The 57,671-nt window shown below is 39.2% G+C and carries 54 protein-coding genes (1 of these 54 running past the window's edge); 48 read left to right on the plus strand and 6 right to left on the minus strand.

Features of this window, described 5'->3' with window-relative positions; translation table 11 throughout:
• Nucleotides 1–1,299 (plus strand): InlB B-repeat-containing protein (locus BUB93_RS05860; protein WP_143159069.1); only part of this gene is annotated, 1,299 nt, incomplete at its 5' end.
• 73 nt (nt 1,300–1,372) lie between these two features.
• On the opposite strand, the gene BUB93_RS05865 is transcribed toward BUB93_RS05860, so the two are convergent.
• From BUB93_RS05865 to BUB93_RS05875, 3 genes are read right to left on the minus strand one after another with little or no spacing between them, the layout of a single operon-like run.
• The gene (locus tag BUB93_RS05865) at nt 1,373–1,609 is read right to left on the minus strand and encodes a hypothetical protein (RefSeq protein ID WP_073270161.1); all 237 of its coding nucleotides are present in this window, start codon (nt 1,607–1,609) and stop codon (nt 1,373–1,375) included.
• Between the two features lie 10 nt (nt 1,610–1,619).
• A complete protein-coding gene (locus BUB93_RS05870; RefSeq protein ID WP_073270162.1) occupies nt 1,620–3,359 on the minus strand; it encodes an aldehyde ferredoxin oxidoreductase N-terminal domain-containing protein in 1,740 nt (579 codons plus the stop codon).
• Complete coding sequence (locus BUB93_RS05875) at nt 3,349–3,768, minus strand: 4Fe-4S binding protein (RefSeq protein ID WP_073270163.1); 420 nt, start codon at nt 3,766–3,768, stop codon at nt 3,349–3,351. Before BUB93_RS05875 ends, BUB93_RS05870 begins: the two co-directional genes overlap by 11 nt.
• Before the next feature lie 524 nt (nt 3,769–4,292).
• Between BUB93_RS05875 and rlmD the strand changes: the two genes are divergently transcribed.
• From rlmD to BUB93_RS11560, 19 genes are all read left to right on the plus strand, one after another.
• Nucleotides 4,293–5,654 (plus strand): 23S rRNA (uracil(1939)-C(5))-methyltransferase RlmD, encoded by a 1,362-nt coding sequence (gene rlmD, locus BUB93_RS05880; RefSeq protein WP_073270164.1) that lies wholly within the window; start codon nt 4,293–4,295, stop codon nt 5,652–5,654.
• A gap of 351 nt (nt 5,655–6,005) precedes the next feature.
• Nucleotides 6,006–6,494 (plus strand): DUF7000 family protein, encoded by a 489-nt coding sequence (locus BUB93_RS05885; protein WP_073270165.1) that lies wholly within the window; start codon nt 6,006–6,008, stop codon nt 6,492–6,494.
• Nucleotides 6,495–6,524: 30 nt separating this feature from the next.
• On the plus strand, nt 6,525–6,842 hold the full coding sequence (locus BUB93_RS05890; RefSeq protein WP_073270166.1) for a DUF3784 domain-containing protein: 318 nt from the start codon (nt 6,525–6,527) through the stop codon (nt 6,840–6,842).
• 54 nt (nt 6,843–6,896) lie between these two features.
• The gene (locus tag BUB93_RS05895; protein WP_073270167.1) at nt 6,897–7,745 is read left to right on the plus strand and encodes a recombinase family protein; all 849 of its coding nucleotides are present in this window, start codon (nt 6,897–6,899) and stop codon (nt 7,743–7,745) included.
• Between the two features lie 954 nt (nt 7,746–8,699).
• Entirely contained in the window at nt 8,700–9,527 is an 828-nt protein-coding gene (locus tag BUB93_RS05900) for an EFR1 family ferrodoxin (protein ID WP_073270168.1), read from the plus strand.
• An 813-nt stretch (nt 9,528–10,340) separates the two neighbouring features.
• Nucleotides 10,341–10,850 carry a MarR family winged helix-turn-helix transcriptional regulator gene (locus tag BUB93_RS05905; protein WP_073270169.1) on the plus strand — a complete coding sequence of 170 codons (510 nt, stop codon included), beginning with the start codon at nt 10,341–10,343 and terminating at the stop codon, nt 10,848–10,850.
• 79 nt (nt 10,851–10,929) lie between these two features.
• The gene (locus BUB93_RS05910) at nt 10,930–11,382 is read left to right on the plus strand and encodes a hypothetical protein (RefSeq protein ID WP_073270170.1); all 453 of its coding nucleotides are present in this window, start codon (nt 10,930–10,932) and stop codon (nt 11,380–11,382) included.
• A gap of 11 nt (nt 11,383–11,393) precedes the next feature.
• Nucleotides 11,394–12,113, plus strand: a complete 720-nt coding sequence (locus tag BUB93_RS05915; RefSeq protein ID WP_073270171.1) for a DUF5131 family protein — start codon at nt 11,394–11,396, stop codon at nt 12,111–12,113.
• A gap of 32 nt (nt 12,114–12,145) precedes the next feature.
• A complete protein-coding gene (locus BUB93_RS05920) occupies nt 12,146–13,102 on the plus strand; it encodes an alpha/beta fold hydrolase (protein WP_084117026.1) in 957 nt (318 codons plus the stop codon).
• 66 nt (nt 13,103–13,168) lie between these two features.
• Nucleotides 13,169–13,306 (plus strand): hypothetical protein, encoded by a 138-nt coding sequence (locus BUB93_RS11375; protein WP_159432068.1) that lies wholly within the window; start codon nt 13,169–13,171, stop codon nt 13,304–13,306.
• Nucleotides 13,307–13,726: 420 nt separating this feature from the next.
• A complete protein-coding gene (locus BUB93_RS05925; RefSeq protein WP_073270172.1) occupies nt 13,727–14,746 on the plus strand; it encodes a transglutaminase-like domain-containing protein in 1,020 nt (339 codons plus the stop codon).
• 779 nt (nt 14,747–15,525) lie between these two features.
• Nucleotides 15,526–16,251 carry a CPBP family intramembrane glutamic endopeptidase gene (locus BUB93_RS05930; RefSeq protein WP_073270173.1) on the plus strand — a complete coding sequence of 242 codons (726 nt, stop codon included), beginning with the start codon at nt 15,526–15,528 and terminating at the stop codon, nt 16,249–16,251.
• A 182-nt stretch (nt 16,252–16,433) separates the two neighbouring features.
• On the plus strand, nt 16,434–17,522 hold the full coding sequence (locus tag BUB93_RS05935; RefSeq protein WP_084117028.1) for a hypothetical protein: 1,089 nt from the start codon (nt 16,434–16,436) through the stop codon (nt 17,520–17,522).
• Nucleotides 17,523–18,866: 1,344 nt separating this feature from the next.
• A complete protein-coding gene (locus BUB93_RS05950) occupies nt 18,867–19,658 on the plus strand; it encodes an alpha/beta fold hydrolase (protein WP_073270177.1) in 792 nt (263 codons plus the stop codon).
• A 632-nt stretch (nt 19,659–20,290) separates the two neighbouring features.
• The gene (locus BUB93_RS05955; RefSeq protein WP_073270178.1) at nt 20,291–21,088 is read left to right on the plus strand and encodes an MBL fold metallo-hydrolase; all 798 of its coding nucleotides are present in this window, start codon (nt 20,291–20,293) and stop codon (nt 21,086–21,088) included.
• A gap of 410 nt (nt 21,089–21,498) precedes the next feature.
• Nucleotides 21,499–21,807 carry an HD-GYP domain-containing protein gene (locus BUB93_RS05960; RefSeq protein ID WP_200789438.1) on the plus strand — a complete coding sequence of 103 codons (309 nt, stop codon included), beginning with the start codon at nt 21,499–21,501 and terminating at the stop codon, nt 21,805–21,807.
• Between the two features lie 243 nt (nt 21,808–22,050).
• Nucleotides 22,051–22,902, plus strand: coding sequence for a sensor domain-containing diguanylate cyclase (locus tag BUB93_RS11425; RefSeq protein ID WP_073270179.1), 852 nt, complete (start codon nt 22,051–22,053; stop codon nt 22,900–22,902).
• 212 nt (nt 22,903–23,114) lie between these two features.
• Nucleotides 23,115–23,366 (plus strand): hypothetical protein, encoded by a 252-nt coding sequence (locus tag BUB93_RS05970; RefSeq protein ID WP_073270180.1) that lies wholly within the window; start codon nt 23,115–23,117, stop codon nt 23,364–23,366.
• Between the two features lie 79 nt (nt 23,367–23,445).
• Nucleotides 23,446–23,637, plus strand: coding sequence for a class I SAM-dependent methyltransferase (locus BUB93_RS11560; RefSeq protein ID WP_143159071.1), 192 nt, complete (start codon nt 23,446–23,448; stop codon nt 23,635–23,637).
• Between the two features lie 381 nt (nt 23,638–24,018).
• Here the strand turns inward: BUB93_RS11560 and BUB93_RS05975 are convergent, their stop codons facing one another.
• Nucleotides 24,019–24,921: a DMT family transporter gene (locus BUB93_RS05975; RefSeq protein WP_073270181.1), complete on the minus strand. Its 903-nt coding sequence runs from the start codon at nt 24,919–24,921 to the stop codon at nt 24,019–24,021.
• Between the two features lie 116 nt (nt 24,922–25,037).
• Here BUB93_RS05975 and BUB93_RS05980 point away from each other — a divergent pair, with 116 nt between their 5' ends.
• Nucleotides 25,038–25,904, plus strand: coding sequence for a LysR family transcriptional regulator (locus BUB93_RS05980; protein WP_073270182.1), 867 nt, complete (start codon nt 25,038–25,040; stop codon nt 25,902–25,904).
• Nucleotides 25,905–26,096: 192 nt separating this feature from the next.
• On the opposite strand, the gene BUB93_RS05985 is transcribed toward BUB93_RS05980, so the two are convergent.
• Complete coding sequence (locus BUB93_RS05985) at nt 26,097–26,912, minus strand: Cof-type HAD-IIB family hydrolase (protein ID WP_073270183.1); 816 nt, start codon at nt 26,910–26,912, stop codon at nt 26,097–26,099.
• Between the two features lie 739 nt (nt 26,913–27,651).
• Between BUB93_RS05985 and BUB93_RS05990 the strand changes: the two genes are divergently transcribed.
• From BUB93_RS05990 to BUB93_RS06075, 18 genes are all read left to right on the plus strand, one after another.
• Nucleotides 27,652–29,550: a serine hydrolase domain-containing protein gene (locus BUB93_RS05990; RefSeq protein WP_073270184.1), complete on the plus strand. Its 1,899-nt coding sequence runs from the start codon at nt 27,652–27,654 to the stop codon at nt 29,548–29,550.
• 562 nt (nt 29,551–30,112) lie between these two features.
• Nucleotides 30,113–30,967 (plus strand): metallophosphoesterase, encoded by an 855-nt coding sequence (locus BUB93_RS05995; RefSeq protein WP_242945393.1) that lies wholly within the window; start codon nt 30,113–30,115, stop codon nt 30,965–30,967.
• A 76-nt stretch (nt 30,968–31,043) separates the two neighbouring features.
• On the plus strand, nt 31,044–31,445 hold the full coding sequence (locus BUB93_RS06000; RefSeq protein ID WP_073270185.1) for a GNAT family N-acetyltransferase: 402 nt from the start codon (nt 31,044–31,046) through the stop codon (nt 31,443–31,445).
• 23 nt (nt 31,446–31,468) lie between these two features.
• Nucleotides 31,469–32,299 (plus strand): prenyltransferase, encoded by an 831-nt coding sequence (locus tag BUB93_RS06005; protein WP_073270186.1) that lies wholly within the window; start codon nt 31,469–31,471, stop codon nt 32,297–32,299.
• Between the two features lie 44 nt (nt 32,300–32,343).
• Nucleotides 32,344–32,799, plus strand: coding sequence for a DUF3795 domain-containing protein (locus tag BUB93_RS06010; protein WP_073270187.1), 456 nt, complete (start codon nt 32,344–32,346; stop codon nt 32,797–32,799).
• A gap of 27 nt (nt 32,800–32,826) precedes the next feature.
• Entirely contained in the window at nt 32,827–35,064 is a 2,238-nt protein-coding gene (locus BUB93_RS06015; protein ID WP_073270188.1) for a DMSO/selenate family reductase complex A subunit, read from the plus strand.
• Between the two features lie 28 nt (nt 35,065–35,092).
• The gene (locus BUB93_RS06020) at nt 35,093–35,557 is read left to right on the plus strand and encodes a pyridoxamine 5'-phosphate oxidase family protein (RefSeq protein WP_073270189.1); all 465 of its coding nucleotides are present in this window, start codon (nt 35,093–35,095) and stop codon (nt 35,555–35,557) included.
• Between the two features lie 269 nt (nt 35,558–35,826).
• Nucleotides 35,827–36,612, plus strand: a complete 786-nt coding sequence (locus BUB93_RS06025) for a class I SAM-dependent methyltransferase (protein ID WP_073270190.1) — start codon at nt 35,827–35,829, stop codon at nt 36,610–36,612.
• A 243-nt stretch (nt 36,613–36,855) separates the two neighbouring features.
• Entirely contained in the window at nt 36,856–38,943 is a 2,088-nt protein-coding gene (locus tag BUB93_RS06030) for a glutamine synthetase III family protein (RefSeq protein WP_073270191.1), read from the plus strand.
• 104 nt (nt 38,944–39,047) lie between these two features.
• Entirely contained in the window at nt 39,048–39,368 is a 321-nt protein-coding gene (locus tag BUB93_RS06035) for a DsrE family protein (RefSeq protein ID WP_073270192.1), read from the plus strand.
• Nucleotides 39,369–39,601: 233 nt separating this feature from the next.
• Nucleotides 39,602–40,303 (plus strand): ABC transporter ATP-binding protein, encoded by a 702-nt coding sequence (locus BUB93_RS06040; RefSeq protein WP_073270193.1) that lies wholly within the window; start codon nt 39,602–39,604, stop codon nt 40,301–40,303.
• Complete coding sequence (locus BUB93_RS06045; protein ID WP_073270194.1) at nt 40,297–43,755, plus strand: ABC transporter permease; 3,459 nt, start codon at nt 40,297–40,299, stop codon at nt 43,753–43,755. Before BUB93_RS06040 ends, BUB93_RS06045 begins: the two co-directional genes overlap by 7 nt.
• Nucleotides 43,756–43,764: 9 nt before the next feature.
• Entirely contained in the window at nt 43,765–44,340 is a 576-nt protein-coding gene (locus BUB93_RS06050; RefSeq protein ID WP_073270195.1) for a TetR/AcrR family transcriptional regulator, read from the plus strand.
• 18 nt (nt 44,341–44,358) lie between these two features.
• Entirely contained in the window at nt 44,359–44,697 is a 339-nt protein-coding gene (locus BUB93_RS06055; protein ID WP_073270196.1) for a glutaredoxin domain-containing protein, read from the plus strand.
• A 91-nt stretch (nt 44,698–44,788) separates the two neighbouring features.
• The gene (locus BUB93_RS06060; RefSeq protein ID WP_423230800.1) at nt 44,789–45,829 is read left to right on the plus strand and encodes an agmatine deiminase family protein; all 1,041 of its coding nucleotides are present in this window, start codon (nt 44,789–44,791) and stop codon (nt 45,827–45,829) included.
• Nucleotides 45,826–46,698: an N-carbamoylputrescine amidase gene (gene aguB / locus BUB93_RS06065; protein ID WP_073270197.1), complete on the plus strand. Its 873-nt coding sequence runs from the start codon at nt 45,826–45,828 to the stop codon at nt 46,696–46,698. Before BUB93_RS06060 ends, aguB begins: the two co-directional genes overlap by 4 nt.
• A 196-nt stretch (nt 46,699–46,894) precedes the next feature.
• Nucleotides 46,895–47,182, plus strand: a complete 288-nt coding sequence (locus tag BUB93_RS06070; RefSeq protein ID WP_073270198.1) for a DUF503 domain-containing protein — start codon at nt 46,895–46,897, stop codon at nt 47,180–47,182.
• A gap of 18 nt (nt 47,183–47,200) precedes the next feature.
• Entirely contained in the window at nt 47,201–48,208 is a 1,008-nt protein-coding gene (locus tag BUB93_RS06075; protein ID WP_073270199.1) for an aldo/keto reductase, read from the plus strand.
• Between the two features lie 5 nt (nt 48,209–48,213).
• Here the strand turns inward: BUB93_RS06075 and BUB93_RS06080 are convergent, their stop codons facing one another.
• Nucleotides 48,214–49,155, minus strand: a complete 942-nt coding sequence (locus tag BUB93_RS06080) for a hypothetical protein (RefSeq protein ID WP_073270200.1) — start codon at nt 49,153–49,155, stop codon at nt 48,214–48,216.
• A 221-nt stretch (nt 49,156–49,376) separates the two neighbouring features.
• Here BUB93_RS06080 and BUB93_RS06085 point away from each other — a divergent pair, with 221 nt between their 5' ends.
• The 9 genes from BUB93_RS06085 to dapA form a co-directional block, all read left to right on the plus strand.
• On the plus strand, nt 49,377–50,174 hold the full coding sequence (locus BUB93_RS06085; protein ID WP_073270201.1) for a mechanosensitive ion channel family protein: 798 nt from the start codon (nt 49,377–49,379) through the stop codon (nt 50,172–50,174).
• A 163-nt stretch (nt 50,175–50,337) separates the two neighbouring features.
• Complete coding sequence (locus BUB93_RS06090) at nt 50,338–51,285, plus strand: AEC family transporter (RefSeq protein WP_073270202.1); 948 nt, start codon at nt 50,338–50,340, stop codon at nt 51,283–51,285.
• Between the two features lie 94 nt (nt 51,286–51,379).
• The gene (locus tag BUB93_RS06095) at nt 51,380–52,519 is read left to right on the plus strand and encodes a CdaR family transcriptional regulator (protein WP_073270203.1); all 1,140 of its coding nucleotides are present in this window, start codon (nt 51,380–51,382) and stop codon (nt 52,517–52,519) included.
• Nucleotides 52,520–52,872: 353 nt separating this feature from the next.
• On the plus strand, nt 52,873–53,871 hold the full coding sequence (locus tag BUB93_RS06100) for a tripartite tricarboxylate transporter substrate-binding protein (RefSeq protein WP_073270204.1): 999 nt from the start codon (nt 52,873–52,875) through the stop codon (nt 53,869–53,871).
• 87 nt (nt 53,872–53,958) lie between these two features.
• Nucleotides 53,959–54,390, plus strand: a complete 432-nt coding sequence (locus tag BUB93_RS06105) for a tripartite tricarboxylate transporter TctB family protein (RefSeq protein ID WP_073270205.1) — start codon at nt 53,959–53,961, stop codon at nt 54,388–54,390.
• Nucleotides 54,391–54,428: 38 nt separating this feature from the next.
• The gene (locus BUB93_RS06110; RefSeq protein WP_073270206.1) at nt 54,429–55,916 is read left to right on the plus strand and encodes a tripartite tricarboxylate transporter permease; all 1,488 of its coding nucleotides are present in this window, start codon (nt 54,429–54,431) and stop codon (nt 55,914–55,916) included.
• Nucleotides 55,917–55,941: 25 nt separating this feature from the next.
• Nucleotides 55,942–56,937 carry a 2-hydroxyacid dehydrogenase gene (locus BUB93_RS06115; protein ID WP_073270207.1) on the plus strand — a complete coding sequence of 332 codons (996 nt, stop codon included), beginning with the start codon at nt 55,942–55,944 and terminating at the stop codon, nt 56,935–56,937.
• Between the two features lie 272 nt (nt 56,938–57,209).
• The gene (locus tag BUB93_RS06120; protein WP_242945396.1) at nt 57,210–57,329 is read left to right on the plus strand and encodes a hypothetical protein; all 120 of its coding nucleotides are present in this window, start codon (nt 57,210–57,212) and stop codon (nt 57,327–57,329) included.
• Nucleotides 57,330–57,370: 41 nt separating this feature from the next.
• Nucleotides 57,371–57,671 carry the start of a 4-hydroxy-tetrahydrodipicolinate synthase gene (gene dapA / locus BUB93_RS06125; protein WP_200789441.1) on the plus strand. Its footprint extends 593 nt past the window's final position, so the window shows 301 of its 894 coding nt (coding positions 1–301); it begins with the start codon at nt 57,371–57,373; its stop codon lies beyond the right edge, outside the window.

Consider the following 57,671-nt stretch of genomic DNA (forward strand, 5'->3'; position numbering starts at 1 on the left):
ACATTTGACAAGGATATAGAAGGCACGGTTCAAAGCGGCAATGTAGAAGGGGACGGAAGCCTGTTTCTCAAGCTTTATTACGACAGAAATGAATATCAAATAAGCTTTGAAACAGGATCAGGAAGTTTAGTGGAAACTGTTAGTGGGGTATTTGGAGGATTATTGCTCAAACCAGATGATCCAACTAATGAAGGTCATGTATTTGAGGGTTGGTACAAAGATGAGCTGCTTGAAAACAAGTGGGATTTTAATATGGATACAATTCCTGCATCAGACATTATTCTTTATGCAAATTGGATAAAACCCAGTCCTAATGGAGTTTTGTTAGATGCAGCTGCAGGCAGTGATTTTATAGGCGTGTTATTTTTAAAATCAGATGGAAATGTTTATTATAGCAAGTCGGATAAAAATAGTAGCTGGCAACAAGAGGTTGCAATAGGATCAGGAACGGAAGGATCCGTAGAAGTAGATGCGTCTGACAATGTCCATGTAGCGTATGTGACTGATGGCAAAATTGCCTATACCAAGTTTGATGGAAACAGCTGGTCTGAAAAAACATACATAGAATCTTTGAATATAGGCGGAGCCGGCGTATGCTCAAAAGTAGATTTAGCCGTTGATGGCGATTTAAGTCCACATATTACATACACAGATAGCAGAGGAACAAGTGATGATTATCCACATCCTGACATAATGTATGCCAAGTTATCAGAGGGTACATTTAGTAGAACTATGATATTTAGAGGTTATAGAGATTACTCAAGTTCAGGATCCTGGGGAGCTGATTACTTTAGCGGAGGTTCTTCCATTGCTGTTAATGAAAACGGAGACTATTTTATAATTGCCCACAGGCAAAATATATGGAGATGGTTTGCTGGCACAGACAATACTTATTATATTATGATCCATTCTAATTTAGGAACCGGCAGCATAAGCAACTACGGTACTAATATCTATGCAACATACGATTTAGCCTATTCAAATGGGAAGCTTGTTGCATTGTACAAAGATAGTACATTTAAGACATCAGAGGTAGCAGTAAGTGGAGGTACGGCTGGTTTTATAAATACAACAGGGATAGGCGGATCTAGTGTGACTAGCGTTTCTAACAACGGAGTAAGCACCGTCGTAGGAGGAAAGTCTTCTGCGGGAACGCTTCTTACACACTTGGATGGATTATCTCAAGATCATATGACAAATGTAAAAGACAACAAAGTATCAGTAGTATATTTAGACGGAGAGTATTATGGAGTATACAGAGATAACGAAAGCAGTGAATTGAAAGTTAAAAAATTATAGCAGTATCTCCGTGTAAAAAATAAAGTTTCACAAATAAAAAGGTTCTGCACTAAAAACTGTGCAGAACCTTTTTTTAGCCACCAAGTATCGTAGGGTAAGCAACTATGTAGATATTCTCTGATATGAGATGATTCGGACTCAACCTGTTTTCTCCAGCTTTCATAATTCCGATTTCTTCCGTCGGTATGCCGGCTTTAATAAAAACCTTGTCTACCGTTTCTGGAAACAGCAGTTCAATAATCACCGGATTTTCCTCTGGAGAGTATCTTTTTAACCAGCCGACCAGCTCGATTTTAACTTCTATTGGCATTTATTTTACCTCAAATCAAAGACTTGGTTTTTTCTACGTACATATCGATAAGCTCGTAAGCGATGTCCTCGTCTAGCTCGCCATATAGACTTGGCGTTTCGAATAATCGCTTCGGCAGTTTAACAGCAGATTGGTCGAAGCCGAGCATTTTCTTAATTCTAAGCTTGGTAGCATAAATTTTTTCGCCTAGCTCGGTTAATTCTTCATTTGTAATTTCACGGCCTATTGAATTCAATGCAGCTAATATCGTTTCCCTATCGTAGACCTTTCTGGCAAACAGGCAAATGACCAAAGAGTTTAACATGCAACGCTCTTTTTCTTCGGCAAAAATGTCTTCAACCAGCTTTTCCTTGTCGAATTCCTTCATGGATTGATCAAGTGAGTACCCGCCGTTGCAAAGGTGTGAGTGTCTTGCGCCCACAACTGAACCTAGTATTATTCCATAACCTGTATGGTAACCGGACATTTCGTTCTTTGCAAATGTCATTGCAAAATCCTTGCCCCCGTATATATCAGAGGCCTTGTCTGCGCCCTGTCCCAGCAAGATGTAGAATTCATTTTTTCTCCAAGCAATGTTTTTGATTGCGTCCATGTAGCCTTGAGCATTGCCAAAAGCCAATGGAACCAGTGTTTCTTCAAGGGATACCAACCCCTTTTCCAAAGCTTCGGTTGCCCATCCAAGAATTACGCCCACCGACATAGCATCAAGACCGTACTGTTCCACTACATCGATTATTTCCAGTATTTCGTCTGATGTCTTAATTCCGAGGAAAGTGCCTAGTGAGAATATGAGCTCGTAGTCATAGCCCACGCTTACGGCTTCGTACTCGTGGCCTTTGTCAAACTCTCTTCTGAACTGGCCTATGTGGATGCATCCTACGGGGCATCCGGTGCATGCCATCTTTCTTACGAGATTGTTTTTAGCAAAAGCCTCTCCTGATATATCTGATGCATGTTCAAAAGAGTTTTGCTTTAAGTTTAGAGTAGGAAGTCCACCTGCAGCATTAAGTGGCTCAACATTTATAGGTGTACCCGCATCATGGTATTTTGCCATGATTTCCGTTGCTGTGACTTTCTTATATATATCTTGGTATACTTTAAAGTATTCTTTGAAATTTTCAACAGGCATGTCTCTATCGCCTATTACTGAAATTGCTTTGAGATACTTGCTTCCCATAACGGCTCCGAGTCCCAGACGGCCAAAATGTCTGTAAGTATCTACACATACACTTGCATAGCTGACAAGATTCTCGCCTGCTTGACCGATTCTGATGATGCTTCTTTTTCCGCTGCCGCCTTCTCTTTCTCTTATGAGTCCGCCGACTTCATCAGAATTGATTCCCCAAAAAGCACGAGCATCCTTGATTTCGATGTTGTTTCTGCTGATAGAAAGATAAGAAGGACGTTTTGATTTTCCTGTAATTACGACAGCATCGTAACCCGCCATCATTAGTGTCAAGGCGAGTCTGCCTCCTGCGTAACTTTCTCCCAGCTCACCGGTTAATGGAGAGATGAACATTGCGACAGTTTTTGTAATTACGGGGAAAACGCTGGTAGCTCCTCCGATGGCAAATACGATAGGCTGAGCAGGATCAAGTGGATCTAAATCCGGCTTGATATTTTCTTCAAGAAGCTTTGACGCAACGCCAACTCCGCCAAGGTACTCGTATAGATCGTGTCTGTGGGCTATTTCGATTTTTTCGTTGTTTAAGTCTACATATAAGACTTTAATATATTTTTCATAAAACATTTTCTTTTTCCTCCATTCTCAAACAGTCGTGAGGACAGAATCTTGTACATACTCCGCAATGCTTGCAAATAATAGGCAGTTTTTTGTCCTCGTCAAAATTGACGGCGCCTACAATGCAACTGGTAACACATTTCTTACATCCGATACATTTGTCTTTTTTTAGAAGCACGCCTCCGCCTTTGCGCTTTTCCAAAGCGCCCGTGGGACATGCCTGATAACATGCAGGGTCGCCGTCACATGCAAGACACACTATAGCTTTGAACTTGCTTTGAAGACCTCCTTTGGTTTTGACCTTGATCGCGCTCTTTGCTATTGAATGATTTTGATGGTTTACACCGGCGCAGGCCAACATACAGGTAAAACATCCGATACATTTGTTCATGCCATCTGCTTTTAATACCTTGGGCATTTGATCACCTCGTTAAATTATTATCTAAAATTTTATGTTTGTGGTTATTATATATAAGGATAATAAAAATGTAAAGAAGCAATAAAAAAACATAATATACATATATGTATAAATAAATATAAAAATAAAATATAAATACATAAAAAAAATAATTAAACATAAAAAATATAATATATAATAAGATACAATTAAAAACAGTAATAATATTCTATATATAGAAATAAATAAAATTAGAAACGGTTTCATTTAACATATAATGACATATACTAAATACAAAATGCAGGATATTGAATATACTGAGCAATACAAGAGAAAAAATAATCTCAAAACAGCTTGAGACTCAAAATAAAAAAAATAAATTTATTTTGAGCATTTATTTTTGAAGTGTTGTGAAATTGATAACGAACTCATCTGTGCTTAATGTTCTAGATAAAAAATGTAATTTTCAAAGGTTGGTGAAAAAGGAGCACCTATCATATATAATTATTAATAGATGAAAAGAATATATGAAAGTTGGAATTTAGATGAATAAAGGGAGCTACAAGAAAAACCAGATAGTAAATTTAAATATCGAAGACTTGACTTCAACAGGTGAAGGAATAGGGAAAATTGACGGTTATGCTGTATTTGTTGATGGGTGTCTCCCGGGAGATTATATAAAAGCGAGACTTAAAACAATAAAGAAGACTTACGCAATCGGAGAGTTGGAAATGTTTCATAAATCAAGCAAAGAGCGAGTAGAACCGCCTTGCTTGTACTTTGATGAATGCGGAGGATGCCAGATTCAAAACTTAAATTATACAAAACAATTAGAGCTGAAGAAAAAAATCGTATTAGATGCAATGACTAGGATAGGAGGATTCGATGAGAGTGATATTAGGATTTTTGAAACCATCGGCATGGAAGAGCCTTACGGTTATAGGAACAAGGCGCAATATAAAGTATCTGTCTCGAAAAAAATAGGGTTTTACAAAAAAAGATCACATCACATTATTCCGCTGGAAAAATGTCTGATACAGAAGGACGACGGAGCAGAGACACTAAAAGTTTTAAACGCAGTTATTACTAAATTTGGCTTATCTGTTTATGATGAAAATACCGGTAAAGGAGTATTAAAAGGAATAGTTGAAAGGATTTCGGGTTTGAACGGCGAAATCATGATAATTCTCGTCATTAACGCCGACAATCTGGAGAATGACAAGAAAATTGCAGAATTTATTATGCAAAATATTCCCGACGTAAAAAGCATCTATATAAACATAAACAAGGGTCGAAGCAACCGGGTGATGGGATACGAAAATAAATTAGTTTATGGAAAAGAAAAATTAACTGATGCAATAGGAAATGTAGCGTTTGAGATATCCCCGCTTTCTTTTTTTCAGATAAACTCTGAAATGACCAAGGTGATATATGACAAGGTGGCTGAATATTCTGCATTAAAAGGAACTGAAACTGTATTTGACCTCTATTGCGGCATGGGCACGATAGGTCTTTTTCTGGCAAAGGCCGCCAAGGAAGTCTATGGAATAGAAATTATCAGGGATGCAATTGAGGATGCCCAAATAAATTCCAAACTAAACAAAGTTGATAATGCCCTGTTCATTCAAGGAAAAGCAGAAGAAAAAATATATGAGCTTTTGGATGAGGGAAAAAGAGCAGAAGTATACGTTTTGGATCCACCACGAAAAGGTTGTGACGAAAAGCTTCTAGAGGTGATAAAAAAGACCCTGCCGGCTAAAATAGTGTATGTCTCATGCAATCCATCCACATTGGCTAGGGACCTTAAGATCCTTTCTGGTGAATACAAGATTGAAAAGGTGCAGCCCATAGATAATTTTCCCCACAGTATGCATGTTGAAACAGTCACACTGCTTGTACGGAAGTGAAACGACGTAGAAGCACATGTGCTGTTCATGCACAGTCTGCCCGAGAAAACAAGCGCAGCGAAGTTTGATTGGGTGCAGACCACTGCGGAGACGGTCTGTCTGCTTACAAGAAAATAAATGTATAAGCCCTTGCGAGTGGTAGATTTAGATGTTTTTTGATTTTGCGGGGGTTGTATTGTCAGATTGGATGTTATTGATTCTTTTAGGTTAAGTTTATTAAATGGTTATGTAATAGGCTAACCAACAAGACTGGAATATGTTTATATGTTTATTAGCCCATAATGGTGAATAAACTATGTTAATAGAGAGATTTAACAGTTCGTCAAATTGAATTTACCGAGGAGGATATGTATGAAAACTCTGAATCAGCTTATAAGCGATTACACTTGTAATTTACAGCAGGGAGAAATGCAGGTTGCATATAAGGGAATACTTGAGTTCATTGGTAAATTGCGAGCTGATTTTATTAAGAAATATCCGCATTACGAAACAAGTAGCATATACCAGGGCTATATGGACATGTCGTATTTTTCATTAAGCACAAAACCATTAAAGGATAAGGGGCTTAAGATCGCCATAGTCTACCTGCACGAAAAAGGATGCTTTGAGGTATGGCTTTCCGCTCGAAACAGAGAAATATCCAAGCGATACGATTCTGTATTTTGCGGTAAAACCTTTGATGAAATTACAGTATTTCATGACGAGAATAATCGGGATGCCATTATAGAAAGTACTTTGATTTCTGTGCCGGATTTTGAGGATCAGAAAGTTTTGAAAGACATTATCGGGCAAGGTGTCGAAAAGTTCATAACGGCTGTAAACATTTTTATTACAAGCTAAATTTGAATTTGACGGAGGTGTGATATTTAAATGAAAGAAACGGTAATTCTTTTTATAGTATCAATGGTAGCATTTGTTTTAAGTTTTTTCTCTTTTAAAGAAAAAGGATTTTTGTTTAATAATGCCTATATTTATGCATCAAAAAAAGAACGAAACAGTATGGATAAAAAGCCACATTATCGACAATCGGCAATAGTATTTTTCTTGATTAGTATCATTTTTTTATTAAGTGCGATTGAAGTGCTTTTGGATAGCGGATGGATTTATTACATAGTGTCAGCAGTAATAGCTGTGACGATAATTTATGCCATTGTATCCAGTATATTAATCGAGACTAAAAAGAAATAGAGTTACGCTGCAATTCCAATTTTTCAATGAACCTGTAATCATGGAGGTATTGTTATGGCTGATAATAAAACAATTCATTTCATACCACCATTGCCTAAAAAGCGTGAAAAGCGAGTAGGAATTTACTGCCGCGTTAGTACAAACAGTGCTGACCAACTAAAAAGCCTTACCGCTCAAGTCTCGGCGTTAACGAGATTAACAGCAGCTAATCCTAAATGGTTATTAGTAGATCTGTATATTGATATTGCTTCAAGCAAGACGGGTTCCTCTCGTAAAGAGTTTTCGCGCATGTTGCAGGATTGTAAGTCACGTGATATAGAAATTATCCTAACCAAAAGCATCAGCAGATTTGGGCGAGACACGGTGGAAATTCTTGAAGCACTGAACCAGCTAAGGATTCTCGGCGTTCGTGTTATATTTGAACAGGAAGTACTTGATACAGCTGATACAGATAACGACCTTATGATTTCAATAATTGAGTCAATAGCTCAGGCAGAGAATGAATCACGCAGTGATAATATTAAGTTTGGTATCAAACAGCGTGCCGCACAAGGCACTTCAAAGCTATATAACAGAAAATGTTACGGATATTACAATGATGAAAATGGTAATCTGGCTATTGATGAGAAAGAGGCGAAAAATGTCCACATGATATTTAACCTCTATCTTCAGGGTAAGAGTGTTTTAGGTGTTGTGAAAGAACTGGAACGCCTGGGGATCAAGTCCCCTACTGGAAAGGCTACATGGCCTAAGAGAACAATTGACGTAATTCTCAGTAATGAAAAATATATGGGCAATGTACGGTTGTTGGATAACGGCAAGCATAGCGCATGCTATTTGGCTGAAGTCAACAATCCGGCGATAATCTCTAAGGACACGTTTCAAGCGGTGCAGATTGAATAACAGCACCGAAGTAATGTTACAAAAGGCGAAGAAGGAAATCAGCGAAAAAACAAAAAATACAGTTCAACGAAGTGAAAATATAAAATAGCCTAATTGAAAATAATATTGTGAGAGAACAGGATAGACGCCAAACCACCATAAACACAGCTTTTTTAATGAATTTTCGGAGAAGTGTAAAATAGCCTAAGAATTTCATGTGGAGTGTGCTGTCTTGATGCCAAGAAAGAAGTAATAGATAGGCAGAAAGTGATTGAAAATAAAGGATTTCCGGAAATTGAACCAATCCGCGGCTGTATCGTCGGAGGGTCCAATGTCCGGAGACTTCGTTTTTGGGTGGCATTATAATGGCCTTGATGCGAGAGGGTTGAGTAGACAGTTTAGATAACTGTGGGGTTGAGTAGACAGAATAGATGTGAATATTTGATCTGAGAAAAAGAGCGGAATTAGTGTTTTGAAAGTGACATATAGATTTACAAGGGTGCGGAGCAACAGGGAATTACCTAGAAGAATCTGCAGCAAGCGAAATAAGTTAAAGCAAGAGGCGATTTGACTCTAGTTAGGTATTTACGGAAAGAATCACATAGCTTTCTCAGCTTATCGCTTCCTTCATCAGCACCAATGACCTTAGAAAAGTTGTCCAATTAAGTGTAGCCTATCCATCTGAGACAAAAATGTAATTAGCTGGAAAATGTATGAGCTCCTTTCGCCTATGTCTTCAATTGGAAACGCTTTAGATTAGCTTGATAAAACTATTATACGAGGCGGGTAGGAATGAAAGAATTGGCTATATGACATAAGATGAGTAATGTAGCAACTCATTTTTAAGTTTTCATACTCACGCAATTAGCTCCTTAGCGCTTGAAGTTGCTAAAAGAAACATTTTCTTATTGTTGCTAGATTATGTATAATATTGATACAAGCAACTGTTCTACCAGAAATGAAAATTAGGAGGAGATGATTCTACTGAAAAAGATTGTAATCTTTTACTTCTCGGGAACCGGCAATACCTGGTGGGCAACAGGCAGGTTGACAGAGTACCTGAAGGGTATGGGTGCTGATGTCACTTTTTTTTCTATTGAGCAGGTGGATACAGAGCTTTCGGATAGGTTGATAGCAGGATGTGGCACGGTAGGTTTTGGGTACCCCATATACGGCTCTGATGTACCGGAAATCATGAAAGACTTCATGAAGGACCTTGCTCCTAGTGGAAAAGATGCTTTTGTCTATTGCACTCAGTGGCTGTGGTCAGGTGACGGGGCGCGGGTGAGTGCAGAATTTCTCTCAAATAAATTTAGAATAAAATGGGCAGAACACTTTGCAATGCCTAACAATGTTTCTGTTTCGGCAATCAGACTACCATACACTAATGATAAAAGGCGTATTAATAAGATTCTGAAAAGAGCAGATCGGAGAATTAAAAGGCTTGTGCTAAAGATAGTGAGTGAAAAGCCTTTTCTGAGAGGTTTTAGTGCTGTTTCGGCATGCTCCGGGTATATACAGCGAGGGCCTTTCCGTTATTTTTTCGGGCGATTAAGAAATGATATCAATGTGGAAATAAAAAAGTGTAATTTTTGTGGATACTGTGTGAAGCTTTGCCCAGTGAGCAACCTAATCCTTGATGGCAACACAGTTTCTACACTTGGCAGTTGCATCATGTGTCTGCGCTGTTACAGTTTTTGTCCGAGAATGGCAGTTACATACATGAAAAAACTGCATAATCCAGAGCGGGGGGACCCTTACCGGGGACCGGTGGACGGTTTTGACCCGGAATTAATGCAGTGACCGTGCACTATTGGTATGTATGAGATATTTATGCTTTGGGATTCCATTGAGGCTGTCAAGTTAAATGAAAGGTACTATATGCCAAGTGAAATCAATTGGTTACAGCTTGATTATCAGGTTTCAAAAAAATCGATTCTCTGAGCATAGATGGTGCTTATCCGAGGGAGGATAAGCTTGCAACAGAGGATTATGAAATGCTTGTAATAGCTGAAAAGTAGCAGAAGACAGCTTTCTATTTTGAAAGGGGTAAGACTATGTCAAGGGAAAGCACAGGGGACGGTTCCTGACGCTTTGTACTATATAATATGGTAACAGCTTGTGGAACTAACTTTTCTGGCTAATCTTGGCATCTTATTCACCTGAAGTTTAAATCAACATATTGAAATTTAGAAAGCACTAGGAACCGTCCCTAGTGCTTTTAAGTTTTTTTAGGAGTACATGTTTCCATAAGTTCAGCTATTTCAGTGTTGAGGTAGATGCTGGAATCTTGAAATACACCCAAAATGTAAGTTGGGCAATAGGAACATCAAGTATGATCGAGATGCCATATAGCATTTCTAAGTTCTCTTTACTAACACCGCGCTCTATCCTACTAATATAAATATTAAAAACTCAGAAAGTCTATTTTGAGTAATATTTCTTTCTAGAATGTTTTGTTTTTGATGAATTATTTATAATCTAATTTCATAAAAACCTTTTGAGTACAACATTGCCAAATTCGAATATAATTGACAAAGAAAATGTTTCCGTTTATAATACTTATAAAATATAATAAATATATTTTATAAGCGTAAACTTAGGGGGTTTTTCTGAATGAATATAAATCCAACAAATAAAGAAGATTTCAGACTGGAAGCAGAAAGACTTAATACTATGACAGATGCATTAACAATTTTCTCAAGGAGAACTACTTTGAAATGGTTACCAGAGATTTTAACAAAAACCGGAATAGAAAGGGAAGAAATCACTGCAATGTTTGAGTTAAACATCGAACCTAATCAAAGCCTAAAGCAGCTGTCCTATAAGATGATGGCTTCATCTTCCAATGTATCTGTTCTGATACAGTCTATGGTTGAAGATGGAGTGGTATGTAGAGTTTCAGACCCAAAAGATAGGCGACGAATTCTTTTGAGCCTTAGCGAAAAAGGTCAAAAGCTTTTTAACAATGCACAAGAACATCTTTTAGAGAAATATGTAGAATATCTTAGAGACTTACAGGATTCTGACCGAGAAGCTTTGAACGAGGCAACACTATCCATGATTATGGTGATGGAAAGTATTCTAAATCTTAACTTGGTCAATAAAGAGGAAGAGAATTTATAGTAAGTGTCATTCGAGCAAAAAAGGGATTCAGACGTGAAGGTGCTTTTCTGATTCGTAAAACCGATAAGGAGGGTTAGATATGATACATTTAGTTTATTGTGATGATAAAGAAAAGGTGTTAGAAAAAATACTAGACGGCTCTAAAACAATGGTTATTAGGGCAGCAGCGGCTAGAAAGATCCCTCATAGTAGAGTTCATGAGGGGGAGAGACTTTACTTTATGAAAAAAGGCACAGCAAAAATTTCAGCAACTGCAACAGTGAAATCAGTTCAGAATTACACTAAATTATCAGAAGAGGAAAGACAAAGGATTTTATCTGATAATCAAGGTAAATTAAACTTATCTAAAAGTCAGCAGGAACGTTGGAATAAAAAATGCACGTGTTTGGTCGAGTTTGAGAATATGAGTCAAATAAATTCTCTTGATTTTGAGCATCAACGCAATATGGATGATTGGCTTATTCTAGAAAAAATTGAAGATGTAGTTGTAGGAAGTAGTAAACCCTATGATTATGATAAATCGAGATTTTAGGTGATGCTATTGTGGCAATGTGGAGTCCCTGGCGTGGCTGTCATAAATATAGCGAAGGATGTAAATACTGCTATATTCATAAAGGTGATGCTAAAAGAGGAGTAGATACAAATGTTATTGTAAAAACCGTTGATTTTAACACACCTATTGCAAAGAATAAAAAAGGTGAATATAAGATAAAATCAGGTCAAACAGTCTACTTATGCTTTTCTACTGATTTTCTTATTGAAGAAGCTGATGGATGGAGAGAAGAATGTTGGAAAATGATAAAAAAACGCTCTGATTTGAATTTTATTTTTCTAACGAAGAGAATCGAAAGGTTCTTACAGTGTATTCCAAAGGACTGGAATGATGGATACGAAAATGTAACTGTTGGCTGCACTGTGGAGAATCAACATAGGGTAGATTACAGACTGGGAGTATTTGTTAATCTACCAATAAAACATAGAAATGTTATTTGTCAGCCTCTTATTGAAGAAATAAATATAGAAAAATATTTGGATAATGTTGAGTTGGTAGTAGTTGGTGGAGAATCAGATAGAAATGCAAGACCACTTAACTATAATTGGGTTTTGTCTATTAGGGAACAGTGTATAAATAGAGGGGTAAGTTTCCAATTTAGACAATGTGGCAGTCGCTTTATTAAAGATGGTAAGGAATATACACTTAATGTAAGAGACCTATGTAGCCAAGGGAGAAAGGCAAATATCGATTATTATCCACCTGATTAAGCAGAAGATGGAGTTGTGAGGAGGAAAATTAAGTGTTTACAACAATAGGAGTTATATTCATTATAATATTCGTGGCAGCTGTCGTTTGTGTTTTCGCACTTATGATTAATCACAATAATCGATTGAAAAAAGAAGCTAAGGATTACCCACCACCAGGAAATATTGTTGAAGTAAACAACAAAAAGATGCATGTATACGCTGAAGGTGAAGGGGAGATCACACTTATCTTTATGGCTGGGCACGGTACCAGTAATCCAACTATAGATTTTAAACCTATTTGGATGAGGATGAAAGATGAATACAGAATCGCTGTAGTAGAGAAATCTGGTTATGGATGGAGTGATGCCTCAAATAGTTCAAGGGACATAGATACTATACTTGAGGAAACACGGAAAGCACTCGAATTTTCTAGAGAGAAAGCTCCTTTTGTACTTTTTCCTCATTCTATGTCTGGGCTGGAGGCGATATACTGGGCACAAAAATACCCGGATGAAGTAAAAGCCATCATAGGATTAGATCCATGTACTCCTGAAGCGATTGATATTCTGCCTATGGCGCAGAAAACACAGTTATACTCCATGTATTTTATATCAAGAATAGGTTTATCCAGGTTTATGACGGAATCTGATGTAGAAGAAAAATTTCCGCTTATGAAATCAAGTGATTTAACGGAAGAAGACAAGTTGCAGTATATGGCAGTATTTTTAAAAAGTTCCGTTACAAAGGATATGTTAAGAGAAATAAAATTCTTAAAAGAAAATGCACAAACAGTAAAAGACAAAGAAACTCCTTTGGATATACCCATGTACTTTTTCATATCCGGTGATCAAGAGTCTGTAGCACCAGGATGGGGTGAAGCTTTAACAGGATATTTATCACATATCAGCACTGGAAAGTATCAGAAGCTTGAAGCTAGCCATTATGTTCATTATGAAAATGCAGATTTAATTGTTCTTGAATCCAAAAAATTCTTAGAACTAATAAAATAGATCTTCTTTTAATAGTATATATATTTAAAAAGAAGTAACAAAAATTATGGAAGGAGGAACGACATAATGCAATATGTAGGATTGTTGGCGCCAATTGCTTTTGTTTTTGCACTATCAGCTCTTGCTCAGGTAGGTTCATTAAAAAAAGAGATAGATGAACTAAAAAAAGAAGTGAAGGCATTAAAAGAAGAGTCGAAAAAATAGTGTTTTGTATATTATCGATAAAGGAAAGCAATGAGTGTTGAAGCAAAAGTATTATAGTCATAAGAAGATGGATTATGAGAAATAATACGGGAGGAATTGGTATGAAATGGTTATTTATAGCTTGTTATTTGGATTCTTAGTCAGCTATTTTCTCTTTTAGTGATTAAGGCCAATACAGTTCAAAAACAGACTTGAATCAATGATTGTAGTTTAGGTTGATTGGCAAGAAACATGAGGGATTTAGTCAAAACTGGACTATTATCGCCGCTATTTGGTTATTAACTGCGGTATTATTGCAGTGTCACTTGATAACAAGGTGATTTAAGAATAAGAAGGAAAGGTTTCCTTTATCAATCGAAATGGGGGAAAGGTTCTCTAGCGTAAAGCAAATTCTTATCTTTTGTGAGGTGATCAGACTCGATGAAGAAAATGATTGAAAAGCTTGAGAGACACCCGGCAGTTCGGTTTGGACTTCCGGTGGTAGCAGTTGTGGGATGTACTCTGCTCTTTCTGTTCGGGATCAGCTATTTCGGAAGTATTAACATCTACATCGCGATAGGTGTTCTCCTGCTGTTGGCGGGATATTTCTGTGGCTGGAGAGTGTTGGGAGGCGTCGTGACGCTGTCATTGGTTCTCATCTTGACCGTCGGTCCCTACTTAGTTGTCCCACGTGTTCAGTGGGTAGCATCGGCCGGGGAGCCGAGTCCGTTTCTGTATCATAGCCCGGAAGATCCGGGTCCCGCTCAGTTACGGGCCGAGTATGGCATAGATGATGTGACCGGAGGCATCGAGGATGAGTTTGACCGGGTTGTGGTTCTGGCGGGGTGGGTCAATAGTAGGTGGAGCCACTCGGGCTCCAACATCCCTTCGTCGACAAACCCGTTGAAGATTCTCAGTGAGGCCGCCGACGGGGCCAAATTTCGGTGTGTGGAGTACAGCGTGGTCATGGTAGGTGCGGCACAGGCCATGGGTATGCCGGCACGGGTAGTGGCTCTTAAGACTAGGTGGGCAGACACAGCCCGTTCGTCTGCAGGTCACGTGGTAGCCGAGGTCTGGCTTGAAGGACTCGAGAAATGGGTGGTGACTGACCCTCAACTTGGTTACGTATTCAGCGCCGATGGTGTTCCCCTCAGTGCGATTGAGCTCAGAGAGGCTTTGGCCCAAGAGCCGAGATCCGTTGAGGTCCTGTCTGCTGATGGGCCGATCGGCTGGCTTAGTAAGACTCGATATCTGCTGTTTGTGGGTACGTATCTCTTCCATTTCGACTCGCTGTACGACCAGAGAGTATTCCTTCCCGAGCATGAACGGACAAGCGGCGGGATGATGCTGCTTCCGGACGGAGCACCCAATCTCAAGGTGTTCCAGAGGCGGCATTACCTAAACTTTGATTACACGTCGTCAGTTGATGACTTCTACGTAAATCCTGAGACCGCACCGTGACCGACCAGATGAGGAGTCATTGCTTGGCTCGTATGGGGTAATACTTCGCATGTGGCAAAGTGATCAGCACCAGCTCTAGCACGAAAACCGGGCCTGCAACAGCCTGTAATTGCATTATATCTATAAATACCATGAAGTATAATCGGTGGGAACAGTAATATATATATTATTATGAAGTTGTGAATTAAAAGCACAGGGGACGGTTCCTGACGCTTTGTACTATATAATATGGCAACAGCTTGTGAACTAACTTTTATGGCTGATCTTGGCATCTTATTCACCTGAAGTTGAAATCAACATATTGAAATTAAGAAAGCAATAGGAACCGTCCCTAATGCTTTTAAGGAGATAACTATCACTAATTCTTTCAATAAGAAAAGCTGATGGCCTACTAATGAGGCAAAATAAGGCGATCTTAGAGAATGGCAAAATCGATTTGTGGAGCTCATAAGGGGAAATAGGTGGCAAGTATTACTTGAACTCTTCTTTCAGCACAAGACAAAGAGTTTGTGAAAAAAGCACGGATTGAATATATTTAATCTGCAACAAAGGAGGTCAGTGAAAAAATGGAATATGCGAGTGCGATTGCAGGGGGTTTTTTGGCATTGTTTTTATACTTCAGATGGAAGAAAAATAGAGAGAAGTAGTGTTGGTTAGATATAAAAAATGAAGTCTTTTAATATCGATATGTTAAGCTGACCAATATCGCAGTCATTAGCAACTAATGCCTTTAAATGATTTAACGTCCAAATGATAAAAGTGGACTGGAGGAACATGTGATGAACAAAGTATTAAAAAGTATTTTATGGGTTTTATTTCTAAGCTTGATTCTTTTAGGCGTTCCTAGGTTATCTGGCATGATTGCAAACTTGTTTGATTATCAAGCAACTGATCCGGACGGCGCATATGCCTGGATATCAGTAAGACATATGTTTCAAGCCCTGATTTTTGTCATTTTTATTGTAGTTTTAAATATTTTTAAGCCGCTTGAATATGGTTTTGGCTGGGGCAACAAAGAAGTCGGCAAGAAATATGTTTTATCCTTTACAGTTATTTTCTGCGCAGGCTCATTTGTGTCACATTTATTGACGATTCTTACCAGCTCATTTCAACAATTCCCCTATCCCTTAACGGCGAGCAATATCATAGGGCAACTAAGTTTTCAGCTTTTATTATCAGGCCCGTCAGAGGAACTTATCTTTAGAGCGTTTGCGATTACAATGCTGGGAATTGTCATAAAGAATCGAGGGTTTAATGGAAAAGCCAGTGCAGCCAATATCATTGCTGCAGTTATTTTTGGATTGGCACACATGAGCTTTTCTTTTGCACCCTTCGCAGTTGTTTATAATCCGTTCCAAGTAGTCATGGCAACCGTACTGGGACTCTTTTATGGCGATTGTTATGAAAAATCTAAGAGTATGTATTATCCGATGATGATGCACAGTATTAGTAACATTGTGATGGTGGGTCTTACTATTATTGCTACATTTATTCTGTCCCGCTAAAGGACACCTGTTGAAAATGGTCAGAAAATCTTACCTCATGCTATGAATTATGGTTCGAGCATATTGATAGAACGATATAATTTATCCGAGTGTGACAATATGCTAAAAACAACACTTTAGCCAATAAACTACATCAAATTATGGCACAATAGAACTAAAAATCTATTCCAAGGAGTGAGGTTGTGAGACAGAAAACAGATTATATAATTAACCCTTTTGAGATTAATATCGATCCAATGGAACGGTTATTACTGGTGAATTTTGAAAAAGATCCAGATACAGTTTATGTTGCTTTTGAGCCTCAAGTATTCAATGATGATAAAAACGGAAAAGGCCATTTAGTCATCGGGTGGAGGACGGATGGTAAGGTAGATGTCTATCATCAGTCAAGCTTAAACCCCGACCCAAGAGGATATGACAACGTTGGCAAGGGATTGGTCAATATGGTTGAAGAGGAATTTTCTGAAGCATCTTATGAAGTCAATGATTTTGGAGCACAGGTATATTATCGATTTAAAGACATTAGTGATAGAGTTGTAATAATTAAAATCAAAGAAAATAATCCTAAAAGACGCAAGCCCTTTGGGTTGCTTGCTCCTATGGGTGATGTAGCCGAAAACCCTTCAGCACTGCCTTTGGTACTTTTACATGATTTTTATTTTGTGCGAAAAAAGCATACTGAAGTTGAGATAAGCATAGCTGGCAAAGAGCATAAACCTGATGAATTGCCTTTACCAATAGATGGAGCAAAGTTGCTTTATTCACGCTACAGCCCAAACCCGCTAATCGTCACCCTTAACCCTGCTACTGATGCTGAATTAAAACCTTTAGAAGTGAAACTCCAACAAAAGCAGATAAGTTGTGGAGAATATGATTTTGAAATGGAGTGGAATAATAATCAACCTGCTATAAAAAGTATTACCCGAAATAATAAAACTTACCCTGTTACATTACTTTTTAATAAGGCTTTTCCTGATATTAAAACTTTAGATGAAAATATTATATTGAAGGGAAGATTTAAGATTGAAGGGCATCCTTCCACAGGACTCATAGTTGGACACTATACCATTGAGAAAAAGAATGGTGAAACAAAGGTCATAATTATACCTTCAAGTGGGTGGAAACCATGCTATAGTAAGTTTTCACTTCTATTTCTGTACACAGTAGCTAAAATATTTAAGAAATGGCCTACCACATATGAATGGACAGCGAATATTCGAGAAAAAGAAAGTGGAAATCAATATATGCAGTCGGGGTGGAAAAGAATCTAAGTGAGCTTGGGCGTAAAGGGCATAACAATCTATTTCGTTCCGATGCTTCTATGGAATACATTGACGTCTTGCCTATAATTGATTGGAGCCTTCGTTATTATGCTCTGGCCTCCTTGCTGCTACTGCTAGCAATAACCGGAGCTAAAGTCTTAACTCAAGAAAAGGGAGTAAAAAGAGAGTATATTTTCCCAAAACAAATCGGTGGTGGCTACCACTGGCGAATATCAAGTTTTATTCCAAACCTACACATACAAAACGGGCTCTTGACTCAAGAATGAAAAGCACAGGGGACGGTTCCTGACGCTTTGCACTGTATAATATGGTAACAGCTTGTGAACTAACTTTTATGGCTAATCTTGGCATCTTATTCACCTGAAGTTGAAATCAACATATTGAAATTTAGAAAGCAATAGGAACCGTCCCTAGTGCTTATGCAGGTGTTGTCGATGGAAAACTCAATCAAGCGCATAAGCATGATTAATGCATTGCTTCTATTTTTAATACCAGGACTTTTATTTTGGCTTCACATGAAATGGACAGTGCCATTTTTGGCAAATATCTGGTCACTAAGTTCATATGCAACTTGGCTAATCGTCGATACTTTTTTCTGTTCTTACCATTATTTATCCTCACATTAGTTTTAATGAAAAGAGACGATTATATTCTGGATAAAAAAATATTTTAGCTCGTTTACGCATTAAAAAGATGAAGAGCAAAGAGCAGTCTTTGATAATCGCTCATGAAAGAACGGCTTGAATTCAGGAAAAGTATGATCAAGGACATTAGTTATCTTTACAAGATAAAAAGAACGCTGACGAATTAATTTATCTCGTAAACGTGTTAATGACTTTAAGGAATAAGCATGGTAAAATCCTTCAAAGTACATTGACATAGAGAAATACCTCCTAATTTGATAAATTTAGCACTGCTGTCTTCCACAGAGAATTCGGCTGTGTAATCACGTAAATACAAACGTCAAGCGTTAACAAACTGATTAACAGTAATAGACGAAAAGCTGTGGTCTGAGTCACCTCCGAACAGTCAAAGCTGTAAAATATGAAATACAGATCCACAATGCTTTTATAAATATATCAAAGATGGAAATAGACACCCAGAGAACCTGGGAGAAAGGAATTAATTAAATCATCATCTAATGATGATTAGATTATACGTAATTATTAATGAAGAAAAATAATGATCACTGGCACGGTGTATTAGATAGACTAGGAGCTTCATTAAGTGCCTTTATGTATAGAGAAAATCGTTTTTTTGTGAGGCAGTTAATACTAAACCAATAAGAGAAATTATTCCGGGAACCCTTGTAGAATTCGAGGAGGTATTACTTTGTATTATGAGAATAAGTTAGGTAAAATTTATTATGAGGTTCATGGACCAGAGAATGCTCCAGCGATAGTTTTCAACCATGGAGTAACAATGGATCATAGGACTTTCAAGGAACAGATAGAGGCATTGAAGGATAAATATCGAGTAATTATATGGGATATGCCCTATCATGGCAAATCATCAGCAATCGATGATAGGTTACATCTTTCTGCAACTGCAGCAGATTTTCTTATGGAGCTTTTAGATGATCTAAAAATAGATAAAGCAATACTAGTGGGCCTATCCTTTGGCAGTTTCGTGTCCCAACACGCAGCCTCTAAACATCCGGCAAGAGTAGTAGCTATGATTCAAATTAGCGGCCAATCATTATACCCAAAAAGATCGGCATTCCTTAATATCCTAAAACCTTTTTTCGTAATCGCAACAAAGATTCAGTCTGAAAAGCGATTGGCAAAATCTTTTGCCAAACATAAAACAATTACCCCTCATACATTGGTATACTTAGAAGAAGGAGTTTATCATATTGGAAAGAAAACATTAGGTCACTTATTCAAAGAGATGATAAGGGATTGGGTTACAGGAATACCCGAGCTCCTTAAGCAACCCATGCTTATTATATATGGGGACCGTGAATTTGGTGCGGTTAAAAAAATGCACCAAAGATGGCATGCCAATACTCCAAATAGTGAGATTGTTATGATCAAAAATGCCCATCACATTACAAATCAAGATAATCCAGAGGAAGTTAACAAAGCAATTTTATCTTTTATTACTAACCTTAGACATATTTAATCTCAAATTATCGACATATACCCGATTAACCATAAACAAGAGAGTTTGGGTTTTGAACGCGATAATTTTTCTTCGACAAGTTCCCCCATACAACCATTTCTCAAAAAACAGCGAAAAACCGGTCGATATGTTCCCCCATACGACGGGGCAAAAATCCCTTTCTGACATCAATGCCATCAACTCAAACACGTTGAGACGGTTGTACTGCTGTCGAGAGCGGATAAACAGAAGAGCTGTAAATGCCCATAAACAAGAGGTTTGCAGACGTTGAGTTTTTCTCAAGACTGTTTTGCCGGAGGTGCTCGGTTGAGTTGACAGCCTAGATAGCGCCTGTCTTTAGGAGGATTGAAAAGACAGGTTGGATGTTATAAAACATTGCGTATAGCCTAAATACCATTAGAGCTATTTATTTGAATGTTAGTTAGTCGTAGTAACAATGCGAAAAACCTCTGTTTACGGCAGTATAGATTGAGAAGTCGCGCCGCAGCGATGTAGTAAAATTAAAAAAGTAGTAAGAGATAGTGAAGCAAATACAGATCATAGAGCTAAAAGGCAAGATGGCCTAATCAGAAACAGTGGCTCGCAATAAAGCTATGCACAGTTGTTCCAATATAAATGACAGGTGTGAGGAAATGAGAATAACATTTTATGGATATAATACTTTTTTAATTAAATCCGGCGTCAAAAAAGTACTTATCGATCCTGGTGGCGATTTTTATCTCTTTAAAGGATGGCTGAAGAGCCTAATCCCACAATCGCAATGGGCTGCCATAACTCATATTCTCGTAACACATGGCGATCCTGATCATTACTGGCATGTAGACAGGATAGCAGAGAAATCAGGTGCACCTGTTATTTGCAATGAAACAATGGTACAAGAAATAAACGCTAAACGTTTGCTGTTAGGACCAAGAGCTAGAGGGCTCGCATTTACTACAGAAATAAAAAACCTCTATACCATTGCTCATTTTGAAACTTTAATTGTAGATGGTATTGAAATAACTGGAATCAAAACCGTTCATGGACCATTAAAAATTAAGTTAGGCCCATTTTCTAAAACTTTGCAACCTGGTCCAAATAAAAGAATCGGATGGGGTTCTATCGGATTTGAAATTCGGATGGATAAAAAAGTGATCGTCAATTTAGGAGACACTCTTATTCATAGAGATGAATGGAAGACGATCAGCTCACCAGATGTTTTGATGATTCCAATAGGTGGAGGAAGAGTACATAACACAATGGATGAAAAGGAAGCATTAGAAGTTGCTGAAATTATTAAGCCAAGACTCGTTATTCCCTGCCACTATAACTGCGCTGGTTTACATAAAAAGAATGCAAATCCCGCTAATGAGAAGTATTTTTATGATGAGGTGAAAAAGCTGGGAGTCGATTGTGTTATTTTAAGGAAAAACGAGTCAATCGAAATATAGGATAATATCCGGGTCAGCCAAGACGAAGACCAGGTTGCCAAGGCAGATGCCGTAAGATAAATAAGGGCCGGTATGCACGGCATCCATGGAATCAGGAATATCATTAGAATTATTGTGGATACATGCTGATGCCGCCAGATTATACACATCATAAAAGACTGCCCTTCTTAAGAACCTGCCTCGGAATAAATGCCTCGTCTTATGTATTTTTAATTGTAATACTGGGAATACCAGACGACACCGTGAATGAACTTGGACATGTCAGATCCTCTGGGGTATAGAGGTGTGTGGCATGGGTAAGTGTGCTGCACTGGAATTTTTCACAGAACAGTTCAAGAAGCTATACGTGTCTTACCTTGGGAACGCTCCTATCATTTTCAAATACCTTATCTCAAGACGAATGTATATTATTGAAGAAGTTGTTATATATTTATAGCATTGATGCAATGAAAAATTTAATGTTGGGAATATTAAGTTGTAGCAGATTTAAGTTGAGAAGTGTCCCTGATTACTTCTTTCGGGGGCTTAAGGGTGAGGGAATACCCCTGGAGGCCCGTATCTTTGCCGTAATAGATGTTTACGATGCCCTGACAAGTGATCGTCCTTATCCCAAGGCCTGGTCCAAGGAAGAAACTCTTGAATACATTAGAGAACAAAGTGGCAAGCATTTTGATCCCCAGGTGGTGGAAGTGTTTCTCAAGTTAGAAATAGATGGCTAGATCTAGAATAGCTAATATGATTAAGAGACGCTTGCTATACATGAAATATCGAGATGACAGGTGTTGCAGGACAAAGAATGGTAAAATAATATAGGTGCATAGAAAATCGCGTTTGACACTTAAACACCTAGCCTCTGGAACTGAAGTTTTACGAGAAATAGGCTCTGGGATTTTCTTTTACACACCGTGGCTGATTCAACAACTTCTTAATATAGATTTTAGTGACTGAAAGGGGTGTTTTTCTTGTCTTTAAGCTTAAATGAGTACAAAGTCATTGTCGAGTCAGCGCCTAACTTGATATGGAGATCAGGTCTTGATGCCAAGTGTTATTATTTTAATAAAACATGGCTTGATTTTACAGGACGAACTTTAGAACAAGAATATGGTGATGGATGGTCAGAAGGAGTACATCCTGATGACTTTGAGAGATGCGTTAAAATTTATTTGGGAAACTTTAGCAAAAGAACCCGATTTGAAATGGAATACCGACTACTTCGTCACGACGGTGAATGGAGATGGATTAATGACATAGGTGTACCGACTATTGATGAGAACGGCGAATTTACAGGTTTTATAGGAAGTTGTCTGGATGTAACCGAAAGAGTAGAAGGATTGATGTTAAAAGAAATGGCTCAAAAAGACGGTCTGACAGAAATTTTTAGCCGTCAGTATTTGATGAGCCTTTTTGACTATGAATTTGAATCCGCAAAGCGGACCGGAAGTAAATTATCAGTAGCCATGATGGATATAGATAAGTTTAAATCTATAAATGATATGTACGGTCATTTAGGCGGTGATTCTGCACTTAAAATGTTCGCATCTGTTGTCAAAGATACGGTTCGTCAAAATGATTTGTTCGGTCGATATGGTGGTGATGAGTTTGTAATTATTTTCCCCAATACAACAGTTGAAGAAGCAAAAAAAATCGTTGACAGAATTGCAAATTCATTGAAAAAAATGGTTTTTAAGATTGATCATAATGAAATTGAGATTTCGATTAGTGTAGGTCTATGCGAGTTAACTGATGAAAATAGTCCTGACGAAATGATAAATGTGGCTGACAAAATGATGTATGAAAACAAGAAAAACAAATAAGACTTTTATGTGCAGAGCAGAGTGAATGCTTTGTGAAACTGTAGTGGTTGAGGGAGTAGGTTGGATATTTGAGAACTTTTTAAGATTAGGTTTCACTGGAGATGAATGCAAAACCCTTTTTACCACTATTAATGCAAAAAGAATACTCCTGCTGAAAAGCTATGAAGCCCGACATGATATGATATAATTTAATAAAAAGGAGTTGGTTACCGATGAAACGAAAACTGTTGCCGGGTATCATCGGTGGTTTTATTGGTTTCGTGGTTGGAGCTTTTGCTGGTGGTTACCTTGGCTTAGTTGTGGGTGGAACTTTTTTAGGTGGTCTCGATATCTATGAACATACCGGTATTGAAGGATATGAGTTGGCCGCATATGTTGGAGCAATAATCGGTGCCCTTGTTTTGACAGTCTTAGGAGTCAGACTTGCATTGAGGATGGCTGACAAGACGGGGAAGGAAATGTAATACAAAGGAGTAAGCCAGCCACGCAAAGCTAAAAAGCTTGAACATGACTGGTTCCCTAAGATAACCAAAGAACAAAACAATCACATTCATTCAAGCGAATGTACTTAAGCCGCTGCCGTTTGAAAACAAGACATTTGATCTGTCGATCGCCTCCTATGTGGCCCATGGATTGCAAAAAAACGAAAGAAAACAAATGTACGTTAAAATGAGCCGTGTTAGCATAAGCAAAGTAATTATCTATGACTACAATACACATCATCCATCTTTATAAGATGGATATGTTTCCCAGGACGGGAATATCCTTGAGAATACTAGCGACTTATTCTTGCGAACGAAAAATAGATAAAACATAGTCCAGGCATCAATCTAATGCTATTGTTCCAAATTAAGACTGTAGTGTCGATGCCAAGAAAATAAAGACCTGTGCTGGGTAAGGCTTGATATAAGCCTTACCGTGATTTTGGCTTAACAAATGAAAGCTGAAAACATTTTTTTGCTCTGCGGAAACTTGTCCAAGGGGTACAAGACCCCGTATAGAGCGAGTTAATTGTCATCAGGGGTGTAAAGAGCAGAATAGATGCTTTTATGAAAGGGTCGGGAGTTGAGAAAGTAGGTTGTCGATAAAAAAGCCTGCTCCAGTATTCGGATGAGTCTAATATTGCGTAGTATTGTTAATTGGATTTTTTTGTTTGAGTATTCCTTCTGCAAATATTGCACCACCGATAACCAATAATGAGCCAAGAAATTGGATTGGCTGCAGTATTTCTCCTAAAAACAATACAGAAAAAGCAACAGCCGAAAGAGGCTCTATGTAGCCGAAGATAGCGACCGTTTGTACGGGCAAATTACCAATTGAAGAAAAATACAGGTAACATCCAATCCCGGTATTGATGAACCCTAGTATGAATATCGGAAGCCAATCACCTCGAGAGATGTTGATGGCAAAACCCTGCTGAAGGCCTAAAAAAATGGCTACTGTAAAAAAACTGATAGTTAGCTGAAACATTGAATTTCTCATTCCTGTTATGGTATGGGCTTTTTTATTAAAGATCACCATAAATGCATACATGGTGGCAGACATAACTCCACAAAATAGTCCCCAGGCTGTCTTCCCATCGTGAATCGCTTGTATGTTTATGAGTAGAATCCCGAAAAGGATAGCAACAAATCCTGCAACTTTGGGCAGGGTGAACTTTTCCTTGAACAGTAACGGGGAAAGAACCATGACAATTACCGGGCCACAATAATATGCAAGGGATGCGATACTGACACCGATTTGCTGATAAGCTTCATAAAGGAACATCCAGCTTACTCCCATTGCAAATCCTGATACAACAAGATAGAAGAGGTGTTGTTTATTTTTAGGCATTTCTATTTTATTGTTGGCTGATTTGAACAATACAAGGAGCAATATACTACCTATTAATGTACGTAAAAATACAATTTCATAGCTTGTGAGTGATATTTGACTTGCAACGATGCCATTTGACCCAAATAGCATCAGTGCAAGCATATATTTCGAATAATATGTTATGATATTATTTTGTCTCACCATCTAAACACCTCCATATTGAAAAATTCATATATTTAATGTATCATAAGTCCATGAATTACAAAAGCAAATATATCGCATAGAATAAATGATAAAAACAGATATAAGAGGTGTACGAAATGGATATGAATATTCAAAAATACATGGCCTTTATTAAAACAGTGGAATACGGTAGCTTCACAAAAGCAGCTGAGGCATTATCTTATTCTCAATCTGGTATAAGCCGAATGATTAATGATTTAGAAAAAGAATGGGAAATTTCTTTATTGGAGAGGAACCGGACAGGAGTGCGATTGACTTCAGACGGTCTTAAGATTTTGCCCTATGCAAAAAGCGTATATGAAGAATATCAAAAGTTACATATGCAGGTGGATGAATTGAACGGTCTGCAATCAGGACTTATACGTATTGGTACTTTTTCCAGTGTAGCCACCCATTGGCTTCCGAATATCATTAAGGAGTTCCAAAAAGACTATCCCAATATTGATTATGAATTACTTCTTGGCGACTATACAGAAATTGAGGCGTGGATTCAGGAAGGTCGTGTTGACTGTGGCTTTCTAAGATTACCAACGCACCCAGACATGGAGACGATATTTTTAGAACAGGATGCACTACTTGTAATTTTACCAGAAAACCATCCATTGGTAGAGTGTGACAAATTCCCGGTGTCCTCACTTAGTGATTATCCGTTTATGTTACTGGAAAAAGGAGCGAAAGCTGAAATTTCTGAAATATTTGAGAGAAACGGATTAATTCCTAGAGCTCATTTTACGACTTGGGATGATTATGCAATTATGTCAATGGTGGAAAGCGGACTCGGAATCAGCATATTGCCTCAGCTAATACTTAAACGGATACCATACAGAATCATTGCTAAAGAACTAGATGTACCAGCCTACCGAAGTATTGGACTTGCTTTAAAAGATAAAAAGACCGCATCATTGGCTGTAAAGAAATTCATGGACTATCTTCAATATAGATAAAGTCGAGGCGTCTTGGAAAGTTGGTCTACTTTTAAGGTGTAACAATCATTCGTTCTTGATTCTGAAATAGCCCCATTTAAAATGGGGCATATATTTCTGCAACAACTTTGCAGTTCATGCATAGTCTGCCTATGGAAATGAGCTCGCGAAATTTGATTGGATGCAGACCGCTATGGAGACAGTATAGCGTTTTTAGATAATTTTTAGTTTTTTTAAAATTTTAGCAACACCGGCATTGTCGTTTGAATCAGTCGTATAGTGAGTGATTGATTTTATATCGTCAGGAGAATTTTCCATGGAAACAGATAAGCCGGAGACTTCAAACATAGGAATATCATTATCGCTGTCCCCTATTGCAATTATCTCTTCGCACCCTAAACCGTAATGGTTAGCTATAAGAGAAAGGCCTGAACCTTTGTTTGCATATGGGCTAACGATTTCGATGCACAAATAATTTGCCCGCACTATGCACATTAAATCATGGTCTAGTTTAGGCCAAATTTTTGATAGGACATCATTTCCGGTTTCGTATAGCTCCATCTTCAGTACAGATGAAGATTCTAGTTTGTTTTCTATTTCATGGATATCACTAAAAGTACTTTTTGATAAGATGTTTTTGTACATTATCATTTTATTATCGGAATAATAGTTATAATAAAATTGATCATTATTAAAATAATAAATATTATCGTCAGTTACAATTCCATAATTTGCCCCATTCGCTTGGCATAAATCAGCGTACTTTATTATTAAATCCTTATTCATGGCATGTTTTTTGATGACATTGGAGTACTTCATTATAGCACCCATGCAACAGACATAATCATTATCTAGATTTATTGCAGCAGAATAAGCCATGGCAGATTCTAGGACTCTTCCGGTGGCAAAAACTATTTTATATCCATTGTTTTTTGCAGCGTGAAGAGCTTCAATGTTTTCATCTGAAATTAATTGATTATTATCAAGCAAAGTACCATCCATGTCTATTGCTATCATTTTATATTTCATAGTTTATACTTATGCCTCCTTTTTTATCTAGACTTAATCTACCATTTCCATTATATCATAAGAAGCTTACTGCAGAGGACCTGCTTTACTAGTGCACTTTAGAAAAACTAATCCACCAAAATCCATCATTTCCAGAAAAGCGAGGAATCTCAGGAATTACGTTGTTTTGTAAGCGTGTGTGCAGATGACGAATTTAGATGTTTGTCTTTGACCCAAGGGTATTTGCGAGATTTTAATATAAACGACTGATTGGGCAGGCTCCGGCTTCCAAGTTCAATGTTCTGAGTCGGCTTTTTAATATAACCTGGGTTTATATTGATAAACACGGGGTGATATCTTATAATTTGCATTAAGAGTATTTATGCAAGTAACTAGCAACCGCGAGTGCATATTCGAGGTTTTTTTGATATATGGATGAAAGGCTAAAGTTCAGTTAACTTTAACAATTTAACACAAGAATTTTTTCATATTTTTGTATGAAGGGAATCAATTTGTTTATAACCATGGATGCTTTGCTACGGAGCAGAGTGTGAGAACTAATCAAAGCATAGGAATTATTTTTGACGCAGAGGCAGATATTGAATTCGAGATAAGCTTGGCGTGATGAAGATTGGTACGTATTGTCAATTATCTGAAAGAGAGAATACTGCTTCAAAACGCACCTTTATTTAAAAAAATATGGCGTGCGGTTATTAGAAACAGCTGAATATTTTGGATCTTTTTGGGAGGTCGATTATCGATGTTAAGAAAATATTGTGTATTGTTCTTAAGTATTGTTTTGATTTTTTCTTGGTCTGAAAGCACGTTGGCAAATGATGGAGGGAAAACACCTTCAGGGATACCCATTATAGAATTAGAGGAATTTATTGATGATTACATGTCTGAATATATTGGCAAAACATCACCAGGAGCAGCGGTGGTACTAGTCAAAGATGGTGAAATCATCTTCTCCAAGGGGTATGGTTATGCCAATATAGAAAGTGGAATCTTAGTAGATCCAAGAGATACAGTCTTTGAATATGGCTCTGTAAGCAAGCTCTTTGTTTATACCACGATGATGCGACTTTCAGAAGAAGGAAAAATCGATCTTCAAGCAGACATACGAGATTATTTGCCCGCAGATTTCCTGAAAAAAATAAAATATGATGAGCCTATTACTATGATAAATATTATGAACCACACCACAGGCTTTGAAGATTTTTTATTTGACGTCGTATTGCTAAATTCAAATAAAAATCGGCCAACTATGGAGCAGACTTTAAGAAAATCACAACCTATGCAAGTTTATAGACCCGGAAAAATAAGCGCTTATTCAAATTATGCCGTGGGCCTGGCAGCATACATAGCGGAGCAAATTATTGGGCAGGATTTTTACCAATATCTTATGGAGACAATATTCCTCACTTTGGACATGGACCAAACTTCTGCCCATCCAACTCTCGAAGACAGGGATATTCTCTTGGAAAGCAAAGCAAATGGCTACTATAGAAAGGGAAATGGGGTATTTGTGCCAGGGCATTGGAGCTATATCCCCATTTATCCTGTGGGCTCAGTAAATGGGACCGCTGAGGATCTGGCGCGGTTTGCCATAGCATTAATGCCGGCAGGAGGACAAAAGAGCCCATTGTTTAATAAAAGGGCGACATTGGATAGTATGCTTTCACAAAGCCACGCCATGGGGCCTCAGCTCACAGGATTCGCCTACGGTTTTATTGAGTGGGACGGTGAAAAAAGGGGTGTTGGACATGGGGGAAATACCGCTGCCTTTTCTTCGCAAATTAATATAGTGCCTGAGGAACGCTTCGGAGTGGTAATACTAACTAATGTAAATAGCGAAATGGATATTACCTCGGGATTGACTGAAGAGCTTATTGGTAAACGCATTAAAAGCTTGCCCGTAGGCGGGGATGATCTGCCTGATGTCAAAGAAGTGGAAGGTACATATATAGCGGCTCGCAGGATGCATAATGGGTTTTTAGAGATTTATGGTTATCTTAACTTGCTGAAAGTCGAAGCGTTGGAGCCAAATAAAATTCAGCTGAGTATGGCTGGCCAAACATCTACACTGGTACAAACCAGGCCTTATGTGTTTGAGCGTACAGAGTCACAAGGTGCAATATTCGATTATCATTTTAGGACGATATACTTTGAAGCAGCAAATGGTAAAGTGCAACGATTGTCGGGAGACTTTTTGCCTTTGCCGGGAGGGCGTACAATGCCATGGTTGCTGACCTTTTTAGCTGTTGCAGTGATCAGCACATCATACTTTGTTATTGCCCCTATAGCGCTGCTTGTAAGGAGGCTTTGGCAAAAAAAGAGAGGGTTTAAGTATGACGAGACGTCTAAGATTGTCACATTTATGATGTTGTGCGGTACAGGGTTGATTATAAACAATGCTCTACTGGCAATGCGCATGTTATACAACAACTACCGTTCATTTTCCGAGATGCGTATTCATATTTTACTTAACAATTCTTTGGTGGCGTCGACTGCATTGCTGCTGATACTATTAGTGAGAAGATGGCAGGCTTTAGGGCTTTCAAAAGCTCAAAAAGTATTGCTGTTGGTTACAGTCGGTATATTGGTTGCTTTAATTGCAGTTCTTATCAACTGGCAATTTCTTAAGATGTTTATTTAGCATTTAGAGACGTTGGCTTGCTCTTATCCTAAATAACAGCACTAAGTTTACCGAAAGGCTGAAAAGTATCAATATTGATGATAAAATATATCACAATGACTAGTGTGTATAGCAAATCCAATACGCAGAATATTATAATTTGTTGAATTGTATAATGTGTTCATATTTTTAGTGTTAGCCAAATACTGCCTTGTTTTAGAAATGAAGAACCTCAAGATTGTATAATGGATTGAAGGTGGAGGTTGCTTTCATTTCATCAAAAATGCAGGGGAAAATGCGTAGCAGAGATGAATGACTGTATTTCAGAAGTTAGAGCAGTTACCGTAGGTGTGAGAGTTAATTTGTATGTTTGTAGGCTGACTTGATTAAGCAATTATTTTTATGGATATAAACTGTTTATCGGATAAATGAATCAGCATCAGTAAACGCTTCGATAACAAAGAAGAGGAGCATATTGTCGTTGAAGCGGATTTTAAAAATTATGACTGGGAAAACTATAATTGCGATTGACGGATTGCATTTGTATGATAGTGGTTTTAGAATTCGTGAAGGAGGGTCAGGATTGATAATAAAGAAGAAAAACAATGTAAGGATTATTGGCAATTTGATCGCAATAATAGCCTTTTTAGCCTGGGTTTTCTGGAGCAATCGAGCTATACAAATTACGACCTATAAGGTAAAAAGCCCAAGAATAAGTGATAATTTATCTGGTTTCACGATAGCCCATGTATCCGACTTGCATAACCAGAAGTTTGGATATGGACAACGAAACCTGATATCTAAAATAGCTATAGTCAAACCCCATATAATTGCAGTAACCGGGGATCTTGTGGATTCGAGAAGCACCGATATAGATATGGCTATGATATTTATAAAAGAGGCGGCAAAGGTAGCTCCGGTTTATTATGTAACAGGTAATCATGAAGCCCGAATTGAAGATTATGATGAGCTGAAGCAAAGGCTTGAAATTGCAGGAGCACATATTATGGATGGGCAGATCGAAGAGATTTTTCATAACGACGAGATTATATCCTTGATGGGAGTAGCAGATCCATCTTTTACTGACATATCTGTTTATGTGGGAGAGGGTGAAACCGTTGCCAATGATATAAGAAGCATTTCTTATGATAAGGATTCTTACTCTATACTCTTATCTCATCGCCCGGAACTTTTTCAAGTGTATGTTTCAGCCGGACTGGATTTGGTTCTGGCAGGTCATGCACATGGAGGCCAATTCAGAATACCTTTTATTGGAGGGGTTATAGCTCCGAATCAGGGTTACCTGCCTAAATACACTTCAGGAATTATAAAAGATGGAAAAACAAAAATGATAGTCAGTAGAGGAATGGGTAGCAGCATAATTCCCATGCGCATCAACAATAGACCTGAGCTGGTGGTTGTGAGACTAAGTAATTGATAATCAGAAATAGCGGTCTGTTTTTGTGACCATGACTTTCACCACTAAGATTGTAAAAGCCCAAGGAGCTGATTAAATGGAAATAAGAAAATATATAAAAGAGCAGGATGAAGAGAGATTGATGAGGTTGATTGCTAGCGAGGGTGAAGAGTGGGAGTGTTATACTGGGGAGGATGTTGCAGAAAAGTATAGAAAGGCTTTGAATGCTTCGATAACTTACGTTGCATACCAAGAGGGTATTTTATGTGGATATTCAAGATCCATAGATGACTGTGGGTTCTACATATACGTCTGCGATCTATTGGTAGACAGAAATCACAGAGGCAAGAATATTGGGCGAAAGCTGATGGAGAGCATTTACTTGGATTATCCAGACAAGATAGTTTATGTTATGTCGGATGTGGACGGATACTACGAAAAACAGGGTTATAGGCGTGAAGGATCCATATTTGAAGTAAGGAAAAGGCCAATCGAATAAGTCGAGTTTGGAGGCAAGAAAAGATGGTTGTTCAGCGCCAATATAATTCTGACATCGAAGGAATAATTTCAAAGAGATACCATAACGGATGGGATTATTGGACTACCCCTGATAAAAGGTTGGGAAAAGGCGGAACGTTTTCCACTCTGTCAAGCGCTTTGCTGCTCCGGGAGCTTGGAGTTAAGTCATCTGATGATATTCTGCTGGATGTTGCGGAGCTTATTTTTAGCTGCCTGCGGGAAGACGGAAGGTTTAAACTTTCCCCAAAGGGAGCGATATATCCTTGCCACACAATAAATGCTTTGAACGTCTTGTGCAATTTAGGGTATGCAGGTGACGAGAGGCTGGAAAAATCATTCAATCACCTGATGGATATTCAACACAGCGATGGAGGATGGAGGTGCAAAAAATTCAGTTACGGGAAAGGCCCCGAAACCGATTATTCAAATCCGGGTCCTACTCTGACAGCTTTAAACGCATTTCGATTTACAAGGCATCTTAACCGAAATTCAGATTTAGATAAAGCAGTGGGATTTCTGCTTGATCACTGGACTGTTCGACTGCCCATAGGTCCTTGCCATTACGGGATAGGAACTCTTTTTATGCAAGTGGAGTATCCCTTTGAAACATACAACCTGTTTTATTATGTATATGTCCTTTCTTATTATGATAGAGCCAAAGAAGATACAAGGTTTATAGAGGCACTGAACATCTTGGAATCAAAGGTGCAAGATGGGAAAATTGTTGTAGAGCGAGTAAATCCCAAGTTGGCAACGTTCTCGTTTTGTAAAAAAGGAGAGCCAAGTGATTTAGGGACACGGCACTATCTAGAGATAAAACGAAACCTGCGTTGACATAAATATGATGAAGTCGGGTCATTATAGAGGAGGATCGAATTATGAAAAAAGACCTTATAGCGCCATGTGGAATGAACTGCAGGCTATGCATAAGCTTTCAGGCGATGACGTTGGAACTTAAAAAGAAGGGATTCAATAGAAAATACTGCCGGGGCTGCATACCCAGAGGTGAAAACTGCACGCATATGGGTGACTCCTGCGAGCTTTTAAGGACAGGGGCGGTGAGGTTCTGCTATAAATGCGATAAATTCCCGTGCAAACGACTAAAGGCTTTAGATAAAAGGTATCGAACTAAATATCATATGAGCATGATTGAAAACCTTCAATACATTAAAGAAAATGGAATGGATGCTTTTTTGAAGAGACAAGAAGAAATATGGAAATGTCAAAGATGCGGTGGTGCTATATGCTGCCACAACGGGCTCTGTTTGTCCTGTGATTTGAAAAAACTACAGCAAAACAAAAGGTATCGCTGGGGAGAAGTTGAGGTCAGATAAATATAAAACGGAATCGGAGATATAAACATGGAAAAGTGGGTTCTAACTTCAGGTACAAATAATTGTGGAGGAAGATGCATTATCAAGGCTTGTGTCAAAAATGGTCAAGTAGTTAAAATTGAAACTGAAAAGCCATGTGAGGTGGGAGATGAGGTTTCGTTGACAGCTTGTCCAAGAGGCATTAATTATTCAGAAACTTTTTTAAGTGATAAACGATTAAGATACCCCATGAAAAGAGTTGGGAAAAGAGGCGAAGGAAAATTCGAGAGGATTTCCTGGAATGATGCCATAAAAATCATTGCAGATGAATGGATTAGAATAAGAGAGAAATACGGCATGGGGTCAAGATATGTAAACTACTCCACAGGAAATATGGGGGTGATGAGAGGTTATGCCCTTGTAAAGCATTTATTGGCATTAGATGGCGGTTTTTTGGATTACTACAACTCCTACTCCGATGCATGTACCACTATAGCTACGCCCTATACATATGGTACTGAGATTACCGGAAATTCACTCACAGAACTTAAAAAATCTAAACTTATAATACTGTCTGGACACAATCCGGCAGAGACTAGATTTGGTGACTTTCTATGGCATTTAAAAGAGGCGAAGAAAGCAGGGGTCAAGATAATAGCGATAGATCCCAGGTTTTCGGATACTGCAAAATCGATTGCAGATGAATGGATAGGAATAAAACCAGGTACTGACAGTGCCCTGATCGATGCCATGGCTTATGTCTTATATACAAAAGAGCTTCATGACAAAGAGTTTTTAAACAAATTTTGCATAGGCTTTGACGAGGAACATATGCCACAAGGCATTAAGAGCGGCGAGAGCTATGAAGCTTATATTACAGGCAAGAAAGATGGCATACCCAAAACACCCTTGTGGGCGGAAGCTATTACAGGAATCGATGCCAAAAAGATAGAGCTGCTTGCTATAGAATACGCATCGTCTAAGCCGGCAGCCTTTATACAGGGCTGGGGTCCACAAAGGCATTCAAACGGAGAACAGGCAGCAAGAAGCTCCACGCTGATCGCCTGCATGACCGGAAACGTAGGGGTGGCGGGAGGCTGGGCAGGAGGCAAAGGTTCTATCGAAGGACACGAAAAACCTGCCTTCCCTCAAGCCAAAAACCCATATTCCGGAAAGATACCAGTTTTTTTGTGGACTGATGGAATCATTAGAGGCACGAAGATGACTGCCCCTGACGACGGACTGAAAGGAGTGGAAAAGCTCGATTCAGATATCAAAATGATTATAAATCTCGCAGGGAATATTTTAGTGAACCAACACTCAGACATCAATAGAACAATAAAAATACTTAAAGACGAATCCCTTTGTGAATTCATCCTGTGCTCAGATCTTTTTATGACCCCGAGTGCCAAGTTTGCGGATATACTCCTTCCGGGAACATCAATGTTTGAAAACGAGAATATCACCAGGCCCTGGATGTATGGCGATTTTATCCTATACAACAACAAAGCTATAGATCCTATGCATGAGTCCAGGTTCGAGTACGACTGGTTATGTGACTTGGCGAAAAAGTTGGGGCTTTTAGAAAAGTTCTCAATGGGAGGCAAAAGCTTGACTGATTATCTTGAGTATATCTACGAAGAATTAAGAGAAAGAGAAAAAGAGCTTCCGCAATTTAATGTATTTGTAAAAAATGGAGGATATAAATACAAGAATAATAAAACCTTCATAGCATTTTCAAGACAGATAGAAGATCCGGACAATTGCCCATTTCCTACGCCGTCAGGCAAGATAGAGATATTTTCCAAGAGACTTTACGATATGAACAAGCCTGATGAAATCCCGGCGATACCTAAGTACACTAAAGGATTCGAGGGGATAGGTGACGATAAAAAAGACATTTACCCGCTGCAACTGATAGGATGGCACACCAAGAGACGGACTCACTCGACCCATGAAAGCAACGAGAAAATGGCAAAACTTGAGGCTCAAAGACTGTGGATTAGCATAGTGGATGCAAAGAAAAGGGGTATTTGCGACGGTGATATGGTGGAGGTTTACAATGATAGAGGAAAAATCAATATAGAAGCCTTTGTGACAGATAAAATAATACAAGGCGTGGTAGCGATGCCCCAAGGTGCATGGTACAAACCTGATGGAGAGAGCTGTGACAAGGCAGGGTCTATAAATGTTTTGACTACGAGCAAACCTACTCCCCTGGCCAAGGGCAACCCCCAACATTCAAATCTTGTGGAAGTAAGCATCCAAAGCAGTAGAAGGGGTTAAGTTTGTTTTGGAGCAGAAGGAGAGGATTATGTTTAGAGAAATGAGAAAAAAAGAAAGGCAGATGCCGCTGTCTGAATGTAAAAAGTTACTTAATGAGTCAGAGTACGGCTTTCTTGCAATGACTGGGGAAGATGGGTATCCATACTCAATCGCCTTAAATTATATTTATTTAGATGATAAAATTTACTTTCACTCCGCGCTGGAGGGACATAAAATTGATAATTTGGACTATAACGATAAAGTGTGCTTCAGCATTGTCGGTAAGACTGCAGTCGTGGAAAATCGGTTCAGCAGAAGCTACGAAAGCATAGTTGTTTTCGGTAGGGCAGCTCAGGTTGATGAAAATGAAAAAACGGAAATTATGATCAAACTTGTAGAGAAGTATTCTCCAGAAAAAATAGACAAGGGAATCGGGTATATAAAAGAAGCCAAGGATAAAATAAAAGTATATAAAATCAAAATCGATCACATGTCAGGAAAAGCAAGGAAATAAGACTTTCTTAACTTGAAAAAGCAAAGTTCTTTGCGTTTGTGTTGACTTGAGAGAGCTTAAACAATATAATCAAATTGGAAAATAATTTGAGTCATGAAGACTTGAGGGATAGTTGAATCAAAGAAGGATAAATCAAAAAACGATAAACTATGAAGGTTTGCTTTATTAAGCGAACCTTTTTTTATTGTTTTTAATTAATAAAACAAGCTGACGCACATGACCAACCCCATGTTTATGATATCGGCGACAAAATCAAAAGAGGTGGAAAGATGAGCATAAAAAAAAGCACTGACATAGGAGTATTAAAAGATGTTAAAGATTATTGGAACAAAAGATCTGACAGTTATTCCAAGCAGAATATCGCAGAACTACATTCTTTCAAACGAGATGTCTGGAAAAAAATCATATTAGAAAACGCACCTCGTAAGGATAAGCTGAAAATTCTGGATGTAGGCACAGGGCCGGGCTTCTTTGCCATAAATTTGGCTTTGGAGGGTCACGATGTTACGGCGGTTGATTGTACAGAGGGTATGCTGGAAAAAGCAAAAGAGAACGCCAAGGTTTATGGAGCTGACGTCAGGTTTGATAAGGCAAATGCCCACCAGCTGCCTTTTGTGGATGAAGAGTTCGATCTTGTCGTATCGAGAAATGTAGTTTGGAATCTGGAAAGCCCTCGAGCCGCCCTAAAGGAGTGGAGCAGAGTTCTAGCAAATGACGGGAGGATACTTTATTACGACGCCAACTGGTATTTGTATCTTTTTGATGAAAAGCTTAAAGAAGAATACAGAAAGTGTCAGCAGGAAGCCGACAGACTGTATCCTGATGATTGTCCAAGCAGGACCATTGGCGTCAACATGGAAAAAATTGCCTATAATCTTCCTTTATCAAAAGTTCAAAGACCGGATTGGGATATGGGCGCCTTGGAAAGTTGCGGAATGAGCGTACTTAAGGTAGATGAAAATATCGGTGATAAGGTGTGGGAAGAAAAAGAAAAAATCAGATACAAATCAACTCCCATGTTTATGCTTTGTGCACAAAAGCATCAAGAAAATTAAGAAATGCCCTTGCAAAAGCTGTACTCGTATGCTATAATTTTTGCATACATAGTTCAGTAGGCAATGGAGCCTGTAATTACAATAACATATTCTTTTTGAACAACGGCGTTCTCAAAGCTATTTGAGTACGCTTTTTTTTATTTAATTAGAGACTTAATTATTGATACTTAAATCAGGATCAATAAAATTATATAGCACAAGATAAGAGCAATGCTCGCAATAAGTTAAGGAGGAAAAGATAATATGGAAAGAACATCACAGATTTTTGGCACAAATGTTTTTAGTGAAGCGGTAATGAAGGAGAGGCTGCCTAAAGACACTTTCAAAAAGCTTAAAAAGACACTTGACTTAGGAGAAGAATTGACGCCGGAGGTAGCAGAAGTCGTAGCTAGCGCAATGAAAGACTGGGCAGTTGAGAAAGAAGCTACCCATTACACACATTGGTTCCAGCCTATGACAGGAAGAACGGCAGAAAAGCACGATTCGTTCATCGAGCCTACCGGGGACGGAAGAGTAATAATGGAGTTTTCGGGCAAGCAATTGATTCAAGGGGAACCGGATGCATCTTCATTTCCAAATGGCGGACTTAGAGCGACGTTCGAAGCCAGAGGATATACTGCATGGGATGCTACATCACCTGCATTTGTAAAAGACGGAACACTTTATATTCCTACAGCTTTTTGTTCTTACTCAGGAGAGGCGCTTGATAAAAAGACGCCCCTACTTAGATCTATGGAAGCAGTATCTAAGCAAGCTGTAAGAATTTTAAGGCTCTTCGGAGACAATGATACTAAAAAAGTTACTTCTACTGTTGGACCTGAGCAGGAATACTTCCTGCTTGATAAAAGACTTTATCAGGAAAGAAAGGATCTTATCTTTTCAGGAAGAACATTATTTGGAGCGCTTCCACCTAAAGGACAAGAGCTGGATGACCATTATTTCGGTTCTATCAAAGAGAGGATATCTTCATTCATGAAAGAGTTTGATGAAGAGCTTTGGAAGCTTGGAATATCTTCTAAAACTAAACATAACGAGGTAGCTCCTGCTCAACACGAGATGGCACCTATATTTACTACCACAAACATCGCTACAGATCACAACCAGCTTGTCATGGATACGTTGATAAAAGTGGCAAACAGACATGACTTGGCATGTTTGCTTCATGAGAAGCCATTTGCGGGCATCAACGGTTCAGGCAAGCACAACAACTGGTCCTTGGGAACTGACAAGATGAACCTTTTAGAACCGGGAGTTACGCCCCATGAGAATGCTCAATTCCTAACATTCCTTGTGGCTACCATAGCTGCTGTAGGAAAGTACGCCCCTCTTTTAAGGCTTTCTGCAGCATCTCCAGGAAATGACCACAGGCTTGGTGCAAATGAGGCGCCCCCTGCAATCATCTCTATTTTCCTTGGAGAGCAATTGACAGATATCATAAACCAAATAAAAGACGGAGCTCTTACATCTTGTACAGATCAGACTAACATGGATCTTGGCGTAAAGACGCTTCCAAAGTTCCCTAAAGACGTAACTGACCGTAACAGAACTTCACCCTTTGCTTTTACAGGCAATAAGTTTGAGTTCAGGATGGTAGGATCCACAATGTCGGTTTCCGGACCAAACATCGTTTTGAACACCATAGTTGCGGATGTATTAAGAGACATTGCAGATGAGCTTGAAAAGACTGAAGATTTCAAGGGAACTCTAAGTGAGATCATCGAAAGACTAGTGAAAGAAAACTTCAACGTGATTTTCGACGGTGACGGTTACGACCCAAGCTGGATAGATGAGGCCGAAAAGAGAGGTCTTCCTAACATCAAGACATCTGTAGAGGCCATTGAAACATTCAGCAAGCCGGAATATATAAAGCTGTTTGAGAGACACGGAGTATTTGCAGAAGGTGAAGTCCTTGCAAGGCAAGAGATCATGTTTGAGGAATATGCAAAGACTATAAACATAGAAGCTTTGACCATGATTCAGATAGCAAAGAGGGAAATCCTTCCTGCAACCTTGGAATACGCATGCAGCGTAGCTGATTCAGTAGCAAGCATCAAATCCGTAGTAGCGGGTGCAGATGTGAGCGCGCAAAGCGAAGTTGTGGAAAAAGTAAACAGCTTGTATGCACAGGCAAGCAAAGCATTGTCCAAGCTTGAATCCACTTTGGAAAAGGTTCATGCTATCGAAGAGATTGGCGAGCAGGCAAAAGCTTATAAATTCGAAGTTTTCGAGGCTATGCAAGCTTTAAGAGAGCCTTGCGATGCCCTTGAAGAAATCGTAGCAGAAGATTTTTGGCCTTTCCCGACTTATGGAGATTTGTTGTTCAGAGTGTAAATCAAGTAAATTGCCGGCATCCCAGGATGCCGGTTTTTATGTTGTTTTTAAAAAAGAAATGGTAAAATATTAATTGGATAAATACTAAATGGGAGGCATGAGCTATGAAGATAGGCATAATAATCGAAACAAAAGACTACGAAAAATCATGGAATGGAATGAGGTTTGCGGTAACTGCAGAAAAAAGCGGTCATGAGGTAAGAGTATTCCTGCTTGGAGAGGGAGTGGAAATTCCATTTATGCACCACGAAACCTTCAATGTGGGATCTTTGGTGAATGAGTTTTATGAGATTGGCGGGGAGCTATTCGCCTGCGGAACATGCATGAATACGAGGATGATGAAGGAAAGCGAGCTCTGCCAGGTATCTACCATGTTCGAATGCCTTCGCATGGTGGAGTGGGCTGACAAGACGGTTACATTCTAGAAGCATATCCTGAACTAGATATAATTATCCTACAATAGCCCACTTATTGATAAGGGGTTTAACAGGGTTCTTTATAATTATCTTTCAATTGATACTTATGAGATGCTCTGTTTTTTTGTGTGCAAAAGTCTGAAAGCAAGATAATCGTTCATTTTGCAAGGGGTAGCAGTTTTTCATTGACTAACGGTCAGTCAGTGGTAAAATTATAGTATAAATAGATAGGGGTGTATGATATGTCCTTTGTTAAACTGATAAATGTTATAAAAAGATATAAGATGGGCGAAGTCACTATTACTGCGGTGGATGGGGTGGATTTTGAAATTGAAAAAGGTGATTTTGCAGTTGTAGTAGGGGCGTCAGGCGCGGGAAAAACGACCGTCTTGAACCTGTTAGGAGGTATGGACAAGCTGGACGAAGGAAGCATCATAGTAGACGGAGCGGATGTATCCATGTACAACGACAAAATGCTTACGGAATACAGACGATTTGACATAGGCTTTGTATTCCAGTTTTACAATCTGATACAAAATCTAACGGCCAAGGAAAATGTGGAGCTGGCATCACAGATATCAAAAAATCCACTGGATGTGGAAATGGTATTGAACATGGTCGGATTAAAGGATAGAATGGATAATTTTCCTTCTCAGCTGTCCGGGGGAGAGCAACAAAGGGTAGCCATAGCCAGAGCGCTAGCCAAGAACCCAAAGATGCTTCTTTGCGACGAGCCTACCGGAGCGCTGGATTATCAAACGGGCAAATCAATTTTAAAGCTTCTTCAAGAAACTTGTAGGACACAGGGCATGACGGTAGTGGTGATCACCCACAATGCCGCTATACAGCATATGGCGGACAAGATTATCAAGATGAAAAATGGCAAAGTATCTAAGTTTATAGTCAACGAAAACCCTGTTCCCGTGGAAGGAATTGAATGGTGATGAAGAAGAGATCTTTTTATAAAAATCTCGCAAGGTCAATATCAGGCAGTAAGGGACGATTCTTTTCTATCATGGCGATAATATTTCTAGGAGTCAGCTTCTTTGCAGGAATAAATGCAACAGAACCGGATATGATAATCTCTGCCGATAAATACTACCGGGAGCAGAAGCTATCGGATTTTAGGATAATATCTCCTCTGGGGTTCAAAGAAGTAGACTTGGAAGATATACAAAGCCTGAGAGGAGTATCCCAGGTTCAAAAAGGGTATTACAAGGACCTTTTCTTAACGACCCTAAATGGAGACAGCAATATCGTAAAGCTGTTAAGCTACGATCCCGGGGATTTCAAAGATGGCAAAGGCATGAATATACCCTATCTATTAGAAGGAAAGCTGCCGGAAAAATCAGGTGAAATAGCCTTGGAGAGAAGCTTTAATGTGCCTAGAGGAATAGAAATAGGAGACTCCCTTATGGCTTCTGCCCCTGCAGGAGTAAAAATAGAGGACGACCTTAATAACCAGGAACTCATTATAGTTGGCTTTGTAAGCTCGCCCCTTTACATCAACTATGAAAGAGGGCAGACTAATATAGGAAATGGTTCAATTGATTATTTTGGCTATGTATACCATGAAGATTTCAACCTCGAATATTTCAACGAAGTCTATGTATCTCTTGAGGGCAGTCATGAATACGAGGCTTACTCTGAAGGATACTACAGCATTGTCAAAAACCCTGAAACGCTGCTGGAAGCATTGGGAGTGGCTGCTATGGAGAGGGAAACCGGTGAATTCAGAAAAGAGCTTGAAGAAAATAGAGATATTTTCCTTGAAAGCAAGCAAAGAGCCCAGGATGAAATCGACAAGGCTCAGGCTGAACTTGAAAATGCAGAGAAAGAAATTATCGATGGAGCAAACCGGCTAAGTGATTTAGAAAGCAGGTACCGACGGGAGATAGAAATGGGACGGTCGGATTTGGATAATGCAAGATCTGCTATTGAGCTAGCCAAGACATCCTATTTCGGAGGATATCTTGCTTGGCTCGAGGGTTACAATGAATACCAAGACGGGAGGATGGACCTGATAGAGGCAAAATCCCAACTGGACGATGCTAAGATCAGGATTGAAAACGGTGAAGCAGACCTTGAAAATGCAAAAATACAGCTTGAGGCAACCAATGCCACAATAACTGCATTGAAAGAGGTCCAGTCAGGGCTTCCTGACGAAGATGAGGTCCCAACCCAGGATGAATACGACGCCTTGATAGAAGATATACGCCAGGCAAGTCCCCAGCTTGCCCAGGCGCTTTCTGCATACAGCCCCCAGTACTTTGTCCAGTTCAGGCTGTCTTTGGGTTCTGCAATAGCCACATTGGAAGATAACTACGCTCAGGGACAAAAACAGGTAGAAGAAGGTGAAAAGCTTCTCGAAGAGAGCAAATCACAATATGAAAACGGACTTAAGGAATACGAGGCAGGAGTCGTATCGCTTCAAAAAGCCAAGGCAGAGCTTGATGAGTCGAAGCGTCAGATCGATTTTGCAAGAACCGAGATAGAAAAAGGTGAAATTGATATAAGACGTGGCACAGAGGAACTGGAAAAAGCTCAGGCAGAGCTAGACAAGGCTTTAAATGAGGGCTATGCAGAGCTTGAAAAAGCTAGGGAAGACGTAAAAGAGGGCTGGAGAATTTTCGAAGAGGAAAAGAAGGACGCCCTGGCACAAATAGCTGAAGCAGAAGCTGAAATCAAGGATGCAGAAAGACAGATTTTAGAGCTTCCCAAGGAATGGTTCGTCAATACCAGGGATGCAAACCCCGGATATTCAAGCTATGGAGATGATGCCAATAGGATAGGCGCTGTTGCCAAAGTATTCCCATTATTCTTCTTTTTAGTTGCAGCCTTGGTGTGCTTGACTACTATGACGAGGATGGTTGAAGAAGAAAGAATTCAAATAGGAACTTTAAAGGCATTGGGATACAGCACGCCACTAATCGCCCTTAAGTACTTGGCGTACGGTCTGCTGGCAAGTCTTGCCGGAAGCATAGCAGGATTTTTATTAGGGTTCCAGCTGTTTCCGAGGCTTATAATGACGGTTTACGGAGGAATGTATGAAATACCTCATATGCTGAGCCCGGTGCATCCTAACTACGCCCTAATATCAACAGGAATCGCGGTATTTACCACTGTATCCGCTTCCATGTGGGCAAGCCTTGCAGCACTTAGGACTACCCCTAGTCAGTTAATGCAGCCTAAAGCTCCAAAACCGGGAAAAAGAATTTTGCTTGAGAGAATAGGATTTTTGTGGAAGCACATGAATTTTACACAGAAAGTGACTGCGAGGAATATTTTCAGGTATAAGAGAAGGTTTTTCATGACAGTCATCGGAATATCCGGGTGCAGCGCTCTCTTGCTGGCAGGATACGGTATAAAGGATTCTGTAAATGCCATTTCTGAAGTCCAGTTCGACCAGGTGTTTTTATACGATGGAATCGTAGCTATGGATACGGAAAATGAAGATAGGTCAGATTTGGAGGAAATACTCGGAACAAATCCCGGTGTGAGGGAATATACTTCAGCCATGGTGGAAAGCGTATCGGTTTATAAAGAAAGAGGGGGCAGGCAGTTTGAGGTCTCTATGTGGGTTCCAAAAGAAAAAAATCAGTTCCCCAGCTTCTTTGATCTTCATGAGAGGATATCCCAAGAGCCATTGAATCTCGGCGAAGACGGGGCGGTGATAACGGAGAAGATTGCCAGGCTCTTTGACGTTTCTGTGGGTGACGAACTTGAGTTTAGGGATACAGAAAACAGGGTCTATAGTTTTGAAATTTCAGGTATAGCCGAAAATTATCTAGGGCACAACATCTTCATGTCTGAAGAGTACTTCGACAAGATAACATTGAGAAGCCCGGAATTCAATGCCGGTATATTTAACCTTTACGAAGACAGGGCTTTTGACGAATCCGGATTCAGGGAAGACATCTTGAGCTATGAGGGAGCTGTCGGCATATCCCTTTCATCTACTTTTAGAGAGGATTTCAATAATACGATGTCCAGTCTTGATTACGTCGTTTTAATCTTGATTCTCTCGGCGGGCGCCCTTGCCTTTGTTGTCTTGTACAATCTAACAAATATTAACATAACAGAACGCTTGCGGGAAATTGCCACCATAAAAGTATTGGGATTTAGAAGCAGGGAAGTAGCGGCGTATGTATACAGGGAAAACCTTATACTTTCATTTACCGGAACTGTTTTAGGGCTGTTTTTGGGATTTGTGTTGCATCAGTTCGTGATGGACACAATGGAGGTGGACAACATGATGTTTGGCAGGATCATTTCGGTCTGGAGTTACATGTATGCGGTTGCTTTGACTATGATGTTTTCCGTGCTGGTAAATGTTTTGATGTTTTTTAAATTGAAAAAAGTAGACATGGTGGAATCGTTGAAATCCATAGAGTAGGAGAGAAATATGAGAATAAGCAAGGATCCTGAAGTAAGAAAACAAGAAATACTGGATGCAGCCTCAAGGCTCTTTGAAAAACAGGGCATAGAAAAAACGTCGATGGCGGATGTCGCAAAAGAAGCCGATATTACCAAGGGTCTCGTCTACTATTATTTTAAATCAAAAGAAGAGCTCGTGGATGAGGCTCTTAAGCATTTTATTCTGGAAAGCGAATTGGTTTTGAAAAATATAGTACAGAATAGAAATTTAGATTTTTTCGGCAAGCTATCAGAGATACTGAAGCTCTATTTTTTGACGATTAGCAAAAATTTAGGGATTAACACGCTTGCCAAATCAAATCCAGGGGTATATGAATTAGTAAAAAGGAGCCTGTGCAAATCTGCATTAGACCATACTGGAGTACTGGTCGAGGAGGGGGTTAAATCCGGATTCATAAACATTTCACATCCGGAATATATACTAAAGATTCTGATCGGAGGCATCGCAGACCTGTATTCCGAAGGAGTAAGAGATCCAGATGTTTTTGCCGATATCATCGAACAGACTTTGCATCTTCCGAAAGATTCATTGAGGATTTGGTAAAATAGGGAGGAGTTATAAATGAAAAAAGTTATTATGTATACGACACAGACTTGTCCGTATTGCAGGTCTGCCAAGGATTTCTTGAAAGAAAACAAGATAAGCTATACAGAAAAAAACGCTTCTGCAGATCCACAAGCCCAAAAGGAGATGGCAAGCCTTAATCTTAGGGGAGTGCCGTCATTTCTGATCGGAGAGGAAGTAGTAGTGGGACTTGACAAAGAAAAGATTTTAAACCTGGTGGATCATAGGTTGGTTGAGTGTCCGGGATGCAAAGCAAAGCTGAGGCTGCCAAATAAAAAAGGAAAGGTCAAGGCGACTTGTCCCAAATGTGGGACGGATTTTAACTGGGAGCCGTAAACCGGGGAAGCTCAGGCATAAAGATATTGTTGCAAATTGGCATGCTGTATAGGTATAATAATCTCCTGAATATGAAAACGAGGTGTATGATTTGACAGAGGATAGATTTAGGATGCCCGGGGAATGGGAAAAGCACAGCAGGACGATATTGGAATGGCCGGTGAGAGAATCCATGATATGGCCTGACAATTATGAAGCTGTGAAAAGGGCATACGCCCAAGTTATAGAAGCTATAATTGATTTCGAAAAGGTAAGCTTGGTAGTCAATAAAAGCGACATAGATAGTGCAAAGGCTTGCCTGGGGGACAGGGTTGATTATCTGCTTATCGAACATGATGACGCCTGGGCCAGGGATAACATACCTACCTTTGGTTATGATTTAGATGGCAATTTGGTGGCGCTAAACTGGAAATTCAACGCTTGGGGGGAAAAATACAAGCCCTATGATCTAGATGACCTGGTAGGAGAAAAGATTCTAAGGGTCATGAATATCAAGGAAATAAAACCTCCCTTGGTGCTTGAGGGTGGAAGCATACACTCTGATGGCGAAGGCACTATTTTGACGACGAAGCAGTGCTTGCTTAATAAAAATAGAAACCCTCACATGTCTAGGGAGGAGATAGAAAAAATCTTAAGTGAATACCTGGGAGCAAAAAAAATAATATGGCTTGATGAAGGTCTAGATGGTGACGAAACCGACGGACACATAGATAATATAGCCTGCTTTGCAAAACCGGGCGTAGTGCTCATACAGACGTGCGACGACCCTGAAGACCCAAACTATCAAATAACCAAAGATTCCCTGGATGTATTAAATGAATCCGTTGATGCGAAGGGCAGAAAGCTACAAGTGATCGAAATCCCCCAACCACCTATGAGAGCATACAAAGGGAAAAGGCTGACTCTAAGCTATCTGAACTTCTATTTTGTAAACGGCGGAATAATACTTCCTGTTTTTGGTGACGATGCACGCCAGAGCGATGCTAAGGCTGCTTTAATATTAAGAGAAGTATTTCCTGATAGAAAGATAGTGCCGGTTGGCGGCTTGGAGCTTGTCAAAGAAGGAGGCAATGTGCACTGCATCACACAACAGGTGCCGGCTGACTGGAAAGGAGAATCAAAAGAGATATGAGAATCGTAAACATAGCAGCTACACAGATGAGCTGCAGCGACAATATAGATGAAAATATTAAAAAAGCGGAAAGCCTTGTTCGAAAAGCTGCTTCCAAGGGAGCAAATATTGTGCTGATACAGGAGCTTTTTGAAAGCCTGTATTTTTGTCAGAAAGAAAAGCCCGAGTTTTACAACCTGGCAAGACCGGTTGAAGAAAACAGGGCTGTAAATCACTTTAAAAAAATTGCCATGGAGCTAGGCGTCGTACTTCCTATAAGCTTTTATGAAAGAAAGAACAACGCGCTTTATAATTCGGTAGCTATCGTAGATGCAGACGGAGAAATGCTTGGAGTGTATAGAAAGAGCCACATACCCGACGGTCCGGGATATGAAGAAAAATACTACTTTAACCCGGGAGATACGGGATTTAAGGTGTGGAATACGAAGTTTGGCAAAATAGGCGTAGGGATATGCTGGGATCAATGGTTTCCGGAAGCAGCAAGATGCATGGCTCTCATGGGTGCGGAGATTTTGTTTTATCCTACTGCAATAGGATCTGAGCCGGAAAGCCCAGAAGTGGATTCGAAAGATCACTGGCAAAGGTGCATGACAGGTCATGGTGCCTGTAATTTGATGCCTGTCGTCGCTTCGAACAGAACGGGCTTGGAAACCATCGATGATTCTACTATTAACTTCTACGGTTCGTCTTTTATTTCCGGACCTACAGGAGAGATTATCAGGGAAGCCGGCAGAAATGAGGAAGAAGTACTAGTGGCCCAGTTCGACCTGGATGCTTTGATAGAACAAAGAATTGAGTGGGGAATATTTAGAGACAGAAGACCGGATTTGTACCGGCCCATACTGACATATGATGGTGTGGTGAAATAAGGTCATTTCTTTTTCTTTTTTTTCTTCTTGTCTTTTTTCTTATCGATATTTATCAAAGGGCAGTCTTTGCAGTATTTGCCCTTTTTTTTAAATTTGCCGCAGCATTTTTCTCTAGACATGTTTACCTCCAACATTGGTATTGACTTTATTTATTTATTTATTCCCTGAATTGAAAAAAGAAAACAGGAGGTGGAATATGTTCATTGCAGGATGTGAAGTAGAATTCTTGATTTATGAGTCAGGGTCTCTAAAAGAAAAAAGAAGCGTCGTTAAAAGTCTTATAAATAAAATAAAAAGCAGATTTGCCATATCTGTAATTGAAAGCGGAGACAACGATCTATGGAAGAAAGGAAAGATAGGGTTTTCGTTCTGCTCCTTGAGTCAGGTGGGAATAGATCAGAAGCTAGATAAGATTCTGGAGTTAATCGAGCAAGAGAACAGGATTGAAGTAGTGGAGATAAAAAACGAAATAATGAAAATATGAGATAAGCAGGTGACTGAAATGAATAAAGTGCATTTAGGAAATACAGGAATATATGTTAATAAAAATGGTTTTGGAGCTCTCCCAATACAAAGAATCACAAGGGAAGAAGCAAAATCCCTGCTTCTTAAAGCCTATGACAACGGCGTTGATTTTTTTGATACTGCTAGGATGTACTCGGACAGTGAAGAAAAAATCGGCTATGCTTTAGAAGGGTTCAGGCAAAATATTTATATAGCAACTAAGACTACCGCAAGGGACACCGAAAGCTTTTGGACTGACCTTAAACAAAGTCTCGAGTCGTTAAAGACAGGGTATGTGGATCTGTATCAGTTTCACAATCCGTCATTTTGTCCAAAACCAGGTGATGGTACCGGACTTTACGAAGCCATGGTCGAAGCAAAAGAAAAGGGATTGATAAGACATATTGGAATTACCAACCACAGATTGCATCTGGCATTTGAAGCTGTAGAAAGTGGCCTCTATGAAGTGTTGCAGTTTCCATTTAGCTACTTGGCAAACGATGAGGAGAAAAAGCTTGTGAATTTATGCAAAAACCGCCAGGTCGGTTTTATAGCAATGAAAGCACTGTCTGGAGGATTGATAACCAATGCTAAAGCCGCTTATGCTTTTGTGAATCAGTTCGACAACGTGCTTCCCATATGGGGAATACAAAAAGAGAGTGAGTTGGACGAGTTTATATCATATCATCACGATGAGCCGGGAATGAAAGATGACATAATGGCTTTGATTGATAAAGACCTTAAAGAGTTAAGCGGCGAATTCTGCAGAGGGTGTGGGTATTGTTTGCCTTGCCCGGTTAACATAGACATACCCACATCTGCAAGAATGGGACTGATGCTCAGGAGAGCTCCATCTTCAAATTTCATGACAGATGAATGGAAAGAAAAAATGAATAGAGTGGAGGATTGTATTGAGTGCGGGCATTGTAAGGATAATTGTCCCTATGACCTAGATACTCCTAAGCTACTTAGAGAGAATTTACAAGTTTATAAAACTTATCTTTAATAAGCTCATCCACAGGCGTTGCAGCTCGAACAGTCGCCGCAAAGACCTGCAGGTGGGATATAGGATTTTATTTTAAAATCAAAATCAGGAATAAAATATTCTATATCATCAATAGAAACTGACTGGGCTTCTTTCCCAAAGCTAAGCTTTAAGGGAGAGAGCTCTTTTTTTTGGGGATCCGAAAAGCTTCTTATAAGCTTTGGAGACGCTATATTTACAAGCTTTCCTTCTTTGTATACTTCAATGAGGTTCATATCAGTGGTAATTGATTCTAGCTGTCCATCCGGAAAGAATTTTAGTGAATTTAAATCTCCATTTACACCCAAGGGGTTGTTGTCGTAGGCTGCGATTTTACCAACAGGGGTGACTATGGGGTAGGGATAGGCAGGCTCGACAGATTTGATGCTTCCGTCTTCGTAGAAGGAAATTCCACATCTTATGGTCATATTCCCCCAAGGCATCAAAATTTCCTTTATCTCCCCAGGCCATAGGGTGAGGCTTTTCAAAGATCCAATTTCATAAAAGTATAAGCCGATAAGCTTAACGTTAAGAGCGGTTTTGTTGATGTTTATCTTAATAGGACTTATCAGGGCTGATTCATCCTGCTCTGTCCAAAATCCCGTGACAGCCCCGTCCAGAGGGAAAAGCCTTTTGATTTTGCCTGATGGATAAAAGATAGCCTTTTCTGCCGGAACTTCCCCTATATAGGTATGTATGAGCTTTTGACTGTGGAAGCAAATGCTTTTCAAGCTTCCGTCAGCATAAAAGGACACGCTGTCAGATTTGGATCTTCTTCCGTAAAAATCGCATAGAGGAACCAGTGGGCCGATCGGCGTTTGCAGGGTAACCGGTTCTAATAGCCCGCATCTGGATAAAGAGCCGTCCTTATGGTAAACTGGGTGGGAAATATCTTTAAGCAGTCCGTACTTTGTAGCATATTCTTTCATTTGACTAACAGCTCCTTTATTTTAAAAAAAGAGGCGCATTGATTTAAAATCAATGCGCCTTTGCAAGAATATTTCTATTAACGGAATTATATCACAAGTATAGTTGTGGCACAATGTGAATTTATTAAGGTTTTTGACGGCAACGCTGGAAAAATCAACTCAAATATACTAGACTAATAAGAGTAAGAATTCTATTTATAAAATACAGGAGGATAAGCGACATGAATTTAGAATATTTTTATGAGCGGGCCATTACCCACGGAGGACGGATACTTATATCAATCGTAGTGCTCTTGATAGGTCTGGCAGTCATAAACCAGTTTATGAAATTTGTTGACAGAGGTTTTGAAAAAAACAACATGGACTTATCCCTAAGGCCTTTTTTGCTGTCTCTTATAAAAATTACGCTGAAGATAGTGCTGGTCATATCTGTTGCATCCATGATGGGTGCTCAAGTAACATCCTTTATAGCAATTCTCGGTTCTGCCGGGCTCGCCATAGGACTTGCTCTTCAGGGAAGCCTGTCAAATTTCGCCGGCGGAGTTTTGATATTATTACTTAAACCATTTACAGTGGGGGACTATATCGAGGCTGCAGGCTATTCCGGTGCGGTAACCGAAATACAGATGTTTTACACCATATTGACCACTCCGGACAATAAAAAAATAATTGTGCCCAATTCGAATATGTCAAATAGCGGAACAGTCAATTACTCTGCAAATCCTACAAGGCGAGTGGATTTTGTTTTTGGCGTGGGGTACGAATCAGACATAGCAAAGGTCAAAGAGATACTAATGAAAATAGCTATGGAGGATACGCTGGTTTTGCATGAGCCTGAGCCTCAGGTAGTTCTTGGAAAGCACGATGCAAGCTCCATAAATTTTTATTACAGGGTATGGTGCAATGCTGAGGATTACTGGACTATATATTTTGACACTATGGAAAAAGTCAAGATAGCCTTTGATGATAACGGCATCAGCATACCTTTCCCGCAAATGGATGTACATATGGTAAAGTAGATGTTAGGCCTTGGAGGATTCTTCAAGGCTTTGCTTTTTACATGCTTCAATTGTGCAAATGATACAATTATTTACCGGGTTTTGATATCCACCTTACATTCTTTATGTACATTCGTTGATATAAAATGATTCATATAGACCTAAATTTGAAAGGTTTGAGATTATGATAGACAATATGATATTTAGTATAGGAATAGCGGCACCGATTTTTTTGGTCATGGTCGCAGGATATGGGCTGAGAAAAAGAGGATGGATTGACGGACAGTTCGTAAAGCAAGCAAACAGGCTAATATTCTATATAGCACTTCCGATTAAGCTTTTTAATGACGTAAGAGTAGTCGATTTAAGTGAGATACTCGATTTTAGATTTTACCTTTTTATTATGTTGGGTGTAGTGCTAAGCGTAGTCTTTGCGTGGATAGTATCTTTTTTTGTAATCAAAATCCAAGGTCAAAGGGGCGCCTTTATCCAAGGATCGTTTAGAGGCAATTTTCTCTATGTTGGGTTTTCCTTGATAGAAAACATCATGGGCTCCCTGGGGGCGAAGGCTCCAATGATGCTGGCCGTTACCATGCCCCTTTACAATATACTTGCTGTAATTATATTTTCATTTAACAATCCTGACAGAGAAGTAAAGGTAAGTTTGAGATCCAGTTTTTTGGAGCTTGCAAAGAACCCTATGATAATAGGGATCTTCCTAGGCTTTATAGCAGCTTTGATAGACCTGTCGATACCGGTGGCGGCTTTAAGGACTGCAAGTTACCTTGAGTCTCTTGCTACGCCGCTGGCCTTATTGTCAATCGGTGCGTCGGTGGATTTAGGCGTGATTTTTAAAAATCTATCTCCCGCGCTTAAAGCTACAAGCCTAAAGCTTGTGATCATTCCGCTGCTGGCAGTTGTCGCGGCATCGGCATTTGGTTTTGAAAATAGCGATATCATCTTGGTATACATCCTCTTTGGAGTGCCGACAGCCACAGTGTCTTATATTATTGCAGTTGGCATGGACGGTGATGGAGAGCTTGCCTCCAGCATTATAATGGCAACGACCCTCCTATCTGTAATTACCATGACGGGTTTTATTTTTGTTTTTAGGACTCTTGGGATGATATAGCCGTATTGCAACCCATAGCGCAAAAGGATATAATTTTAGTATAAGGATATACTTAATAACGAAGTGTATTTAAAGGTTGGAAGGGAGAATCGATATGGCTTTGCTTGATGCAGCGCTGGCACAACGTTTTATAGACAAAATGGGCAAGTACCTTGAATATAATATAAATGTAATGAACGAAAACGGGATAATAATAGCAAGCAGAGACGAAAACAGGATAGGGGATTTTCACGAAGTCGCTAATGGGATGCTTAACGGCACCTTGAACACAGGGGTGGTTGATGAAGAAAAAAAGTTTATCGGTACCAAACCTGGAGTCAACTTGTTTATAGAGCACAAAGCAAAACCTGTAGGGGTAATCTGCGTAACGGGAAACCCTGAAAGCGTAAAGTCCTTTGCTGGGCTGGTAAAGGTTTCCTTGGAGGCTATGCTGGAATATGAGCTCTATATGGAAAGAAAACGTAGCAGGAGAAACAAATCCGAACAGTTCTTGTATTATCTTCTCTTCGAAGAAAATCCTGACTTGACTGTCCTTAACAGTCTCGCAGACGAAATAGAGCTTGATAAAGAGCTGATGAGAACGGCGATTGTCATTAAGGTGCAAAAAAATTATGACACTCAAAGCATGCTAAAGTCAATCAGTCTTTCAAAGGGATATACCCATACTGACCTGGTCGTGGTGGCATCAAATGACAACATCGTGATTTTAAAGTCTGTAAAGACTAAAGGTATAACCGATATGTCAGATTACAGATACAATATGGAAGAATTTATTGAAGATTTTTTAACTAGAATTCCCGACGGGCTTCATTCTTCTGACTTTAGCTTTTATGTGGGAAGCCTTCAAAACAAGCTTGACATGTACAGAAAATCTTACATACATGCCCAGGAGATATTTTTGCATACAAAATACAAAGAGGGGATCAACTTCTTTGACGACTACATAGTGGACTATTTTAGAAGCATAGTCACAATGAAGGAATTCGACGACATATTCAACGTATACAACCAGGTTTTTACCGAGGATGAGCGACAGATGATAGCAGAAACTGTGCAGGTATTAAGCAACAATAACTACAACGTGGTAAACAGCGCAAAGGAGCTTTTCATGCATAGAAATACCTTGGTGTTCAGACTAAACAAAATAAAAAATACTCTAAATATCGACCCTATAGCAAATGCTGCGGATAGGGAGTTTTTAAACGAGCTGGCTTATTACTTTCGAAACAAGTAGAAAAACAGTATTTTGGAGAGCGGAGCAATGACCGCTCTTTTTTAGTTAGAAGGCTTAAAATGAAAACAATACCATTTGTATATAACGTACAATAATTACGACCTAAATTAATGCACCTGTGACATGTTAAAATCATGTTACATGGAATAGAATAAGATTGTAATCAGGGGCAGGACAAACTTAACAAGGAAGCTCGTCACTTGATTAACAATTGTAATCGTATTTATGAAAAGCGGGTGAAAAGTCTAAGTTACCCAGTATCTACCAAGTTTGTTGACGCAGCACTTAGCTGTGTTGAAAAACGGACAAAAATTAAGTCCGGTATAAAGTTTTTAATAATAGGAGGGAAAAGAATGAGCAAAAAAGGGAAAATGAAAAAAAGATTAGCTGTAGTTGCTGCTTTAATGTTGGTAGCGATGGTTGCGCTTACTGGTTGTGCCGGTAAAAAGAGTATAAGGGTATTGATTGGTTCTACGGCTGTTACAGGCGATACATACCAAACTGCTGACTTTATCACACGTGCAATCGCAGATGATTTAAATGCGGACATGAGGGTGGATCCAGTTGGATCTTCGGAGATGTTTAGAGAACTTGGAAGAGCTGGAACAGACGGAAGCACCATCGCCTTGTTCCATGATTATACTTTCTTGGGCACGTTATATGGTGCTTATGAAGAAAATTGGCTTGAAGAGTTTCAAGTAGGTCCGACGATATCTATTAATGCGGGGACTTGCTTAGCTGTTATGGCGAATAATGAATATGGTATTGAAGACTGGGATTCGCTAGTTGAAGCTGCTAGAGAAAACGTAATAGTATTTGGGATTGAAGAAGGATCGGTATCAAACTATATTTCAGAGCAAACAAAAAGATTTTTAGTAGATAATGAAGGTGTTCCGGAAGAAAATATTCAGTTTAGTGCATTGGGTGGAATGAGTGCTCAACGTGAGGCTCTATGGGCTGGAACAATTGATGTGTTTAACGGTTCTTACTCTGCTGATATCGAGAACACAGCCGAGAGAGGTAACACTGACGAAAGAACAACAATGAATATAATAGCCTTGACAGGTAGGGATAGACTTGATGGAGTTGATATACCAACATTAGGTGAATTAACAAACGGAAGATTGTTCTATGACAAGGAGTTCTTCTTCATCACTCAAAAAGAGACAGATGCTGATTTTATTAAAGAGTTGGAAGATGCAGTTAAAGATGCGCTTGAAAACGATGAAGAACTTAAAGCTCAATTTGCGCAAAATCAGTTTATGGCAAACTTCAAGACTTTGGAAGAATCGGTCCCTTATTTCAATGAAAAAATGGAATCTGCTAGGCAAATTATAGAGTCAGGAAGATAACAATTAATTGATCCAAATGCGAGCAGGGCTATATAGCCCTGCTCGACAAATATAAAATGATGTAATTTTATTGTAGAAGGTGAAAAAATGATATCAATAATAGGTAACACTTCGTCACTTTTTTTGAATTCTAGCATTATCGATATGGCTAACAGACATTTGTTTTTCCCGGAGCTTGTGACCAAGGTCTTGGGAGTATTGTTCATTTTGCTTTTGATAACAAATTCAAAAAAAATATTCAAGACTATAAGAAATATTAAAACAAGAGATAAAGAAATAAACATATTTAAAAACTGGAAGTTGTTTTTTGGAAATCTGGCACTTTTGTTCGGCTACGTTTTTCTGTTGGATTGGTTGGGTTTTATTATCGCGACGGCATTGTATATGTTCCTTACGATACTTCTTTTCTATGGAACTACAAGCAAAAAAATTATACTGATGGCTCTTGCTGTATCTGGAACGACGGTTAGTGCAATATATATAATTTTTGGCACGGTATTTAGAATTACATTGCCATAACTAAATAAGTAGATTTAGTACAAAAAGGAGAAAGTTTAATGATAACGATAGGAATTTTAATTCTACTAGGCGTTGTTGGTGGAATAATATTTGGTGCTATTCCTGGTATGACTGCTACTATGGCTTTGGCGGTTTTTTTACCTCTTACGTATGCATTCGATCTAACTGAGAGTTTGGCATTGTTGATTGGACTCTATGTGGGAGGAATAAGTGGAGGTTTAGTACCGGCTATACTATTGAATATTCCAGGGACGCCGTCGTCTATAACAACAACATTTGATGGATATCCAATGACATTGAAAAATCAAGGAGAAAGAGCTTTGAAAATTGGAATTGCATCTTCACTTGTAGGTGGGCTGATTAGTTGGTTGATATTATGGTTTTTTGCACCAACACTAGCATCTTTTGCTTTGGATTTTACACCCGTTGAAAAGTTTTTACTTATAGTATTTGCATTGACGGTAATTATCTCATTGTCAAAAGGTGGTTTGATTGTTGGTACTTTTAGCGGGGTGCTTGGAATCTTTATTAGTCTTATGGGAAGGCACAGTTCAGCTTTAGGCGGAAACAATCAATTTCGTTTGGTGCCGGAATTTTTGAAAGACACTCTTGATAGTGGATTTACACTATTACCTGTACTGATAGGACTTTTTGCACTTGGTCAGATAATAGAACAGTGTGAGATTGGCATGGACAGTGACTGTAACACTAATGTAATGTCTTTTACAGAAAAACAGGAAAAGAAATTCTCTTTTAGAGATTTGAAAGATCAGAAATTCAATCTTATAAGATCTTCTGTAATAGGAACATTTATAGGAATATTGCCTGGTGTTGGTGGTTCTGCAGCTTCCATACTCTCATATAGTCAGGCAAAAAATATGTCTAAAAAACCAGAAGAACTTGGCAAAGGAGCTGTTGAAGGGGTAGTTGCTTCAGAAGCCTCAAATAACGGATTGACAGGTGGAGCTTTGATTCCGTTATTGTCGTTGGGAATACCTGGAGACAGTACAACAGCAATATTAATTGGTGCTTTCACACTTCAAGGGATAGCGGTTGGACCAACATTTATAAACAATAATCCTGAAACTTGGAACAGCTTGATATGGTCGTTGTTGGTAGCTAATATTTTAATGTTTTTAGTAATGTTCTTTGCAATAAAGTATATAGCTAAAATAATATGTGTTCCTAAACAAATTATATATCCGATTATTGTTGTTATGTGTGCTGTTGGCGCATATGCTATACGCTATGGTGTTATGTTTGATATTTGGACTGTGATGTTCTTTGGTTTTGTAGGTTATATGTTCAGTAAACTTGGGCTTAAATCTGCACCTTTTCTAATAGGGTTCATACTAGGGAAAGAACTTGAACAAAATTTACTTCAGTCAATATTTTACTATGATAGCTGGTCTATATTCTTTACTAAAGGTCCGATAGTATGGGTTCTATGGGCGTTTATAGCGATTTCTTTGATGGTGGCAATAAAAGAGAATATTGATCATTGGAAACAAAGCAAGAAGGCATAAATAAGGCAAACGGATGTGAGCAAAATTGAAAAACCACAAGGTGTTCATCGCAAAAAAGATACCCACGGAGGTTGAAAAATATATCGCCAGCCACTGCGAATATGAGATGTGGGATAAGGACGAGAAAATCCCACAAGAAATTTTGTACGAAAAAATCAGCGACGTAGATGGAGTGATGTTATCACAAGTGAGGGTGGATGGCAGGTTTTTCGATTATGCTCCAAAACTAAAAGTCGTAAGCGCCATTTCGGCAGGATATGACAATTTTGATACCAAGGAAATAATAAAAAGAGGGATCTTGGCAACCCACACCCCGAAGGTATTGGACGATACAGTTGCAGATCTGGTTATGGGCCTGGTTTTATCCACAGCCAGGAGAATACCCGAGCTCGATAGATATGTAAGAGAAAATAGATGGAAAAGCAGTGACGCAACAACGCTTTTCGGCAAGGATGTCAGCCATGCCGTACTGGGAATAGTCGGCATGGGAAACATCGGAAGATCTGTAGCCAAGAGAGCAAAATTTGGATTTGACATGGAAGTCATCTACCACAACAGAAAAAGAAATGCCGAGGCAGAAAGAGAGATTGGAGCAGTCTATGCTGAGTTTGAAGAATTGCTTGGGAAAAGCGATTTTGTGGCAGTGATGACTCCCGTCAACGAGAGCACTCGTAAAATGTTCAATAAGGGAGTGTTCGAAAAGATGAAAGACTCGGCGATACTGATAAACGCATCAAGAGGAGAGGTTGTCGATGAGGATGACTTGGCAGAAGCTTTGACAAATGGGTTAATAGCAGGTGCAGGATTAGATGTCTATGAAAAGGAACCAATAGGGAGGAACAACCCCCTTTTGGGGATGAAAAACGTAGTTTTACTGCCGCACATTGGTTCGGCAACACAAAGCACAAGATCAAAGATGGCAGAAATAGCTGCTGAAAGCATGATAAAGTCTTTGAATGGAGAAGCTTGCGAATACCTGATTCCGGAGCTTAAAAATGCAAAGTTAACATGTGAAAAGTAATTGTACTATAGGTACAAGCATTCAGTGGTTTTTAATACAGGGATGACATTTAAAGATGTCAAAGTTTCCAATATAATTTAAATAAGAACAGTGTATACGGGAAATAAAATTAAAGCTCTGAAAGGAGTAGACATGGAAAAAGCATTACTAATCAAGGTAAATCCAAAAGACAATGTTGAGATAGTAGTAAACGACGATGGAATTAAAAAGGGAAGGACCTGATAGATATAAACGCGGGGATCATCGCCACAGGTGAAGCTACTATCGAAGAAGTGGGAGAAGAAATTTTCAATCTTATTTTAGAAGTGGCGAGCGGTGATAAAAAGACATGGGCAGACCATTGGGGCATAGAGAATGCTTTGTGCCTGTTCAACCCTGCGCCGGTAACATAATGCAAATCTTAAAGTGAGGACACTTTGAAGGAGGAAAAAATTTGAAAATAGAAGAACTCATAGGTGTAATACCGCCGATAATCACGCCGGTGGATGATAATGAAAACGTGGATGTAGAAGGACTTAAAAGAGTCATTGACCACGTTGTAGATGGCGGGGTTCACGGAGTGTTCGTTCTTGGAAGCAACGGCGAATTCTATGCTCTGGACAATGAAAATCAAAAGCTGGCTGTAGAAACAACCGTCAAGCACGTTAATGGAAAAGTTCCGGTGTATGCAGGGACAGGTGAAATAACTACAAAAGCATGTGTAAAGGCAGTTCAGATGGCTGAAGATGCAGGAG

The sequence above is a fragment of the Alkalibacter saccharofermentans DSM 14828 genome, assembly GCF_900128885.1.
Taxonomy (GTDB): Bacteria; Bacillota; Clostridia; order Eubacteriales; family Alkalibacteraceae; genus Alkalibacter; species Alkalibacter saccharofermentans.

Bases quoted from the DNA above. Each gene is read 5' to 3' on its own strand.
- BUB93_RS05865 (WP_073270161.1), bottom strand. From the start codon at position 1,609: ATGCCAATAGAAGTTAAAATCGAGCTGGTCGGCTGGTTAAAAAGATAC.
- BUB93_RS05870 (WP_073270162.1), bottom strand. From the start codon at position 3,359: ATGTTTTATGAAAAATATATTAAAGTCTTATATGTAGACTTAAACAAC.
- BUB93_RS05875 (WP_073270163.1), bottom strand. From the start codon at position 3,768: ATGCCCAAGGTATTAAAAGCAGATGGCATGAACAAATGTATCGGATGT.
- rlmD (WP_073270164.1), top strand. From the start codon at position 4,293: ATGAATAAAGGGAGCTACAAGAAAAACCAGATAGTAAATTTAAATATC.
- BUB93_RS05885 (WP_073270165.1), top strand. From the start codon at position 6,006: ATGAAAACTCTGAATCAGCTTATAAGCGATTACACTTGTAATTTACAG.
- BUB93_RS05890 (WP_073270166.1), top strand. From the start codon at position 6,525: ATGAAAGAAACGGTAATTCTTTTTATAGTATCAATGGTAGCATTTGTT.
- BUB93_RS05895 (WP_073270167.1), top strand. From the start codon at position 6,897: ATGGCTGATAATAAAACAATTCATTTCATACCACCATTGCCTAAAAAG.
- BUB93_RS05900 (WP_073270168.1), top strand. From the start codon at position 8,700: ATGATTCTACTGAAAAAGATTGTAATCTTTTACTTCTCGGGAACCGGC.
- BUB93_RS05905 (WP_073270169.1), top strand. From the start codon at position 10,341: ATGAATATAAATCCAACAAATAAAGAAGATTTCAGACTGGAAGCAGAA.
- BUB93_RS05910 (WP_073270170.1), top strand. From the start codon at position 10,930: ATGATACATTTAGTTTATTGTGATGATAAAGAAAAGGTGTTAGAAAAA.
- BUB93_RS11375 (WP_159432068.1), top strand. From the start codon at position 13,169: ATGCAATATGTAGGATTGTTGGCGCCAATTGCTTTTGTTTTTGCACTA.
- BUB93_RS05925 (WP_073270172.1), top strand. From the start codon at position 13,727: ATGAAGAAAATGATTGAAAAGCTTGAGAGACACCCGGCAGTTCGGTTT.
- BUB93_RS05930 (WP_073270173.1), top strand. From the start codon at position 15,526: ATGAACAAAGTATTAAAAAGTATTTTATGGGTTTTATTTCTAAGCTTG.
- BUB93_RS05955 (WP_073270178.1), top strand. From the start codon at position 20,291: ATGAGAATAACATTTTATGGATATAATACTTTTTTAATTAAATCCGGC.
- BUB93_RS05970 (WP_073270180.1), top strand. From the start codon at position 23,115: ATGAAACGAAAACTGTTGCCGGGTATCATCGGTGGTTTTATTGGTTTC.
- BUB93_RS05975 (WP_073270181.1), bottom strand. From the start codon at position 24,921: ATGGTGAGACAAAATAATATCATAACATATTATTCGAAATATATGCTT.
- BUB93_RS05980 (WP_073270182.1), top strand. From the start codon at position 25,038: ATGGATATGAATATTCAAAAATACATGGCCTTTATTAAAACAGTGGAA.
- BUB93_RS05985 (WP_073270183.1), bottom strand. From the start codon at position 26,912: ATGAAATATAAAATGATAGCAATAGACATGGATGGTACTTTGCTTGAT.
- BUB93_RS05990 (WP_073270184.1), top strand. From the start codon at position 27,652: ATGTTAAGAAAATATTGTGTATTGTTCTTAAGTATTGTTTTGATTTTT.
- BUB93_RS06000 (WP_073270185.1), top strand. From the start codon at position 31,044: ATGGAAATAAGAAAATATATAAAAGAGCAGGATGAAGAGAGATTGATG.
- BUB93_RS06005 (WP_073270186.1), top strand. From the start codon at position 31,469: ATGGTTGTTCAGCGCCAATATAATTCTGACATCGAAGGAATAATTTCA.
- BUB93_RS06010 (WP_073270187.1), top strand. From the start codon at position 32,344: ATGAAAAAAGACCTTATAGCGCCATGTGGAATGAACTGCAGGCTATGC.
- BUB93_RS06015 (WP_073270188.1), top strand. From the start codon at position 32,827: ATGGAAAAGTGGGTTCTAACTTCAGGTACAAATAATTGTGGAGGAAGA.
- BUB93_RS06020 (WP_073270189.1), top strand. From the start codon at position 35,093: ATGTTTAGAGAAATGAGAAAAAAAGAAAGGCAGATGCCGCTGTCTGAA.
- BUB93_RS06025 (WP_073270190.1), top strand. From the start codon at position 35,827: ATGAGCATAAAAAAAAGCACTGACATAGGAGTATTAAAAGATGTTAAA.
- BUB93_RS06030 (WP_073270191.1), top strand. From the start codon at position 36,856: ATGGAAAGAACATCACAGATTTTTGGCACAAATGTTTTTAGTGAAGCG.
- BUB93_RS06035 (WP_073270192.1), top strand. From the start codon at position 39,048: ATGAAGATAGGCATAATAATCGAAACAAAAGACTACGAAAAATCATGG.
- BUB93_RS06040 (WP_073270193.1), top strand. From the start codon at position 39,602: ATGTCCTTTGTTAAACTGATAAATGTTATAAAAAGATATAAGATGGGC.
- BUB93_RS06045 (WP_073270194.1), top strand. From the start codon at position 40,297: ATGGTGATGAAGAAGAGATCTTTTTATAAAAATCTCGCAAGGTCAATA.
- BUB93_RS06050 (WP_073270195.1), top strand. From the start codon at position 43,765: ATGAGAATAAGCAAGGATCCTGAAGTAAGAAAACAAGAAATACTGGAT.
- BUB93_RS06055 (WP_073270196.1), top strand. From the start codon at position 44,359: ATGAAAAAAGTTATTATGTATACGACACAGACTTGTCCGTATTGCAGG.
- aguB (WP_073270197.1), top strand. From the start codon at position 45,826: ATGAGAATCGTAAACATAGCAGCTACACAGATGAGCTGCAGCGACAAT.
- BUB93_RS06070 (WP_073270198.1), top strand. From the start codon at position 46,895: ATGTTCATTGCAGGATGTGAAGTAGAATTCTTGATTTATGAGTCAGGG.
- BUB93_RS06075 (WP_073270199.1), top strand. From the start codon at position 47,201: ATGAATAAAGTGCATTTAGGAAATACAGGAATATATGTTAATAAAAAT.
- BUB93_RS06080 (WP_073270200.1), bottom strand. From the start codon at position 49,155: ATGAAAGAATATGCTACAAAGTACGGACTGCTTAAAGATATTTCCCAC.
- BUB93_RS06085 (WP_073270201.1), top strand. From the start codon at position 49,377: ATGAATTTAGAATATTTTTATGAGCGGGCCATTACCCACGGAGGACGG.
- BUB93_RS06090 (WP_073270202.1), top strand. From the start codon at position 50,338: ATGATAGACAATATGATATTTAGTATAGGAATAGCGGCACCGATTTTT.
- BUB93_RS06095 (WP_073270203.1), top strand. From the start codon at position 51,380: ATGGCTTTGCTTGATGCAGCGCTGGCACAACGTTTTATAGACAAAATG.
- BUB93_RS06100 (WP_073270204.1), top strand. From the start codon at position 52,873: ATGAGCAAAAAAGGGAAAATGAAAAAAAGATTAGCTGTAGTTGCTGCT.
- BUB93_RS06105 (WP_073270205.1), top strand. From the start codon at position 53,959: ATGATATCAATAATAGGTAACACTTCGTCACTTTTTTTGAATTCTAGC.
- BUB93_RS06110 (WP_073270206.1), top strand. From the start codon at position 54,429: ATGATAACGATAGGAATTTTAATTCTACTAGGCGTTGTTGGTGGAATA.